The organism is Pseudomonas sp. FG43, from assembly GCF_057809175.1.
In genome coordinates, this window is sequence record NZ_JBMDJL010000010.1 from 173015 (window position 1) to 225301 (window position 52287).

Genomic DNA, 52287 nt, shown 5'->3' on the forward strand with positions numbered 1-52287 from the left:
AGGCCTTGAAGCAGGCGCGGCAGCATTGAGGTGCAGGAGACGCCCGGTAGGAGCGCACTTGCCCGCGACAGGGCCGCTGATCCATTTGTATTTGCCAGAGCCGGGAAAAGGCTGTTATCTGTACGCCTATCCAGTATCGGCAATCAACAGTTCCCCTGTGCAGTGACTCTGACGACTTCTTCCAGCCCTCACCTTGAACCGCAATCTACTGGCGCAGAGCCCTCGCGTTATGTCGTGGCGGTGCGTGCGTTATGTGAATTCACGGCCAAGGCCGGCAGTCTGGATCTGCGCTTCACACCTTCGCCCACGGCCCAGGAAGGTATTGCCGGGCACCGCACCGTGGCGGCTCGGCGTGGCGCGAGTTATCAGGCTGAGCTGTCGCTGAGCGGCGATTATCGGGAGTTGACGGTTCGGGGCAGGGCCGATGGCTACGATGCGGCGCTCAATCAACTGGAAGAGGTGAAGACCTACCGTGGTGAGCTTGATGCCATGCCCGGCAATCATCGTCAATTGCACTGGGCGCAGGCGAAAATCTACGGCTGGCTGATCTGTCAGCAATTGAATCTGAACGAGGTCACTCTGGCGCTGGTGTATTTCAACATCGTCAGCGAACAGGAAACCCTGATCCGCGAGTCGTTCAGCCGCGAAGCGTTGCGGGAGTTTTTCGAGCGGCAATGCGAGATATTCCTGTACTGGGCGCAGCAGGAACTGGCGCACACCTCGTCACGCAACCAGAGTCTGAAGACGCTCGCATTTCCTTATCCGCAGTTTCGGACCGGGCAGCGAGTGCTGGCCGAGTCGGTTTACAAGGCCGTCAGCACGGGGTCCTGCCTGATGGCGCAAGCGCCGACCGGGATTGGCAAGACGGTCGGTACGTTGTTCCCGATGCTCAAGGCTGCACCGACTCAAAAGCTCGACAAGGTATTCTTCCTGACGGCCAAGACGCCGGGCCGCAAACTGGCGCTGGATGCCCTGCAAGTGATCGGGCGCAGCTCGCCCGACCTGACCCTGCGTGTGCTGGAACTGGTCGCACGGGACAAGGCCTGCGAGCACCTGGACAAGGCTTGCAATGGTGATTCCTGCCCGTTGGCCAACGGTTTCTATGACCGCTTGCCTGCCGCGCGCAGTGCCGCCTTGAATGCGCCATGGCTGGATCAGGCTGGTGTGCGCGAAGTCGCCTTGCTGCATCAGGTCTGTCCGTATTACCTCAGCCAGGAACTGGCGCGCTGGTCGGACGTGGTGGTCGCGGACTACAACTACTATTTCGACCTGAGCGCCTTGTTGTTCGGCCTTGCCCAGTTCAATCAGTGGCGCGTGGCGGTGCTGGTGGACGAAGCCCATAACATGGTCGAGCGTGCCCGCAGCATGTACAGCGCCAGCCTCGATCAGCAGAACCTCAATGCACTTCGACAAAGTGCTCCGCAGCCCTTGCACAAGGCCTTGCAACGGCTCAGTCGCCAATGGAATGCCCTGCACAAGGAACAGGCGGGCGCCTATCAGGCCTACGCCGATGTGCCGGGTAAATTTCTGAGCAGCCTGAACCTGTGTGTGTCGGCGATAGGCGATTACTTCAACGAGCACCCGCATGCGGTGGATGGCGCGCTGCAAAGCTTCTATTTCGATGCCATTGCGTTTGTAAGGATTGGCGAACTGTTCGATGAGCATTTCATCTTCGATATCGCCGTGCGCGAGTGGGGCGCGAAACGCCGTTTTTCCCGGTTGACCCTGCGCAATGTGGTGCCGGCTCGTTTCATTGCGCCGCGTCTGAGCAGCGCGCTGGGGACTGTGCTGTTTTCCGCTACGCTGAAGCCGCAACGCTATTATGCGGACTTGCTGGGGCTGCCAGAGAAGACGGTCTGCATCGATGTGGAGTCGCCGTTTCACCACGAGCAACTGGATGTCCGGATCGTCAGCCACATTTCGACCCGCTTCACTCATCGACAGGCCTCGTTGGCCCCTATCGTTTCCTTGATGGGAGAACAGTTTCAGGCGCAACCGGGTAATTATCTGGCGTTCTTCAGCAGCTTCGATTATCTGCAACAAGTGGTTGAGCTGATGCGTCAGAGCTGGCCGCAGATCGAGCTGTGGCAACAGGAACGCGGCATGAGCGAAGGCGAACGTCAGGCCTTTCTCGACCGCTTTACCCTGAGCAGCAGAGGCATTGGTTTTGCGGTACTGGGCGGTGCATTTGGCGAGGGTATCGACCTGCCCGGAGCACGGCTGATCGGCGCGTTCATCGCGACCCTTGGCTTGCCTCAGTTGAACCCGGTCAACGAGCAATTCAAACAACGCATGGCTGCCTTGTTCGGTGCTGGCTACGATTACACCTATCTTTATCCGGGGGTGCAGAAAGTCGTGCAGGCTGCCGGTCGAGTAATCCGCAGCCAGAATGATCGTGGTGTGGTCATGCTGATCGATGACCGTTTTGCCGAGCGTCAGGTGCAACAGCTACTCCCGACCTGGTGGCAGCTCGCAAACTCAACTACTTAGGGATCGATAGCCAAGCATTCCGGTCAAACTGCCAGTAAACTGCCGCACCATAGGCGTTTTCGCCAAAACCGAATTTCCTGTCCCCATTTACGTGGAGGTTGTATGAGTCTCAGTCCTTTCGCCGGCAAGCTGGCACCTGCGCAGTTACTGGTCGATATCCCGAGACTGGTAACGGCCTATTACGCCGGGCAGCCGGACGCTTCGATCACAACCCAGCGCGTGGCCTTCGGGACTTCCGGCCACCGCGGCAGTTCGTTTGAACTGAGTTTCAACGAGTGGCACGTTCTGGCTATCAGCCAGGCGATCTGTCTGTATCGTCAGGCCAATGGCATCGATGGTCCGCTGTTCCTGGGTGCCGACACCCACGCACTCTCGACGCCTGCCAGCTCAACGGCCCTTGAAGTACTGGCTGCCAACGGCGTGCAGGTGATGATTTCCGAAGGTGACGAATACACGCCGACTCCAGCGGTATCCCACGCGATCATCTGCTACAACCGTGGCCGTACATCCGGTCTGGCCGACGGTATCGTGATCACGCCGTCCCACAACCCGCCGCAAAGTGGTGGCTTCAAGTACAACCCTCCAAATGGCGGCCCGGCTGACAGCCACATCACCAAATGGATCGAGAACAAGGCCAACGAACTGCTGGCCGATAAACTCCAGGGCGTGCTGCGCATCAGCCATGAAAAAGCCCTGCGTGCCGATACCACCCATCGTCATGACTACGTCAATACCTACGTGGCCGACCTGAAAAGCGTCATCGATCTGGATGCCATCCGCGATGCCGGTCTGCGCCTGGGCGTCGATCCGCTGGGCGGAGCAGGGGTTCGCTACTGGTCGGCCATTGGCGAGCATTACGGCCTGAACCTGGACGTGGTGAACCAGTTCGTCGATCCGACCTTCCGCTTCATGAGCGTGGACTGGGATGGCCAGATCCGCATGGACCCATCGTCCAGCCATGCGATGCAGAGCCTGATCGGCCTCAAGGACCGCTATCAGGTCGCCTTTGCCTGCGACCCGGATCATGACCGTCATGGCATCGTGACCCCGACTGGCGGGCTGATGACGCCTAACAGCTATCTGGCAGTGTCCATCGATTATCTGTTCCAGAACCGTCCGCACTGGCGTGCCGATGCAGCGGTTGGCAAGACCGTGGTCAGCAGCGGCATCATTGACCGGGTCGCGGCGCGTCTTGGCCGTCGTCTGTACGAAGTCCCGGTGGGCTTCAAGTTCTTTGCCGAAGGCCTGTTCGAGGGTTCGCTGGGCTTTGGTGGTGAAGAGAGCGCGGGTGCTTCGTTCCTGCGTCGCGACGGCACGGTCTGGACCACCGACAAGGATGGTCTGATTCCGGCCTTGCTGGCGGCCGAAATCACTGCACGTAAAGGCCGTGACCCGAGCGAGATCTACAAGACCATGACCGACGAGCTGGGCGAGCCGTTCTCGACCCGTGTCGATGCCAAGGCCAACCCGCAACAGAAGGCGCTGCTGGGCAAACTGTCGCCGGAGCAGGTCAAGTCCACTGAACTGGCGGGCGAAAAGATCCAGGGCATTCTCAGCCATGCACCGGGCAACGATCAGGCCATTGGCGGCCTGAAAGTGATGACCGAGAACGGCTGGTTCGCAGCGCGCCCATCCGGCACCGAGGACATCTACAAGATCTATGCGGAAAGCTTTGTGGGCGAAGATCACCTGCAGCGTCTGGTGGCTGAAGCCCAGGTGCTGGTCGATGGAGCGATTGCACCGAAGTGACTGGACAGGTTTCGGGCTACTCTTGCCTTGGGGTGTGAGTAGCCTGGAGCCGGTCAGTCGCGGTAGAACACCTGAACCAGGTGGTAGCCGAACTTGCTCTTGATGGGGCCGTGTACAGTGCGTAGCGGCTTCTTGAAGATGACCTGATCGATGGCGCCGACCATCTGGCCGGGCCGGACTTCACCCAGGTCGCCGCCACGTTTGCCGGACGGGCAGGTGGAATGCTTCCTGGCGAGTACGTCGAAGGCCTCGCCCTTGGCGATACGCAGCTTGAGCTGCTCGGCTTCTTCGGCAGTCTTCACCAGAATATGGCGGGCTTGGGCTTTCATGTCGCAATATCACCTGTCAGAAAAGGCTGCCATTATGCCTGTCCTGACCCGATTGAATAAATCTGCTCGTGAAAGGTTGCTGAGTGCAGCGGGCAGACAAGCGTTTTCACATTATCTTGTGCGGTGTTGATTATGGATTTCCCGGCGTTGTTGAAGATTCTGGCCAGCCAGGACGGATCGGACCTTTATCTCTCCACCGGAGCGCCTCCTTGCGCCAAGTTCAATGGCGTGCTCAAGCCGCTGGGCACTGAAACCCTCAAGCCCGGCGAGGTGGCGACTGTCGCCCAGAGCCTCATGGATGAGGAGCAGAAGCTCGAATTCCAGCGTGAGCTGGAAATGAACCTGGCGGTGTCACTGGCCGGTATCGGGCGTTTCCGGATCAATATCTTCATGCAGCGCAACGAAGTCTCCATCGTGGCGCGTAACATCAAGCTGGATATCCCGCGTTTCGAGGATCTGCATCTGCCGCCGATCCTGCTCGATGTGATCATGGAAAAACACGGGCTGGTGTTGTTCGTGGGCGCGACGGGCTCGGGTAAATCCACTTCTCTGGCGGCCCTGATCGACTATCGCAACCGCAATGCCAGTGGTCATATCATCACCATCGAAGACCCGGTGGAGTTCATTCACCGCCACAAGAAGTCCATCGTCAACCAGCGTGAAGTGGGGGTCGATACCCGCAGTTTCCGTGCCGCGCTTAAAAACACCTTGCGACAGGCCCCGGATGTGATCCTGATCGGCGAGATTCGTGACCGGGAAACCATGGAGCATGCGCTGGCCTTTGCCGATACCGGCCACCTGGCAATCTCGACCCTGCATGCCAACAACGCCAACCAGGCCCTGGACCGGATCATCAACTTCTTCCCGGAAGAGCGCCGCGAACAACTGCTGCACGACCTGGGCAACAACCTCAAGGCCTTCGTTTCCCAGCGTCTGGTCAAGACCCCGGATGGCAAGCGACGTGCGGCAGTGGAAGTGATGATGGGGACGCCGACCATTCGCGATCTGATCCAGCGTAACCAGTTGACCGAACTCAAGGGCATCATGGAAAAGTCCGGCAGCCTGGGCATGCAGACCTTCGATACCGCGCTGTTCAATCTGGCGGTGGAAGGTGCAATCAGCGAAGAGGAGGCCCTGAAAAACGCCGACTCGCAAAACAACGTGCGCCTGCGCCTCAAGCTGCATGGCGAAGGCGGAGTCAGCAACCTCACAACACCTCCGCCTGCACCTGTCGGGACAGGCTCGACAAAGATGTCCGATTGGGGGTTGGTGGACGAGAATGAAGAACCCCGGTCCTGACTGTTCAAACTGTGTGGGAGCGGATTTATCCGCGAATGAATTCGCTCCTGCACAACGTTATTGAGCCAGCCACCCACCATCCACATTCCAGGCCGCACCGCGCACCTGAACCGCCGCCTCGCTGCACAGAAACAACACCAGCTCACCCAGTTGCTCCGGTGTAACGAAATCCAGCGAGGGCTGTTTTTCGGCCAGCAGGTCGTGTCGGGCCTGATCCGGGTCGCCCTGGCGGTTATCGATCTGTTGCTGCACCAGCGGCGTCAGGACCCAGCCGGGGCAGATGGCGTTACAAGTGACATGACTGCGGGCGGTTTCCAGACCTACCACTTTAGTCAGACCAATCACGCCATGTTTGGCCGCGACATACGCCGCCTTGCCGGTTGAACCCACCAGCCCGTGAACCGAGGCGATATTGATGATTCGTCCCCAGTCCTTGCTGCGCATACCGGGCAGGCACAGGCGGGTGGTGTGGAACACCGATGACAGATTGATAGCGATGATCGAGTCCCAGCGCTCGACGGCAAAGTCCTCCACAGCGTCCACATGCTGAATGCCGGCGTTATTGATCAGAATGTCGATCCCGCCAAACTCGCGTTCGGCATAGGCGATCATGTCGGCAATCTGTGCCGGGTCGCTGACATCCGCAGGGTGGTGCCCAACGCGACCGCCAAACTGTTGCACTTGGGCGATCACCGTCGAAGCATCGCCGAAACCGTTGAGGATCAGGTTGGCGCCGGCTTTGGCCAGAACCAGGGCAATGCCCAGGCCGATGCCGCTGGTGGAGCCGGTGACCAATGCAGTTTTTCCTTGCAGATTCATAATCGATTCCTTAAACGATGCCAGTGGCGTAGAACGCTGCGATCACGACGAAAACCGCCAGTGTCTTGATGATAGTGATACCGAAAATGTCCAGATAAGCTTCACGGTGGGTCAGCCCGGTCACGGCCAGCAGCGTGATGACCGCGCCGTTATGGGGCAGGGTGTCCATGCCGCCGCTGGCCATGGCGGCCACCCGATGCAGGACTTCCAGCGGGATATTCGCGGCGTTGGCAGCCGCGATGAAGCTGTCTGACATGGCGGCCAGTGCGATGCTCATGCCGCCCGAGGCCGAACCGGTGATACCGGCCAGCAGGGTGACGGTAATGGCTTCATTGACCAGCGGGTCCGGGATGCTTTTCAGGGCATTGGCCAGCACCAGAAACCCTGGCAGTGAAGCGATTACAGCGCCAAAGCCATATTCGGATGCGGTATTCATGGCCGCCAGCAACGCGCCATTGACCGCGCTTTTACTGCCTTCGGCCAGCCGGGAGCGAATGGCGCCGAAGCCGAATATCAGCACCATCACAATGCCGGTCAACAGTGCGGCTTCAACGGCCCAGATCGCCGTCAGCCTGGCAATCTCAGTCTGGATCGGAGCCGCCATGCCCGGCAGCGCCAGGGTGTGGGTCTTGCCGTACCACTGGGGAATCCACCAGGTAAAGAGCAGGTTCATGACCCCCACCAGCACCAGTGGCGAGAGCGCTATCCACGGGTTGGGCAGTTTGATGTCGGCTGCCGTTTCCGGTTCATTGCGCAGGTCGTGTCCATAACCTTCGCCGTTACGTGCAGCCTTGTTGCGCTGACGCTGCAGATACAGCATGCCTGCGCTGAATACGAACACGGTACCGATCAGGCCCAGCCATGGTGCGGCCCAGGCGGTGGTATTGAAGAAGGTCGTGGGAATGATGTTCTGGATTTGCGGCGTGCCGGGCAAGGCATCCATGGTGAAGGAGAACGCTCCCAGCGCGATGGTTGCCGGAATCAGGCGCTTGGGGATATCGCTCTGGCGAAACATCTCGGCGGCAAACGGATAGACCGCGAACACCACGACGAACAGCGACACGCCACCATACGTGAGCAGGGCGCAGACCAGCACAATCACCAGCATGGCCTGGCGTGTGCCGAGCACACCGATGGCGGCTGCCACGATGGAGCGGGAAAACCCGGACAGCTCGATCAGCTTGCCGAATACCGCGCCGAGCAGGAACACCGGAAAGTACAGCTTGATAAAGCCGACCATCTTGTCCATGAACAGCCCGGTAAATGCAGGCGCCACTGCCGAAGGGTCGGTCAGCAATACTGCACCCAGCGCGGCAATGGGGGCAAAGAGGATAACGCTGTAACCACGGTAGGCCGCGAGCATCAGCAGCGCGAGCGCCGCCAAAGCAATGAGTACGCTCATGGGTATCTCCTGTTGTTATTGTTTTTTGGGTGCGGTCAGGCCGCCGCAGGGCTATAGCGGGATTCGTGCCATATATTCAAGTCATTGAAAGTAAAGGGAATTACTAAAATGCATGCAGCCGGTAATCTCACAACAGAGACTACCGCCGCCCCGTAGGAGCGAATTCATTCGCGAAAGATTGGTTTTCGCGAATGAATTCGCTCCTACGGGGGTGGTGTCTCTTAAGGGAGACTCGGTTCTCTTTATTGAGACTCCACGATCCCCAGCATTGCCATTTTCTTGTAGAGGGTCGAGCGGCCCAGGCCGAGCTGGTTGGCCGCTTGCACCACATTCCCTGCACACTGCAACAAAGTGGTTTCGATCAATTGTCGATCATTGCGCTGACGGGCCTGGCTGAAGGTTTCGTGGACATGAGGGCGATTATCGCGGGCGTTGCTTGCGACTGGCGGGAGCAGGGTGCCGATGGCCGTATGGATATCCTTGGCCGTGAGTTGCAGATCGTCGCTGAGCAACGCCGCACGCTCCAGCACATTGCGCAGTTCACGGATATTGCCGGGCCATGCATGTTGCGCCAACAGTTTCAGTGCATTGCCTTCCAGCTCATGCTGGCTATGCAGTTCTTCGAGGATGGTTTCACTCAGCACAGGCAGATCCTCCAGACGCTCGCGCAATGGGGGAACCTGAATGGGCAGGACGTTCAAGCGGTAATAGAGATCAGCGCGAAATTCGCCTCGCTTGATCGCCGCCTCCAGATCGGTGGAGGTGGCCGCTATCAGACGCACGTCGCTCTGGAACACTTCATTGGAACCTACGGGCTCATATTCCTTTTCCTGCAGCACCCGCAGCAACTTGCTTTGCAGGGCCAGTGGCATGTCGCCGACTTCATCGAGAAACAGCGTACCGCCCTGGGCAATGTTCAGTTTGCCCGAACGTCCCTTGCGTACGGCACCGGTAAAGGCGCCGGGTGCCGTACCAAAGAACTCGGCTTCCAGCAGGGCTTCCGGGATTGCTGCACTGTTGATGCTGACAAAGGGTTTGTCGGCGCGGGGTGAAGCGTTATGAATGGCATGGGCCAGCAGTTCCTTGCCGGTGCCGGTCTCGCCCAGCAGCAGGATCGGGGATTCGGTGCTGGCGCTGCGCCGGGCACGGCGTTTGACTTCCAGTGTCGCCTCACTGATGCCGATGAAGTGCGCAAAGCTGTATTTTGCCTGCCGGGCCTTGAGCAGTGAGCGCGTACTGGCCAGTTCCTGCTGCATGCTCTGGTAGCGTTTGAGCAAGGGCGACAACGTCTGCAACTGATCGAACAGGGCAAAGCCGATGGCGCCAATCACTGAGCCGGCGTTGTCATGAATGGGCAGGCGCATGACCACCAGCGGGTCTTTTGCCGTGTCCATCATGTCCAGCAGGATGGGCTGTCCATTGCTGGCCACCTGACGCAACAGGCTGCCGGGAATCACGCTTTCGCAAGGCTGCCCAATGGCCAGGCTGGCATCCTGCAGGCCAAACCGGCGTGCATAACGTTCGTTGATCCAGACGATGCGCGCATCTTTGTCGACGATCACGGTGCCTTCGCTGGACTGCTCGATGATCTCGAACAGCGAGCGGGTCGCAAGACGCTGGATGTTTTGGTAGTCGCTGAGATTATTGTTTTTCATGGGGATGTTCCGTCATTTAACCCCGGCGTCTGGCCGAACAGAATGCCTGTTTTTATCCTGGGTGCGCTGCCGCCAGCAATTCCCTGGTGTAAGGGTGCTGAGGCGAATCGAAGATATCGTGGCTGGCGCCACGCTCGACGACTTTGCCATCCTTGACCACGATCAAATCATGGGCCAGCGCCTTGACTACAGCCAGGTCATGACTGATGAAAAGGTAGGTCAGGCCGTGTTTTTCCTGCAGGTCACGTAGCAGTGCAACGACTTGTTTCTGTACCGTCCGATCCAGCGCCGAGGTCGGTTCATCGAGCAGTATCAAAGCAGGTTTGAGTACCAGTGCCCGAGCGATAGCAATACGCTGGCGCTGGCCGCCGGAAAACTCATGGGGATAACGATGGCGGCTTTGCGGGTCGATGCCGACTTCTTTCAGTGCCCGTATCACTTCGGCTTCGCACTGCCGGGCATCCAGTTGCCTGTGGACCTCCAGACCTTCGCTGATTATCTGCGCCACCGACATGCGCGGGCTGAGACTACCGTAGGGATCTTGAAAGACCACCTGCATCTCTTTGCGCCATGGACGCATCTGTTTCTGATTCAAGCCATCCAGAGCCTGTCCCTGAAAACGGATACTGCCACGAGACTCCAGGAGGCGCAGGATTGCCTGACCAAGTGTCGACTTGCCTGAACCCGATTCGCCCACTATTCCGAGGGTCTTGCCGCGTTCGATACTCAGGCTGATGTCATCGACGGCCTTCAGATACTCCTTGTGACGACGCAGAATGCCGCCTGCCAGGGAAAACCAGACGCGCAGGTTCTCGACTTCCAGGACTTTTTCCCGGGTATCCCGTGGCAAGGGTTCACCCGCCGGTTCGGCATCGAGCAACAGGCGGCTGTAAGGGTGCTGTGGCGATTTGAACAGCGACTGGCAGTCGGTCTGTTCGATGATTTCCCCGGCGCGCATCACGCAGACCCGCTGGGCAACGCTATGGACCAGATTCAAATCATGGCTGATCAACAGCAACGACATGTTCAGGCGCTGTTGCAGCTCCTTGAGCAGCAACAGAATCTTGCGCTGCACAGTGACATCCAGCGCTGTGGTCGGCTCATCGGCAATCAGCAGTTCCGGTTCGCAGGCCAGGGCCATGGCGATCATCACCCGCTGGCGCTGACCACCGGACAGTTCATGAGGGTAGGCTTTGAGCCGCTTTTGCGGATGCTGGATGCCGACCAGTTCCAGCAGCTCGACGATGCGTTTCTGGGCCTCGCGACCACTGATGCCGCGATGCAGGAGCAGTGTTTCGCCGATCTGCCGGGCAACGGTGTGCAACGGGTTGAGGGAGGTCATGGGCTCCTGAAAGATCATGGCAATCCGATTGCCCCGCAGCTCACGCAAGGTCCGGTCGCTGGCGCCGATCAGTTCCTGACCGCGATAGGTTATGCTGCCGGTACTGGTCGTGCCGCTTTTGGGCAACAGTTGCAGAATCGAGTGAGCAGTGACCGATTTGCCCGAGCCGGATTCACCCACCAGTGCCAGACATTCGCCCGCGCAGATATCAAGGCTCAGGTCGCTGACGACCTTCTGCCCACCGAAGGCGATGTTCAGGTTGCGGATTTCGATCAGTTTTTCTGACATTTCAGGGTCTCGAATCAGCATCAGGGATCAAGATCGAGGATCAAGATCGCGGATCAAACGCATCACGCAGCGCCTCACCAATGAACACCAGCAGCGTCAGGATCAACGCAAGGGCAAAAAAGGCGGTCAGGCCCAGCCAGGGTGCTTGCAGGTTCTGCTTGCCCTGAGCGATCAACTCACCCAGCGAAGCGCTGCCGGCCGGCATGCCAAAGCCCAGGAAATCCAGGGCGGTCAGCGTCGAGATGGCGCCGGTCAGGATAAACGGCAGATAGCTCAGGGTCGCAGTCATGGCGTTGGGCAGGATATGCCGCACAATCACTTTGCGATCACCCAACCCAAGGGCGCGGGCTGCCTTGACGTACTCCAGGTTGCGTCCACGCAGGAACTCGGCGCGCACTACATCCACCAGCGTCAGCCAGGAAAACAGCGCCATGATGCCCAGCAGCCACCAGAAACTGGGCTCGACAAAGCCTGACAGAATGATCAGCAGGTACAGCACCGGCAATCCTGACCAGACTTCCAGCAGGCGCTGGCCGATCAGGTCCACCCAGCCGCCGTAATACCCCTGCAAGGCACCGGCCGCGATACCGATCAGGGCGCTGATGGCGGTCAGAATCAATGCAAACAGAATCGATACCCGCGCCCCGAAAATGACCCGTGCCAATACATCGCGAGCCTGATCATCGGTGCCCAGCCAGTTGTTGCCCGAGGGCGGGCTGGGAGCCGGGGCTGTGAGGTCGTAATTGGGGGTGTCATCACTGAACGGAATCGGTGGAAACACCATCCATCCATTGCCTTTGGCGATAAGTTTTTGGACGTATTCGCTGCGGTAATCGGGCTGGAAGGGCAGCTCTCCGCCGAACTCCTGCTCGCTATAACGCTTGAATACCGGGAAGTAGAGGTCGCCCTGATAGCTCACCACCAGCGGTTTGTCATTGGCGATCAGTTCGCCTCCCAGCGTCAACGCAAACAGCGCGCAAAACAGCCACAGCGACCACCAGCCCCGACGGTTGGCGCGAAAGCGTTCCAGGCGGCGTTGAGCCAGCGGAGAAAGTCTGCGCATCAGGCATTCCTCGCGCTGAAGTCGATTCGCGGGTCGACCAGGGTGTAGCAGATGTCGCCTGCCAGTTTTATCAGCAAACCGAACAGGGTAAAGATGAACAGCGAGCCGAACACCACCGGATAATCCCGCGAAACAGCGGCTTCGTAACTCATGCGCCCCAGGCCATCGAGAGAGAAGATAACCTCGATCAGCAGCGATCCGGCAAAGAACACCGTGATAAATGCCTGTGGGATGCCGGACACCACCAGCAGCATGGCGTTACGAAACACATGGCCATACAGCACGCGCCGTTCGCTCATGCCCTTGGCTCGGGCGGTGGTGACGTACTGGCGGGTGATTTCATTGAGGAAGGCGTTCTTGGTCAGCAGGGTCAGGGTGGCGAACCCGCCGATCACCAGTGCCGATACCGGCAGCACCAGATGCCAGAAGTAGTCGGCAATCTTGCCGAGTGTCGATAGCTGGTCGAATTCATCCGACACCAGGCCTCGTACCGGAAACCAGTGCAGCGAAGTGCCGCCACAGAACACCACGATCAGCAGCATGGCAAACAGAAAGGCCGGTGTGGCGTAGCCGATGATGATGGCGGTGCTGCTCCAGATATCGAACTGGCTGCCGTGCCTGACCGCCTTGCGAATGCCCAGCGGAATCGAGATCAGGTACGTCAGCAGCGTCGCCCAGAGCCCGAGGGAAATGGAAACCGGCATCTTTTGCAGGATCAGGTCGGTCACCGAGGCACCGCGAAAGAAACTGTTGCCGAAATCCAGTCGTGCGTAGTTTTTCAGCATCAGCCATAACCGCTCATGCAGCGGCTTGTCGAAACCGTACTGGCGTTCGATGTCCTTTATCAGCTTGGGATCAAGGCCACGGGACGCTCTTGATTGACCGGTGTTGACCGACTCTGTCGCGCCCGCGCCGACACTGCTGTTACCGATCCCTTGCAGACGGGCTATGGCTTGCTCCACTGGCCCACCGGGCGCGGCCTGCACGATAAAGAAGTTGACCAGCAGAATGCACAACAGCGTGGGAATGATCAGAAGCAGGCGGCGCAGGATATAACCGAGCATTCACTTCATCTCCGAAACAAGGGCTGAAGCGCCGCGTTTTGCTGCAAATTGCTCGTTATTGAGCGGAGTGGGGCTGACTTCCCACCAGGTTTCGATGGCTTCGCTGTTGCTGGCCTGGATTTTCGGGATACCGAAGCGATTCCACCATACGGTCGAGGAGCCTGGCGGGTAATAGTTGGGAATCCAGTAGTAATTCCATTGCAGTACCCGATCAAGGCTGTGGGCATAGTCGGTCATCGTCGCCTTGTCGCCAGCCTTGAGCAGGCCCTCGATCAGGGTGTCCACGGCGGGGTCTTGCAGTGCCATGTAATTGCTGGAGCCTGGATCATTGGCCACCTTGGAGCCAAAGTTGTTGTAGAGGTCCATTCCCGGCGATGTCGAGACCGTGAAGCCGGTGACGATCATGTCGTAATCCCGGGCCATGACGCGGTTCAGATACTGGGCCGCATCGATCCGCCGCACCTCGAAGTGGATACCGATCTGCGCCAGATTGCGCTTGTAAGGCAGCAGCAGACGCTCGAAACCCGGTTGCCCATTGAGGAAGGTGAAGCTGAGCGGCTCGCCCTGGGCGTTGACCAGTTGATCACCCTTGGGTTTCCAGCCAGCTTCCTGCAATAGCGCCAGCGCTTGCAGTTGTTTGTCGCGGATAAAACCTGTGCCATCGGTTTTCGGGTTCTTGAAGACCGTAGTAAAGACTTCGTCGGGAATCGAACCGCGCAAGGGTTCAAGAATCTTCAGTTCAGCGGGTGTCGGTAGTTGCGTGGCTGCCAGTTCCGAGTTCGAGAAATAGCTGTCCTGGCGAATGTACATATTGCGCATCATCTGCCGGTTCGCCCATTCAAAGTCCCAGAGCAGAGACAACGCCTGACGCACGCGACGGTCCTTGAACATCGGGCGGTTGAGGTTGAAGGCAAAGCCTTGCGAACTCTGGACCGCGCCCTTGGCCAGATGCGCCTTTTGTAGAAGACCTTCGCTCAGCGCCGGGCTGTCATAGCGGATTGAGTAACCGGTGGCCGAATATTCACGGTTGTAATCGTAGGCGCCCCCCTTGAGTACTTGCCGCGCTACATCGGTATCGCCGAAATACTCAATGCTGAACCGGTCGAAGTTGTACATGCCTCTGTTGACTGGCAGATCCTTGCCCCACCAGTTCGGGTCGCGCTCGAAGGTGATACTGCGCCCCGGATCGACATGGCTGATCGTATAAGGGCCGCTGCCCGGCGGGATCTCGAAGCCTGCGCCACCGGCAAAGTCACGGGTTTTCCACCAATGCTCGGGAAACACTGGCAACGAGGCCAGATCCAGGGGCAGGGTACGGTTGTCGTTATTCTTGAAGTCAAAGCGAATCCGGTTCCCGGACTCCACTTCCAGGCCTTTTACCGCTTCAAACCGGGTACGGTATTGCAGGCTGCCTTGAGTCATCAGCAGCTCATAGGTGTATTTCACGTCATTGGCTGTGATGGGTGTGCCATCGGCAAAGCGGGCACGTGGGTCAAGATAGAAACGCAAGGACATTCCGTCCTCCAAGCGCTCCATTTTCTGTGCGACCAGCCCGTATACCGTGTAGGGCTCGTCCAGCGATTTGACCGCCAGTGGTGAATACAGCATGCCGTTGATCTGCGAGACGGCCGTGCCTTTGTCAGTGAACGGCATCAAATGGTCGAACTGGCCAATGTCTGTCGCCGAGCGACGCATGCTCCCGCCTTTGGGGGCATCAGGGTTCACGTAGTCGAAATGCTGGAAACCGGCAGGATAGCGCGGCGGTTCGCCATATACGGTCAAGGCATGCTGCGGCTCTGCCCGCACTTGTTGAAGGCCCGTGGCAAGCACCAGCATTGCAGTTGTCAGCGATAGGAAAGCAGAACGCATTACTTGAATCCTGACTGACGTTCACACGCGAACATCAGGGTTGAAGGCATGCGCCAAGGTACCGGATCACAACAGGCTTTGTAACCGTCACTGTCAATAAATACGGGAGTACAAATGAAAACGGCCCATCCGAAGATGAGCCGTTTCATGTGCCTCAGCGAATCAGGATCAGTCCTGACGGCTGGTCACTTCCAGCAGGTGATAACCGAACTGGGTTTTCACTGGACCTTGCACGGTATTGACTGGCGCACTGAATACGACGGTATCGAATTCCTTGACCATCTGGCCTGGACCGAACGACCCCAGGTCGCCGCCTTGACGGCTCGACGGGCAGCTGGAGTTAGCCTTGGCGATTTCAGCGAAATCAGCGCCGCCTTCGATCTGAGCCTTGAGTTCGTTGCATTTCTCTTCGCTCGAAACAAGGATGTGGCGGGCAGTGGCTTTAGCCATGGGAAAGTTTCTCCTGTCAAAAAAAAGAAAGAGCCTACCGGAATCAAGGCTGCATTTCCTGATAAAAGTTCATCGAGAACCGATTACCTGTAGCGCAGCCGGTCCACTGCCTGACGCAACAGGTGCTCGCTACCTTCCCAGCCGAGGCAGCCATCGGTGACTGAAACCCCGTACTGAAGCGTTTCACTCAAAGGCTGGCAGCCATCGAACAAGTGACTTTCCAGCATCATGCCGATCAGCGATTTGTCGCCCTGCAAGCGTTGCTCAAGCACGTCATTGAACACCTGTGGCTGACGCAGCGGGTCTTTACCGCTGTTGGCATGGCTGCAGTCGACCATGATTCTTGAGGCAATGCGGTTCTTCTCAAGGCTGGCGCGTACCTGGGCAACGCTCTGGCTATCGTAATTGGGGCCGCGATGGCCACCGCGCAGGACGATATGGGTGTCCGGGTTGCCCTGAGTCTCGATGATTGCTGGATGGCCGTGGCGATCCATTCCGAAATGGCGATGCGGGTGGGCTGCCGAACGCATTGCGTCACTGGCCACTGCTACGCCGCCATCCGTGCCGTTCTTGAATCCGACTGCCATTGGCAGGCCGCTGGCCATTTCCCGGTGGATCTGCGACTCGGTGGTGCGTGCGCCAACGGCTACCCAACTGAGCAGATCATCGAAGTAGCCAGCGGCCATGGGTTGCAGAATCTCGGTGGCAACCGGCAGGCCCATGAGCAGCATTTCGCGCATCAACTGGCGTGACAGGGTGAGGCCGGCGGCCATGTCATCGCTGCCATCGAGCTGTGGATCGTAGGCAAGGCCTTTCCAGCCTACGGTGGTACGAGGCTTTTCGACGTAGGCGCGCATCACCAGCAGCATCTGATCGCTGACTTCGGCTGACAGGCTGGCCAGGCGTTCGGCGTATTCAAGGGCTGATTGCGGGTCGTGGAGAGAGCAGGGGCCTACGATCACCAGCAGACGGGAATCTTCCCCGGTCAGGATCGAGCGTACGGCACGGCGATGGGCTGCAACCTGTTCGCTCAGGGCGGCGGTCAGTGGCAGACGGCTTTTCAGCTCAATGGTACTGGGCAGGCGCGTTGGGGCGGGCGTGTTGTCGAGCAGGGTGACATTGCTGGACAGGTCGGACGGTTTTACGGCAACGGACGAGTTCATGATCTGGTTTCCTGGGCTGGCGGGCATGTTCCCGCGCAAGACCCTATTGGGGTGTTCGACAATTGGCCTGACTGGCTGTGCGTGTGAGGTTGCCACCTGGCAGTGACCGATCGGAGGCGGCTGGCTGTCCCGAACGGAGATTGCTAAATCGCCAGGCGAAGTCGATGTCGTTGCGGTAATAGAAAGTGGTGTTCATGTCGTATTCCTCAAGTGGATTCAATCGGGCTTTCAATGGCCCAAAAAACAAAACCCCCGGTCGGGTAGCCGACCGGGGGTAGAGAATTCTCTGGTTGGCGTCCCCTGAATCCGGGCGCCTTTTTGGGTATCAGGCGCGCCAGTGGCTAAACCAATACCCGTAATAAACGTTGACCGGCAGGCAGACACCAGCCGAGGCAGTCCGCGCAGCAACGCCTGCTACCGAGCGTTCAACGCTGGCAGAGTGCAGAAGCTGTGATGAGGCGGATTGCAGCATGGTGTGTCTCCGTTAGGTTGGTCGGGAGCTTACCGTAGGCAAATGCTCTGATTCAATTGGAAAATTCAATCAGTTGGATTGATTGCCTGAATTGCTCAGGAGCTTGAGACCATGGAAGGAGGGCACAGCTTTGAATGGCTGTTTTTTCTATCAGCAGGTTTTGTAAGAAAAGTCGACATATACAGTCGGATTGTTGCGTCATCTATTGAAGTTGTTTAGGCGGGAGATATTCTCAATTATCGTTTTCTTGCTCTGTGCCAGTACTCTGCGAGGGGATCACACCTATCTTCATGCCCAGCAAAACCGCCACTTTATGGGCTTCTCCGCGACGACCTTTCTTGCGGCCAGCCAATACCTGGTAAGTCGTTGCCGGATCAATACTGTTTTCCCGAGCAAATTCTTGAACCGATTTTCCCTGTTGTTCTAGCCAAGCCTTGGCTTGTGCAGCGGTACGTATTCCGGGCATAGTTCAAAACCGTTCAAATAAGTTTAATTCTATCTAGATTCTACCATTCGTAAGGATGGGGTCAACAAGGTTACGCATTCAAATGAGTGGAATTGGCTACCGGTTAAGAAAAGAAAGAGAGCGTCTGGGGCTTTCTCAACGCGCCTTCGGTGAAATCGGTGGCGTGGAGGCAAATGCTCAGGGTAAATATGAAAGCGGTGATCGTGCGCCCAAGGCCGACTATCTCGCAGCAGTAGCGGCGAAGGGGGTCGATGTGCTCTACGTATTGACCGGGACGCCCACACCCATTCCGATCGATAACCTCAGCACTGCAGAGGAGAAGGTGTTAGGGAGCTACAGAGCCTTGCACAAGGAGGATCAGGATGCAATAAGCCGGTTGACCATCACTCTGGCCGAGCTATCGGCTTCTTATGGCATTCACAATAAGTCGTTGCCTGACGACCATTGATGGCATATCTGCCAATCAAGCGTTTTTGAGAAAAAACGCTGGTGTCTTAATGGGTTAGTGATAGTTTGTTGACAACGCTATCCACATATCGATACGAGCCGGATCCTGCCTGATATCAGGGGCCGTTGTGATTTCAGCCCGCCTGTACCGCTTCCTGGGTGCGGCTTTACGCTGAAACGGCAACAGGGCCTAGGTCTGACTCATGGTTTTTGTTATGGTGGGTAGCATTCGTTATGACTGTTGTGTGAGGTGTCTGCTTGATTAGGGTGCTAGTTGTCGATGACCATGATCTTGTCCGGACAGGCATTACTCGCATGCTTGCCGACATAGACGGCTTGCAGGTTGTCGGTCAGGCTGACTCTGGTGAAGAGTCCCTGAAGAAAGCCCGGGAGCTCAAACCTGACGTCGTGCTGATGGATGTCAAGATGCCCGGCATCGGAGGCCTTGAAGCGACTCGCAAGTTGCTGCGTAGCCATCCCGAGATCAAGGTCGTGGCCGTGACGGTCTGCGAAGAAGATCCTTTCCCGACGCGCCTTCTCCAGGCCGGTGCCGCAGGCTACATGACCAAAGGCGCCGGGCTTGCGGAAATGGTGCAAGCCATTCGTCTGGTATTTGCCGGGCAGCGCTATATAAGCCCGCAGATCGCCCAGCAACTGGCATTGAAGTCCTTCCAGCCGCAAGAGAACAATTCACCGTTCGATCTGCTTTCCGAGCGTGAGATCCAGATTGCCCTGATGATCGTTGGCTGTCAGAAGGTCCAGACCATCTCCGACAAGCTATGCTTGTCACCCAAGACCGTTAATACCTACCGTTACCGGATTTTCGAGAAGCTTTCGATCAGCAGTGATGTCGAACTCGCTTTACTGGCTGTACGTCACGGCATGGTTGATGCCAGCGCCTGAACATGACCCAATCGTTTGATCCAAGCGCGTTTCTTGCGACATGCAGTGGCCGCCCTGGCGTGTATCGCATGTTCGATATTCATGCCCAGCTTCTTTATGTCGGAAAGGCCAAGAACCTCAAGAAGCGCCTGGCCAGCTATTTTCGCAAGACAGGCCTTGCGCCCAAGACAAACGCTCTGGTCGCTCGCATCGCCCAGATCGAAACCACCATCACGGCCAATGAAACCGAAGCGCTGCTGCTGGAGCAGACCCTCATCAAGGAATGGCGGCCTCCATACAACATCCTGCTGCGCGACGATAAATCCTACCCTTACGTCTTTCTGTCCGATGGTGCATTCCCTCGTTTCAGTATTCATCGGGGCGCAAAAAAGGCCAAAGGGCGGTATTTCGGCCCTTATCCAAGCCCGGGGGCGATTCGTGAAAGCCTGAGCCTGCTGCAAAAGACGTTTCTGGTTCGTCAGTGTGAAGACAGCTACTTCAAGAATCGCAATCGTCCCTGCCTGCAATATCAGATCAAACGCTGCAAAGGGCCTTGTGTAGGGCTTGTGGAACCAGAGGTTTACGCCGAGGACGTACGCCATTCGGTCATGTTTCTTGAAGGCCGCAGCAATGCCCTGACCGATGAGCTGAACGAGTCGATGGAAAAGGCCGCCATGGCCCTTGAGTTCGAGCGGGCAGCCGAGTTGCGTGATCAGGTGGCCTTGCTGCGTCGGGTTCAGGATCAGCAAAGCATGGAAGGCGGAACCGGTGACGTGGACGTGGTGGCTGCGTTCGTCAACCCTGGTGGTGCCTGTGTGCATTTGATCAGTGTGCGCGGCGGACGTGTGCTTGGCAGCAAGAACTTCTTCCCGCAGGTGGGTATAGAAGAGGAGGTCGGAGAGGTCATGTCGGCCTTCCTGGCGCAGTACTTTCTCGGCGGTGTCGATCGTGAGTTGCCCGTCGAGGTGATCGTCAATGTGGTCCACGAGGACTTCCCGACACTGATCGATGCCATCGAAGAGTCCCGTGGCCGCGAGATGACCATCAGCCACAGGGTTCGTGGCACCCGTGCGCGCTGGCAGCAACTGGCAGTGACCAATGCCGAACAGGCCTTGAGCGCACGTCTGGCCAATCGTCAGCATGTGGCCTCGCGGTTCGAGGCGCTGGCGCAGGTCCTCAAGCTCGATGAGCCGCCTCAGCGGCTGGAATGCTATGACATCAGTCATTCCAGCGGCGAAGCGACCGTGGCGTCCTGTGTGGTCTTTGGTCCTGAAGGGCCTATCAAGTCCGATTACCGGCGTTACAACATTGAAGGCGTCACGGCAGGCGATGACTATGCCGCCATGCATCAAGCCTTGACCCGGCGCTTCAGCAAGATCAAGGATGGAGAGGGCAAGTTGCCCGATATCCTGCTGGTCGACGGCGGCAAGGGGCAATTGTCCATGGCTCGCGATGTACTGAATGAGCTGGCGGTTCCTGATCTGATACTGCTCGGCGTTGCCAAGGGCACGACCCGCAAGGCCGGGTTCGAGACCTTGTACCTCAATGATGCTGCTCATGAGTTCACATTGCCGGGCGATTCGCCAGCCTTGCACCTGATCCAGCAGATCCGCGACGAGGCTCACCGTTTCGCCATTACCGGACACCGGGCGCGACGCGGCAAGACACGCCGTACTTCGACCCTCGAAGGCGTGGCAGGCGTTGGGCCTACAAGGCGTCGCGATCTGCTCAAACACTTCGGTGGATTGCAGGAATTGGCCCGCGCCAGCATCGATGAAATAGCAAAAGCACCCGGAATTAGCAAAAAGCTGGCAGAGTCGATTTATGCAAACCTGCACAGCGAGTAGAATGCCCGCTCACCTCGTAGCCAGTTGTGCCGATGAATATCCCTAATCTGATTACCGTTCTGCGTGTTTTACTGATCCCGATCTTCATTCTGTTGTTCTATTTGCCCTACCACTGGAGCTATATGGCGGCCAGTAGCGTGTTCGCATTTGCCGCAGCGACTGACTGGCTCGACGGCTATCTGGCGCGTCGTCTCGAACAAAGCACGCCATTTGGCGCCTTTCTCGATCCGGTGGCAGACAAGTTGATGGTGGCGGTTGCACTGGTGCTGCTGGTTCAGACTCACGCCAACCTGTGGCTGACCCTGCCGGCTGCCGTCATCATCGGTCGCGAGATCGTGATCTCGGCACTGCGCGAATGGATGGCCGAAATAGGGGCCCGCGCCCAGGTGGCCGTTTCCAACATGGGCAAGTGGAAAACGGCTGCCCAGATGCTGGCGCTGGTCATTCTCCTGGCCAACCCGCCGGCCTTCGCTTTCTGGGTCATCGTCGGTTATGCATTGCTGCTGATCGCGGCAGGGCTGACGTTGTGGTCGATGGTGCAGTACCTGAGAGCCGCCTGGCCTCATTTGAAGACCACCGCAGAAAAGAAATAACTTTTTTGAATCAAGGGCTTGACGAATAAACGCCAGCGTATAGAATGGCGGCCATCACCAAGCGGGAATAGCTCAGTTGGTAGAGCACGACCTTGCCAAGGTCGGGGTCGCGAGTTCGAGTCTCGTTTCCCGCTCCAATTATTGTTCTACGGGTTTCTATTGAGATCTGTAGAGACTTAAAAAAGAGGCTTAGGCCTCTTTTTTAGTTCCAGTAAGCTCCACTCGAAAACACTGCCATCCACGTTTTCTTAGTACATTTTTTAGTACATTAATCCGGCGCTTGGTAGATCACTTTTTCGTGGGACTCGCCTCTCTGGAAACCGTACAAATCTCCTCCATCCAAACGAGACGGAGATTGTACGATGGCTCTCACCGATACCTCGGTCCGACACGCCAAACCCCGTGCTAAGGACTACACCCTCCCTGACTACAACGGCCTCGCCCTTTTCGTGAATACGAAAGGCGCCAAGTGCTGGCACTTCCGCTTTTCCTGGGCGGATAAGCAACCCCGTATTTCTCTCGGTACCTATCCTGAAATTAGCTTACGAGATGCTCGTGCTCTGCGTGATGTTGCGAGGGCGCTGATCACTAGGGGCATCGATCCGCGTGTCCATCGACAGCTGGAGCGTAATGTCAGGCGCTTGGTCACGGAAAACGCCTAAGAAGCGGTTGTTCAGCATTGAAAGTGGTACGCAAGTTGAACATCGTGTTTCTGGTCGCGGGCCTCGATAGCTCTATCGGGCCAGAACCTCCCGCTTCAATTAGCCGCCGAGTCGGCTGACAGCGAGGGTGCTCAGGTTGCGATGTTGAGGCGGGCGCCTCACCTTCGCTATTCATGGCCAGTTAAGCCGTTGGGCCAGGTCGGTGATCAGTCATTAGGCAAGTGCAACTGCACTTCCATGGCGTCATGAAGGAGCCTTACGACCTCGATCACGTCGTCGTTTGCCACACGATAAAACACGATATGACGTGGGCTTTTGACCGTCCCATGGGGGTGTTTGGCCTGCTGGCGTGAATAGATGAGGTGATAGCTGCGAAGGCCCGGTGCAAGCTCATCGCGGTCGTGGCTGCCAATGCGATAAGGTGTGCCGGCAATCGCTTGCAGCGCCGCGAGGATCAGCGCCTGGTAGCGCTGGCGTGCTTGATCGCCGAACTGCGTCTGGGAGAGCCTGAGGATGTCGACAATGTCGGCGCGCGCCGCGTTGGAAATCCGATACTGCGACATGCTCAGTGTTTCTCTCTCGCGGGGATCGTTGCCTCCAGGCTCAAGCCCTCGAGGTAGTGCTCCAGATCCCCTTCGTTCATCTGAGTAAAGCGCCCGTGCTCAAGGTCCATGATGCCGATCGAGGTCGCCTGACGCAGGGCCTCAATTTTGGCGGTGTCTTCGGCTACGCGCTGTTCCAATAGGCGCAAACCTTCTCGCATCACTTCGCTGGCATTCTGATAACGGCCGGACTGCACCAAGTCCTGGATAACCTGTTCCTGGTGAGGGGTGAGCACAACGTTTCGCGTCGCCATAATTAGCTCCAGCTCTGGGCAAACAGGGTCTCTCGACCATTGGCATATTATGCCATTTTACCTGCGAACACATCGTTTGGGATTTGTATCTGACGGACTGTGTCGTACGGGGTCATCCTTCGCGCCGAACAGCGCGTGCTAACCCGGACTGCATGCGCACAAAGTCCAAAAAGGCTGTTGCAGGCGGACGTCGGGGGGGGCAGCTTGATTGGTGTGGGCCTTGGGCCGTCTGCTTGGCCAAGCCCTGTTTGATGTGTCCGGCGTTCTCACCGATCGAGTGAAGCGAACCTATATGCATCTTAGTAATTAGCCATTATGCACTGACAGCATCCGTGACAGCTCACATGAGATAGGCGCTGTTCGGATCAATTTTGTGCGTTTTTTAGTACGTGCTGGTATCGTGCTATCACGACAGTCTCGTCATGGAAAAGGATAAAGGGACAAGATGAGCGATTTCGAGCAGCAGCCGTTTGCAGACGCGGAGTTTGCTGAAAATCCCGAGCAACGGTGCCCTTGCATACTTCTGTTGGACACATCTGGATCTATGAATGGGGCGCCAATCCAGATGCTGAACGATGCTTTGCAGTCATTCAAAGATGACTTGTACGCTGATGCGATGGCGGCGAAACGTGTGGAGTTGGCAGTGGTGACCTTTGGTCCCGTCAACGTTCGTACCGAGTTCACGACAGTCGACGGATTTTTCCCCGAAGTGTTGGAAGCAAGTGGTGTAACGCCAATGGGGGAGGCTGTTGTGCGGGCACTGGATCTGTTGCGCGAACGCAAGGATCGTTACCGCGCCAATGGCGTCAAGTACTACCGCCCTTGGGTATTTCTTATTACCGATGGTGCTCCGACTGATGATTGGCAGGAGGCACGCCGACGCGTCCATGAAGGGGAAGAGCGTAAAGAATTCATGTTCTACTCCGTTGGTGTTGACGGTGCGGATATGTCGTCTCTCTCGCAGTTGGGTACACGTCAGCCATTGAAGCTGAAGGGATTGGCGTTTCGCGAGCTCTTTGCTTGGCTTTCCAGCTCGCTAAGCGCCGTATCGCAGTCCAATCCAGGGGATGCCGTTCCACTTGCCAATCCGACTGGTCCAGAGGGTTGGGCCATTGCTGGATAATCCTCGCTGGCGTTGGGCGGCTGCGTCGTGTATCGGCACGTCCCATCAGCGCATTGGGACGCGAAAGCAGGATGCCTACAGCGTTACTCGGATCAACTCGCATACGTTCTGTGCGGTAGTCTCCGACGGAGCGGGCAGCGCGAGTTACGGTGGGCAAGGCGCGTCCTTGGTTTGCCGCAGCCTGATAGTTAACTTCCGATCATGGTTCGAACGTAATGACAGCTTGCCAGATAATGAGCTGATCCTGTGTTGGATTGATCTGGTGCGAGACCGTCTATCCGAGGCAGCCGCGCGGCGTGGTCTGACTCGGCGACAGTTCGCTGCGACGCTGGTGATGCTGGTGGTTTTCAAAGGGCGTGTCTTGGCTTTGCAGATTGGCGACAGTGCGCTTGTCGCTCGTAAGGCTGGTGTATGGGAGGCCTTGTGCTGGCCAGAAAACGGAGAGTTCGCGTCGACGACCTATTTCGTTACGGATGACCCTGAGGTTCGGCTGCGTACCTTCAATTTGAATCTTGAGTATGACGCCTTCGCTTTATTTTCGGATGGATTGGAGTCAGTCGCTTTGGAGCAAGCAACACAGCAGCCCTTTGCTCGGTTCTTTGATCCGATGATTAATCCGGTCGACCAAGTAGCAGGGGAGGGACGCTTGGTTGAATTGTCAGGCGCACTTGCGCGATACCTGAACAGTCCTGCGCTCTGCGAGCGAACGGATGACGACAAGACTCTCATCCTCGTTTCATGTCGATGAACTCTCCACCGGTACGTATCGCCGGTAAGAATGAGCAACTCGATAAGCGCCTTGGCAAAGGAGGCGAGGGGGATGTGTACGCGCTGGTGGGACGTACTGATCGTGCAGTGAAAATCTACAAGGCTGAGCTTCGGCGCTCCCGCGAAAGTAAGGTTAGGGCGATGGTAGAAGGGCGGTTGGCGGACGCGACCACTCTTGTGGCTTTCCCATCTGAGGTGGTTACTGATTCCTCGGGCAACTTCGCTGGTTTTTCTATGCGACTGGTTGCGGGGTATAGGCCGCTCCATGAGCTGTACAGCCCGAAGTCACGCAAAATCCAATTTCCCAAAGCTGACTATCGGTTTCTAGTACGCGTGGCGCAAAACGTCGCGCGCGCCGTCGCAACGGTGCATCAAGCTGGCTGTATTATTGGGGATCTCAACCATTCCGGGGTTCTGGTGGCGCAGGACGCCACCGTCGCACTGATTGATGCCGATAGTTTTCAGTTTAGTTTGAATGGGCAGTCCTATCCCTGTGTTGTTGGCATGGAGGACTTCACGCCCCCAGAGCTCCATGGTGTCAGCTTTAGTAGCGTCAAGCGTACTCAGGCGCATGACAACTTTGGACTCGCAGTTGCCATCTTCCAATTGCTGGTCATGGGCAAGCATCCCTATTCCGGCCGTTTTAGTGGTGCGGATCTTAGCCTGGGTCAGTCGATTGCACAGCACCGCTTTGCCTTTTCAATTGCCCGACGCGACGAAACACGTACCACACCACCGCCCGGCTCGGTGCTGTTGGCGGATTTCCCGTCGTCGGTTGCCGCTGCATTTGAGTCGGCGTTCGGTCTTGCTGCTACTTCCCGTCCGGATCCGGCTGCGTGGGTGAGTTTGCTTCAAGGTCTCGAAGCTGGCTTGCGTCAATGTGTAAATGTCCCGACTCACTACTTTCCTAGTGCGGCAGGAAGTTGTCTTTGGTGTCGGCTAGCAAGTCAGTCTGGTTTCGAAATGTTCCCATTGGGGCTTGTCATGGGGAATGTTCTTACGGCGGGGCCCTTCGATCTTGAAGCTGTATGGGCGGCTATCCGCGCGGTGCGGATTCCTCGGCCGGAAGAAGCCCTGCCTACCTGGAGCGGAAATGTAGGCCCGCCCAGTGCGGCAGTTACTCAGGCAAAGAGCAACGGTCCAGAGAAAGCTATCTACGGTGTCCTGGCACTATTGGCGGCAATCATCGGCTTTTTCAACGTGCCGCATTTAGGACTCCTTTGGGGAGGCCTGGGCGTTTACGGTTTGGTAGCATTGCTCACTAAGGCCAAGGTAGATCCAGCGCCGTTTCGCAGGGCTTACGTGGATGCTGATAGTCGGGTGCGTTTGCTATCGATGGCACATTTGCAGCGCATTGGCCTGAAGGAGATTTTTGTTCTACGTGCCGACTTGGAAGACTGTGTGGCCCGATATCGGCAGGTTGAGGGGGATCTCGCGCAGGTACTGATAAAACTGAAGTCGACACGAGAGGCGCGTCAGCGAATAGACTTCTTGGATCGGTTCCTGATAGGACGGGCAACAATACCGGGCATCGGGCCTGCGAAGACTGCTACGTTGACCTCCTTTGGTATTGAAACTGCTGCTGACATAACGGCATCTGCGGTTCGTGCGGTGCCGGGGTTTGGTGAGGCATTGACTGGAAAAATGCTCGCATGGCGCCAAAGTCACGAGGCTAAGTTCCGTTACAACCCCTCGCCAGATCCATCTGATATCCAAGCCGAGAACGCAGCGCGCTCCGCATCAGCGGCTAGACAGATTGATTTGCAGAAAAAGCTTCGTTCGGGCCTGGCTGCTTTACAAACTGCGGCGCCACGATGCCTATCAGCTAATTCTGCGCCCGATCAATCTCTCTTGCAGGCACTTGCCGAGCGTGCAAAGGCCCAAGAGGATTGCGCGGTCTTGGGGATCCATGTGCCCACACCTGCAGTCGTCACCATCGAGGTTCCCAAAAGAGCTCCAGTTCAACCTGCTCGAAGCCCGGCGCCGCTGACCCCAACACACTCATCTGCAACTGGCCCTGCGCGTTCGCCAGCATCGAATGCCTGCCCCATATGTGGTGCATCTATGGTTCGTCGGACGGCTCGCAAGGGAAAGCGTGCTGGAAGCCAATTCTGGGGGTGTTCCAAATATCCCTCATGTAAAGGAACAAGAGGCTGAAGTGTAGTGGTCTTGTTCTGGGCGATGGGCAGCTCAGTTAGGAGGTGGGAGTTGGGGGGCTCAGGATTTATTCGCTTTCGCTTTTTGCCGTTCGGCAAACTTCGCGGCTTCACCAGATTCCATGAACTCGAACAAGAAATTCTTGGCGGCGAGTACGGTTGTGAAGGTCTTTCGGCCCTGAACATCATTAATGATCAGCTTGCATCCCTGTTGTTCTAAGACAACCGCCATGATGAGTCCACAATGTCTTATCTTGAGAAGGTCGTTCCCGGCTGTCCATTTGGCGGAGGATATGAATCGTCTATACCGCCCTAACCGTCGTCGGCCTTCTGCCGCCTCTCTCGTCCCTGTGAGATTGTCACAGCAATGAGTACCGACCCCCATTTGCTCCCAGTGTTCGTGCTGCACGTAGTGAACATAACGAATCGAGTTGTCACACAGTTCACAGTTGCCGCTCAGGTCGCCTAGATCTTCTTCGCCTACATACTCCCACCCAGCATCCGGTCGTATCTCACCATGCTCTCGAGCATGGCACCCTTGACATAAGGTCTCGCATTCGGAGGTTTCGTATTCCCAAGGCTTACGTCCACTGATGTAGCGTTTGTGGTGAACCTGCAGGACGACGCCATCGTCCCTTGATCGCCCGCATTCGACGCACTGGCTACCGTCCAATTCGATAACTTGTCTCCTGAACGCCGCCCATAATTTGTGCGCATAAAGATTTGCCATTACTAGCCTCCAGTCCTTGGCATGGCTCTGTTAGCGATCGAGGAAACGTCAGCTGTTAGGGAGACCTGAGCTCTGCCTCGGCTTGCAGTGTGTTCATGTTTGCGGATGACCTCTTGAAGCATCAGTTGCTCCTCCTGGGCCCGGCGCTGTAACGAAGTGATCTCTTTCTCGACCTTCAAGGCCAATGACTTTCTGACTTCGACATTATTCAAATCAATCACCGCTAGGCGCTGGCGAATGTCGGCATTGAAAGATCCTGCTTAGTGTCCGGACTCACTTTGCGCGAATTGCAGTAGCGTGAGCCCACCCAGCTCGGTTTTTGGGTGGTTCAGACAAGCGTCCGCTTTTTGTTTGCTGTCAAAGATTTTCTCCGTTCGACGCTGAAGAAGCCTGACATCAATCATGAATATAGAAAATCGGGTCACTGCAGGCATAAGCCGCCCGGGCGGCTTATGTTTTGAACTGTCGAACTCTCTTCAACTACTCCAGTGTCTCCTCGCGGCGTCTTCTGCTGATTTCACTGCGAATTTTGATTTCTTCCTGGAACTGACGTTCCTGTTTGCGTTTCTCTTCGTCTTTGTCTTCAAGGGCGTTATGTAATGGCGGGCAATAGATCCATTGTTTTTCGTAGGTGTCATCGTGCAACGAATGGAATGCCATGACGGCGAAAACAGATAGGCTTAGCCAAATGTGTGTAGTCGTTGAAAAGTATGTAATGCTCATCTGGGCCAAGGTCTGCGCTTGGGGTGAGCTAGGTAGGCAGCAATTCAGTACGAGAAAGCACAGTGTACAAAATGCAAAAAATTCGACTCTTCGTTGGTTAGTTTGCTCTTGCTTTCGAGTCGTGTCATAGGCGTTATAGAGCTGAATGAGGAAGTCGCTTTGTGTTTTGTGTGCTTCCTCTCGCAGTTCCCATGGACGAACACGATCACGTTCGCGTCTTTTTGGCCCTGTATAGTGTATAGGCTCATTGTCCGGTTCGATCTTCTGCTTCAACCACAGACAGAAACTATAGACCGTAGCAATATAGAGTTGGATCGATGCTATGTATAAAAAAGGCAGAATCATTGAAGCCAAACCTGAGAAAGCCAGGAAGGTCAGAATCAAGGTGATGCCAACGGTTGAAGTGCTCAGGTTCGAAGTGCCTAGTTCAAAGAGTCCGATGTGGTGAAAACGTACTAGCGAAGCGTCGAAGAGCAAAACGAAACTGAATATGAGCAAAAAGAACTGAGGCTTGACTGCTTTTTCAACTAGGGAAAATAATTCTTCTTTCGAAAGCTCTACTGATCCAGACATGGGATAACCTATTCGTTTGTTTAAGATTCGATGCTTTTGAATTGTTTTAACGAGATTATTAATTGATTTTTACTTTCCTGGTTCTCGAATTATTTGGCGAGCAAATTCGATACCAGCAGATCATTTCTCCTAGGTTGAATGCTGTTTCCGCAAGCAGAGGGGCAATCTGCCATGCCCCTTTGGGTAGTGCCTTATAGGTACTGCATCGTGGGTGTTAAGGACGCCGCGCTGGCTGATCACTCAACATGGAAAGTGATCTCATACTCGCCCACGATGATCATGATGGCGGGTAGCCCCTCACTGGACATCAAGCCCGCCAGCGACGTGATTAGCGTTCGATCATCGACACTGGGGGTCGCAGGGTAACCATCAGGATGTGAATGCCATTCGCCCACGTAGTCGACGACTCGAGCCGTGCGTTCGTGTACGTCTGCTAATGCGGCTTCCTGACCGACCTTGCCTCGGATGAAGTGGTGGGGAGTTGCTTGGCTGTCAGAGGGGGGGAGCAATGTGTCGACCAACAGGATGGTTTTAGACTTCAGGTCTGTCACCCCAAGTAATACGCCACCCGTTTCGTTGGGAAGGGCTGCGCCACGAATCTGCTTGAGCTTGGTGATCAACGCATCGTCATAGGTAACCGTCCAACCATTCTGAGCGTGTGAGCTCACCGGATGGGGAGTGATTTCCATCGGGGTTACAGCTTCCGTCTCTTCGTCCACTGTCCACACGCATATTCGCGCGCCATCGCCCAGAACACTTTTGCGCAGTTGCTTCGAAAGGATCGCTGCATGCAAGTGAATGCGCTCAAGCGGAATCCGAAACGAAATGTCACGGCAGCCACCACCTACCCATAAATCCCCTAAGTGACCTTGAAGGTGCGATTTTCCCCAGGGGCTGTTGAGGATCGCTCGGTAATATTGTGCCTCCAAAGCGGGGGACCGCAGGGTGCGACTCGCGTCCTCCAACAGGATCACGCTGGCAAGGCCCGAAGGGGTGAGGAACACGCTGGCGGTGCGGGGGGCATTTTCACGCTCAGCCAAATCGCGAGGCGCGTCGAAAGTCGTCGTCGCATCGATCACTAAACTCGCTGAACCCAACGCGCTGATCACCTCTTCACTTTGGCTTGTCAGGCTACCCGCAATCGCTTTAGGTGCAGGTTCGTCGGGAAACACCATTTGGGCATGGTGCCGGACTACATCGACTTTCGCGTAGCCCACTTCACTGTCCAATCCGACATGTCGTGCCAGGTTGTGGGGAAGCAACTGATCCGGATCGATGTACGTCCAGCGACCCCAGCCTTCACGCAGCCAGATGTCTGCAAGTGTTCCGCCCAAAGAGCCTACGCCGGCGAGCACCCCATCGAAGTCAGCATCGTCAGGGTTGATCGCGGACATTTGGCGTCCGCCTTCGGCTCCGATCCCCCAGCGGATTTGCACTGAAAGGATTTCCAGATCTCGCCATGCGCTATCTTCATCGCTCTGTGCGGCATCGCCAATCAAGGTCGTGCGATGCCAGCGGCGCTTTTCACTGTCGAAGTGCAACATACCGAATGCGTTACCGAGTGCTTGCAGCGAACTCTGGAGCGCATAGCCCAGCACGTCGTACCGTTCAATGCCATCCTTACCCGTGCGCGGCACCCAGACCAGGATAAGTATCGCCTTGATATCGCCAGCCTGTTCAGGGACTAATCCCTGATCGGTCACCGCATCAAACACGCTGCTGAACAATGGCTCCTTTAGCCCACTTCCACGGGAGACCAAGCGGTCATGGAGTTGACCAAGTGCCTGGGGGGCGGCTTCCACCTGTGATGAACCGACACCGTCGACAGACAGCTTCAGTGACTGCAGGCCCACACCTCGAGGATTGTTTGAGTCATCGAACCTTCCCCGCAAGGTAACCTGACGTCCCGGTGCTCCCGTGATTTCCTCGATAATCAGGTTTTTGCCGCTGTCCTCAGACTGCTTCAAATAATTTGAAGGCAGGATCAACTGGTAGCGAATGCTGTAAAACAGTTGCTCCAGTGGTTGATCGTCCCGATGCAGCCTTAGCTGAGACGTCTCGCGTAACCACCAGAACATCCGTTCCAAAAAGCGTTCTGGCGTCCAGCTGCGTTCAACAGCGCTCCACACGATATTGTAGAGGCAGAGGGCGCGTGGTGTGTTCAGGTGTGTGCCGTGTTGATGGGAGTGTCCCGGGAAATCCTTGCGCAAGGTACGCACGACCACCGGGACGTCGGTCTGCGGATTCACTGTAATCGCCAGGGTTTCTCGCCTGCGGATGCGACCCGGGTTGCCCGACTCAATGGTGCCATCACCCGCCTCAATGACGATGGCCTGCTCCGGCCCCAAGCCTTCATCGACGGTTCGGATGTCCAGCACCTCGATGCACGGATGATCCTGACAGGCCTGAATCAGGCCAAGCGTCATTGGATGTAGCGAATCCTTTTTTCCTTCACCAATCGGTGTTCCCCATTCGTAGATCTCATTCATGTGCGGCCCGCCCTTGGCGCAGCGGAAGCCACGGCACTAGCTCCTACCCCTGCAGCGACACCGGCGACAATTTTGGAGACTCCAGTGGAGGTGATCTCGAACTCGATCGTTTCCGGGCGCTTACCGTCCCCCGTGCAATGGAAGATGCCATCCACTGGCCTCAAGATAGACAGGTATTCGCGCTTGGCCCGGATGCACGGCGGGTTGTCATCGTTGTCCAGTATCTTCTTGCTGCTCGCAACAATAGTTGCACCTTCTCGAGCCTGCCCGAGTGCGTTACGGGCTTCCTGGCAGAGCTCGGCGTCATTGCCGTAGGTTGACCAGCTGTCGACAGAAAGGGAGTGCCATGAGCAGTGGTGGGGCGCTTGAAGCAAATCGTATTCAAGCACTTCTGGAGTGTCTTCGTACTTTTCCCACAGTCGTTTCCAGATGGCCACTTCTGCGTCCCCTCCGGTCAAGAACCTGACGCGCTTGGACGAATAGATTGAAGCCTGCAGTTCAATGTTCAAAATGACGCTGGAGTGGTTTTTAGACAGCATTTCTTCAGTGTCATCGTCCTGCAGAGGAGCGGGCGCAAGCAGGTGAGCCGAGAACAGGAACGAGGACTCGCCATTGATCTGGGTAAATTTCTCACCAGTCTTGATCACGATTGGCAGCAAATCGTCGGTTTTGCCTTTCTCATCCTCACCCATGATTTTGATGCGGTCGCCTTCCACTGCAGACCGCAATGTGCGCCAAAGCCCAATCCTGCGATGGACTTCCTGATTGAAGGCGACGGCATCCAGGCAGAGCGTGTGGTGTTTCGAGCGGCGTCTAAACACCATCGGAGATGACCACATTTCGCGAATGACAATGCGCTTTTCATGCCACTGCAGATTGTCATCGGGGTAGTCATCGAGTGATCCCAACCAAAAGTGCTTCGCCAAGCCACTGATATGATCCTTGTCCGGGTGGCTCAGCAACAACGCGTCAACGTAAGGCCGTTTTTTTTGATCAAACCGAAGGCGCTTTCGCAGCTCCGTCGCAACGTCTGGAGTCGAGTCCGCTGGGTCATCGGCCGCGACACGAATGTTCATGTCGATCAGCAGCGTGGTGGCTGCCGTGTCGGCTAGCTGCACCAGCGTCATGTCGCCGTTGTCCACCGGGAAAAACGTAATTTTCGCTGACATTCAGTTCCCCAAAGCGTTGCTAGAAATTTGATCGCACGACAGAAGATACGCATAGAAATTATGCTCGTCTAGTTTTTATACGAATATTTTTTATACTCGATTTAGGGTCGGCGACCTAAGGGCTTGGGCTACGACCCATTGAGTGGATGAAAGGAGACCCGGCCTCAAGGGAATAGCGAGATAGTCACCATGAGGGAGTGCGGGGCGAGACCAAGGGGAAGTAAGGGAAATCTTGCGCCAAACGGCTTGTGAGCTCAGGAATGTCGGCTGGACGAACAGCCATTAAACGCGTATATATTCAATACGAATAGTTTTTATATCCGTTTATTTTTTGGATCAGTCAATGCGACCGTCGTCTGTAAATACATCACCTTCCACGGAAACCAAAAGTCGAAGCTGGGGCGCGGATCGTCGTCTTCAGTTCATCGATTTTCGACTGCGCTGGGAAGGGCGTATCAATAGAGCTGACTTGACGGAATACTTTGGTGTGTCGGTGCCTCAGGCTTCGCTCGACATTGCCAAATACACTGAGTTGGCGCCGAACAATCTTGAATATGACCGCAGCTCCAAAACCTACGTGGCTACACAAGACTTCCAGGCAGTGTTCCCACAATCATCCGCTCACCAGTATCTGACGGAATTGCTCGCTACCAGAACCGGGATCATTGACGCTTCGAGCAGTTTTTTAGGGGCGGTACCTGAAGCTGATTTTGTGCCCAGACCTGGTCGAACGCTGGATGAAACGATCGTTGCCGCCGTCATCAAGGCCATCCGCGAAAAGTTGTCGATTCATGTCAGTTACCAGTCGATGACTTCTTTGGAGGTATCCAAGCGTTTGTTGTCGCCCCATTCGCTGGGACATGACGGTTCCCGTTGGCATGTGCGAGCGTATTGTCACAACCGCAAACGGTTTAGCGATTTTGTCCTGATCAGGATCTTGAGCCTTGATGGGATTGAAGAATGTTCTGTCGACCCGGCCCAGGATACCCAGTGGCATACCTATGTAACCTTGATCCTTGCCGCAAACCCCGAGTTGGAGACGCCCAAGAAGAGGGTGGTTGAGCGAGATTACGGCATGCGCGACGGAGAGGCCGAGTTGCCGTGCCGCCAGGCGTTTCTTCTCTACACGCTCAAAAGTCTTGGATTGCTGGACGAATGCCTCGACCCGAAGGTGCAGCACATCTATCTAAAAAATCGCACAGAAATTCAACCCTTCATCGATGAACTAAACCCATAGGCTTTTATGATCGCGATATTTGAATTGGTCAAAGACCCGTATGAGCGAAAAGCTCGGGTCATTCCGGGATTGCTGGTTTCGTTACCGTTACTCGTCCCCTTGTTGTGTGTTTACGGCGCAAAACACCCGGTACTGACCAGTGTCATTGGCTTACTTGGCGGATGTGGTTCCATTTACGCGCTCGCCAGCGTGGCCCGCGGGCGTGGGAAAAAGCTTGAAGAAAAGCTGGTCGCGCTATGGGGTGGGATGCCGACCACCTTGGCGCTACGCCACAGTGACAAATTTTTAGATCGCATCAGCAAACAGAGGTATCACGCCGCGATCACTTCAAAGCTAGGCATTGCTATGCCAACCGCGCAGGAGGAGGCGAGCGATCCGGCCAGTGCAGACGACATCTATATCGGTGCAACAAAACGACTCAGGGAACTCACTCGCACCAACAAGCAATTGCTGCTCAAGGAGAACATCGCTTACGGCTTTCACCGCAACATGGTGTCCATGAAGGCTATCGGCATTTTTTCCTGCCTTTGCGGACTGGTTTATGGCTGTTTGATTGCCGGCGTTCTTCGTGTCAAACCTCCACAAATCGAGTTGATCCACTTTGCTGACCCGGGTCTTGCCGCTGGGCTTACCATTCTCATTTCGGGTGCCTTATTGCTGGCATGGCTCTTTTATTTCGACAAGGATGCGGTCAAGCGAATGGGTTTTGTGTACGCGGAGCGTTTGTTTGAGTGCCTGGTGACTATGCCGGTGCCAAGAGGGCGCAAGCGAGCGGATAAGGCCAAAGTCGCAGCAGGAGAGTAGGGCAGGCCAGTGTTGTGAGCGGCCTTTGAGTGGCTCTAACTACGTTCAAGCTGGGTCGGCATTATGAGCCCACACAATTGGGTGGTGGACAGCTTATTGCAAACCAGCGCGACCGAAGATGAAGAGCTCACTTAATGCCGAGGCCTGATGCGAGCAGCTACTCTAGAGGCGAGCGCCAGAGAGCTGAACCATCACAAAATCACTAATGTAACGTTTCTGTTCGTCGAACGTTTGTAGCTTGGTTGCCCAGCCCAGATGGGCTGCGATGAAATCTGATTGTGATGCGTCCGTGAAGTATGCGGTCTTGGCTTTTGCCAACGTATACAAATTGATAAGTCGAGTCCTGACACTAGCTGGGAGCTGACCGAAGCCTTTGGGGCTGTTCGAATACACTAGGGCTTTGTGCGGACTGATGGCAATGATGAAAAGCAGTTCACGCAAGTAGTTACCCCAACGTGAGGTGGGATAGTCAGAGCAGATCAGACCACCTGATTCGCATCCATATTCGTACATATCAGCCGCGACTAACCCATCCGAAAAAGGTTGCTCGATCAATGGTAGGGTTTCGTTCTGAACAAGTAGACCGAACGCATACTCACCCAGCGATCTCGACTGTTTTAAATAATCAATAACCTCATCAATGGACTCGTGACTCGCGTGTCTAGTGGACTTCATCTGTCGGCGCAATGTTTCCAGGTGGTCATTGATATTCATCGCCTTCAGCACCTCTGGATGCCTAGCCTCGAGACACGTCAGGTAGTAGGCCAGCTGTCGTTTATCGTGCGCCGCCCACGCCGTTGCACGACTGATGCGTGCTTTCTCGATGATCTTGTGGCCTGGCTCGTCAATCAAGGGTGTTACGAGAGTCGACTCGATCTCAAAGCTGCCGTCCGGGAACTCTATGCGATAGAGGTCGTTGACAGAGGCGGTTTTTTTGATCGCCACCTCTTTGACTTCGAAGGCGCCGGTTGAAGGGATATGTCTGTATCGAATGATTTTTCCCTCGGACGACTGCCAGGCTTTCAAAAAGTGCTGGGGGACAAAGTGATGGTTTTTCGGTGGTTGGTTATTCATCGGTTGATTACGTTTTAGGCTTTAGAAATCTGCTAAATCGGCTTGGGACCGAGCGAGCTTAATACCAGGCGGAAAAGTCCGGTACAGGGAGCAATACGCTATGGGGGGCAGGTCCTTATTTTTGTAGGCTTGGTCGAATGACTCCTTTTACCAAAAGCAAACCACCAAATGGCTGTTATCCGAAGAGCTGGACGCCTCAAAAAAAGGCCCGCGTTGACTTAGGGGGGGGCTTTGCGTCGACTAGAGTAGGAAAGGATCAGTGAATTGATCGCTTTTGCTCTTTCAACCAGTAGGTGCAAAACAACTATGACAACCATTCCCATTACAGACACTATCGCTCATGCATTGGCTCAGCTTGTTGACGACTCTGGTAATAACGGAGTCTACAGAGAACCTTCTCATGCGGACATTGAGTTTCAAGTGAAGACCGCCGGCCTCTCTGATCACGATCCAAAGCAGCAGGGGCAAACCATTGGCAAGGCCAAACGTGTCCGTGCGGTGCTTTACGGCGCAATTGAGATGCATCCCGAGGCAGGTTCCCGTTTTGCTGCGGGGCTACTCTCCAAAGTTCGAGCCTGTGGGGGTTTTAGGAAAACGTCTGCGAACTACGTAGGTATTGAGGCTATAGATAACGCCAAGGCAGCATTAGATACAGAGGGCTTTAATCTGGCCGAGGATGGCTCGATCTCCCCCAAGGTACTAACGTCACTTGCAGGGGCGGAGTTGACTGACGCCTTATGGGGGTATGCCATTCGTGCGCAGAAGGGGGCTGAAGATGCCGCTCTTATAGTGGGCACCGGAAAGGATCTGATAGAAGCCACTTCAGCACATGTGCTTGAGAGCTTGAGGGGAAGCTATCCGGCAGGGGCGAACTTTCAATCTCTGCTAGGTATGGCCTTTATTGCCCTTGATCTCGCTGTCCCAGAAATTCCGGAGCAAGCTGGCGAGAAAGCGATACGGGCAATGGAGCGCGGTCTGTTCGCCGCCGCTCTTGGTGTTAACCGTGTGAGGAACAAGCAAGGGACCGGGCACGGCAGACCGTGGGTGCCGACCCTTTCCAGGGAGGAGGCTAAGGCTGCGATTGAGGTTGTCGGCACTGTCTCGGCTTACATGCTGGCGAAGCTTTCGAAGAGCCAGCGCTAGAGGCGGCGCGAAGTTATCTATCTTCTTGATGAACTTTCCGCCCCAACGGTTTGGATTTCCTCGCAAAAACAGACTGTTTAGATCAGATCGTAACGGGGTAAACCGGGTAGGGATATAAGCCACGGGTACAGCCCTTTGCTCGATTTTCAGATGAGGGCCTCGTCAGCGGCTTCCATCAGTGCCAGCAGGTTTTTCTGCCTGCCCAACAGGCCGAATTATTCTACCTATTGAGCTGTGAGGCATCACTTGCGGGAAATTCAGTTGGCTAAAGTTTATATTTTCCCATTTGCTGGAGCAGATTTTCATTCTCTTGTGCTCGTTTTACATCTGGATCACCCTTCGAGGGGATTGCTTCGATGGCCGCAATGTATTGGGGTGGAAAATTGTGATATCTCGCGCCGGCCAACACGAGATTTTTGTACCAGTGGTATGGGGCGAGTGACAGATCAATGTGTGTGGATTGAGCGATGTATATATAAGGTGTATACGTTTCACCGTTCAGCTGGAACTGAACAAGCTGTTCGTGGTATCCCTTATTTTTCCCCTCAATAGCATCAAGCTGCGCTTTCTCTTGCGCATCGAATTCATAGAGGACGCCATATGTCTTACAGCTAACTCCCTGTTCGGTGTGGACAAGGCACTTACCTGAGCCATCAATACTGCGCTTGTGAAACGCCAGCATATAGCCAGGCATTTCAACGACGCCAACGACGCGAGCGGAGGGAACACGCGCGGCAAGCCGCAAGGGGTGTAGATTGGAGCCGTATGCGAGGTAATGGACTATTGGCATAGTAGGCCTAGCGATTGGGTTTCAAGTTGAGTGAGGGCGCTGCTATTTTGAATGGCTCGGTGCGGCGCGTTGTTTGGTTTGACTTGATTAAATTCAGCTCGCCGACTGCCTCTGTGCAAAAAAACACTGCGGTCGAGATATCCAGCGATATTGAAGCGAAAGACTTCACAAGCAACCGCTCTGGCAACGCCCAATCCCATTTTTCGCGCAGCATGTTCTCCACATCTGCGAGAGTAGAAGCGAGATCGCTTGGGTCCAAACTACCCACGGCCTTGAGTGCGGCTTTTGCCTGATCGATGTTCGCGTGGATCTCTATAGCAAGGCCCGAGTTATCACAAGAAAGGCCCACATAATTGAGCAGCAGGCGTAGCGCATCATTGGCGTAATCACCTAGCCAACTGATCAAATAACATTTTCCGCTCGACTCGATGAGGTAACGCTCGCCAAGACCCAATGAGACAAATGTCTTTCGAGCTTCATCGAGTAACGCTTGAGCGCCGCGATCGATAAACGGGCAAGCGGCCGTGTCTGCCAGAACTGCGCGCATCTCTTCGCGCACAGTGTCATGCACCATAGCGCCCAAACCATCGAACTGAGGAGGGGCACCACCGCGTGCGGCTGAAACAATAATGACCTTGGCCTGGAGATCAACATCACGCACCTGCCATCTCCGGCCTCCAAAGATGATGCGTTGATCCTTGGTCAACGGGCGGCTTACGGGGACTGATCCGAGTGCTTTTCCATCACACACCAAGCGGAATTCTTCATCGCTGGTGAATGCGCTGTAGAACTCATAGTGGTTGATTAGTCGCTCTCCAACCGTCCCTGGAAGCAATAACCCAGAACTGTCTTGAACAATGAGTTCATGCTCACCCAGAGACTTGAGCAGCCTCATGAAGTCTGACTTCTCGACATTCGGAAACGCCCCCTCTGCAATCAAGACTTTCCAGAGGTCTGCTGCAGATGCGCCGCCACACTGGGCAATGATGGAAAGGGATTGCTGAACAAGGGTGGATGCGTGAATGCCCTGAGCCCTGGGAGGTTCAAACCATCCCCTGGCCAGCAGTCTGACCATGGCAATGGTCTGGACCAGCCCTTGGCGCAACTGATCCGATAGGCTAGCCCCATCTGTGAGTGGTGACTCTTTGCAGTAAACGCGGAGTGTCGCTTTTTCTCCCGGGCGTCTGCCCGAACGCCCTAAACGCTGTCGCAGACTCGCCACCGATGGTGGGGCACCAATCTGCACCACTGTTTTGATGCTGCCGATGTCTATTCCGAGTTCAAGCGTCGTGGTGCAAATCGCCGATGCCGCCTGGTTGCCCGCCTTGAGCGCACGCTCAGCTTGCTCCCGCAGATCCTTTGAAAGGCTGCCGTGATGAGGCCAAAATTCGTTGGGCACGCTATCTTTCTCGCAACGGCGACGCAGTTGGTCCGCGTACCATTCAACCTGAGACCGACTGTTCGGGAAAATCAGGTTATTACTGCCGCGTAACACCTTGTATAGATGATCAGCAATCGCGAAGTCAGGGCTTGCCTCGTTTTCCGTCTCGTCTTCATTTCCCTCCTGATCAGAGAGCTCAACGGGCTTCTTTTTGAGCTCGCTCATTGGCGGCTGGATGTAACCGCGAACTTGCACCTGAAGTGTCTGGTTGGAGTTTTTTGACTCAATGACGGTAACCCCATCGGCATTTCCCGGACGCAAAAACTCCGACGCCATCTTCATATCGCCGAGTGTCGCTGACAGCCCTACCCTAGGGAGACGGTGTCCGGTGACAAGTTCTACCCGATGCATCAGTGACTGAAGTTGTTTGCCTCGTTCGCTACCGATGAATGCGTGCAGTTCGTCCACGACGATATAGCGCAGGTGCTGGAATACCCCGCCGAGACTTGAACCGCGGTTGACGAACAGTGCTTCAAGGGATTCAGGGGTGATCAGCAGCACCCCCTCAGATGACTTTAGGAATCGGTGTTTTTTGCTTGATGAAATATCCCCGTGCCAAGCTACTACGGGAATCTCAAGCTGCTCACAGAGGCGGCTTAACCTGTCCCATTGATCGTTGATTAAGGCCTTGAGAGGGCTGATATACAACACAGCGCCAGGCGGGTCATCGTCGTTAAGCAAATTCGTCAGTATGGGAAGGAAGGCGGCCTCGGTTTTCCCCGCCGCTGTTGCTGCGGCGATGATGACATCCTGATCGGCATCCACCAGAACAGGCACAGCCCATTCCTGGGCGTCGCGCAAGGAAGTCCAGCCTTCAGCCCAAATCCATCGCTGGATTCGGGATTCTAGCTGGTCGAAACCCGATGAGTCAGAGCGTGAAGGTGGCAAGTTCATCGTCCGCGTCGACTTTCGTGTCGTCTTCGCCGCCCAAGTCCTTGGCGACCTCGACGCCTCCAAGCAGCGTCCGCCAATCGGCACCTGGGTTTTGCTCCAGAATGGCCAGCAGGTTGATGAATGCTGTGATCGTGGTGCGCGGTGTACGGAAGTAGGCCTCACCCAAGCGTTGGTTGCAGTGCGCCATGAACAGCGGGAGGGCCTCGTCAGGCAGTAAATATTTTTCAGCATTGCCACCAGCGTATACGTGACGAAGCTTCTGAAGCAGTACGTAGAAGTCTTCCGGCGTAAGACTGGTGAGACGGATGACAGGCCCCGAAAGATCCACTAGCCCGGTTTTGGCAAACGAGTTCTCGGCCAGTCGGGATTGCAGGGCAGGGTAGCTGAATAGACCTCGGCGAGTGTCCATCAAAAACTCAGGCGTGCCACCCAATACGAAACCAAGTCCATCAGACGACCCCTGCAACGAGTCATTGAGGATGCGCAGAATCTGCTCGTAGTTGGCGTTACGAGCCTGTGTGTTTGCTAGCTTGTAGAGGTTAACCAGCTCGTCGAGACAGACCATCAGCCCACCAAACCCTGCGAGCCTGACGAACCTCGAAAGCAGCTTGAGCTGATCGTAGACGGAGGCATCATCGATGATGGTCCGTACACCCAAGGCCGCTCGGGCATCCGTCTTGGTGGTGAACTCGCCACGCAACCAACGGATCGCGTCGGCCTTGAGTTGCTCATTGCCTTCCTCGAAACCGCGGCAATACGCAGCAATCACTTCGGCGAAATCATATCCATTGACCATCTCGGTCAGCTCGCTCAGATGGGCACGCATGACAGTCTCGCTGTCAATACCTGCTGCCTTTGCTTCGGTTTTGGCTTGGGAGATGAATTTCTCAACGATGCCTTGCATGGCCCCGCCGTCGGGCTTCGTGCGCGTCGACATGTTCTTGGCCAGCTCGGAGTAAAGCGAGCGTGCCTGCCCCCCGGTGGCATGCAGTCTTCGATCAGGGTTCAAATCAGCGTGCATGGTCACGAGTTTTCGCTCCATAGCGATGGCTCGCACCAAGTTCAGAAAGAACGTCTTTCCTGCACCGTACTCACCAATCACAACCCGAAAGGCTGAGCCACTATCGACTAGACGACTGACGTCCTTGATCAGTGCGTCGAGTTCGCCCACCCGGCCCACCTGAATCAAGTGTTGGCCGACGCGAGGAACAACGCCGGCGCGCAGCGATTGAATGACCGCGTCGCGATCCTTGGCTCTGATCGTGCTCATAGGGCTAACTCTTCCAGAATGTCTGTATTGATCTCGACGGGGTCATCACCCTCAGTGACGGGCATGTCGAAACGTTCAAAAGCCATGTCGTTAATTTGTTCCAAGGCGCCATCAAGCATCAGTTCCATGTCGCTGGCAGCGGCTTCAAGTTCGGAGCGGCTCCACTCAGGACGTGAGATCAACAAACGAAGGAATGCAGAGTGCTCCAAATCGAGTCCCGCAACGTCAGCGCTCGACTCCGGCGCCGATTCTGTATTTTCAACGGGTTGCTCAGCCTCCTCGATCTGATCATCAGTGAATACCTGGGCAAGTAGGGCGGAGACCTCGGCCGTCTCTCGTTGCAGCTGCGCAATTCGATCATGATCGAGCACGAAGCCTTGTTTCGCATTTGCGGAGACCTGTGCGCCAGGTTCGGATTGGGGATAGCTGGTTGCTGGCTTAACGGACGCAATACTTGCTCCGGATGCTGCCCCATGGAGATCGCCGTAAAGCAGCTGACTATCCAGTTGCAACGCCTTATAAACTCGCTCAAGAAGCTTCACCTCCGACGGGCTGACGGTGCCATCGGCTTGCGCCAGGTGAGACAGGAAACTTGCGATTGTGCGCTTTGCTTCGACGGTCAAGGGATCGAGCTTTTTTTTCAGACTTGCGAGCGTTGGTGGTTGCTGGAGCTGGATTCGCAGATGTGCCTTGAGACGCTTGCGATGGGCAACGCTCAGGTGACTCCATGAGTCGATGTGCTGAGCAAGCAGTGTGACCTCCTCATTGGAGGTGTCACCATCGGCAGATGCCACTGCACTGGCCAGGTCAAGGGTTACTGATGCAGCGTTGTAAGCCGCAGAGGCCCGGAGTGATCCGTCTTCGGGCTGGGTCACGAACAATGCAACTCGGTCTTCAGCTTTTGGTGTCCTACTGCCAGCCAGGACGTCGGGTTCCATACCGATATGAAGCGATTCCAGTGCGCGGGCAAGCGCGAGTACCTTGTCGCGAGACAACGCGCCTGCGCTCTTGAATCGACCCGCGAGTTCGCCAAAGCTCATGACAATCAGATCGTCGCCAATCCTAGATTGCAACTCGTCCAACTCTCTACGTGCCGCCGCGGGCCAGAGGGTGACTGGAAGCTGCAGGAGGCCCTCAAGGGCTTCTGCGCTTTCAGGGTTTCGTCCCAAATAACGGCTGTAGGGCTCAAGCTCGCTGGTGCATAGCTCGACAAGCAGTTGCAAATTTTTACGTGTTCCTGTGGTCGCCATGACGTCAGGAAGATCACCCAGATTTAGCGTGGGTGCCTTTAACACCGCAGATGCTGGGCGGTAGCTGGTCTTAAGCTTGGTCTTGTTTTGCGCTAGGATCAGACCCGCAGGATGGAAGCTTGCGTATTTGAGCTTGAACAGTGTTGAGAAGACTTCTTTGCAGCGTGTCACCGGGGTGCGTTTACCGATGTTGGGGTCGGCTAGCGCCCATGCCAACGCCCAATCGGCATCCAGTGGACGCTTGTTGGAGGCGTGTTGCCCCAAACCTATGCGCAGCGGCAGTGGCATTTCGTAGTTTAAAGCAGCAGCTTCGGGAGGCTGACCAAGATAGAGATTTGGGTCAACAGCAGTATTTTCCAGGTAGTCCAGTAAGCCGCCCGCATATCCCCTGAACGACCGGGTTTCCCCATAAATACTCAATAGGCGCTGGACTTCTTCGACTATCAAAGGAGTCTCAGCAAATACCTTGGGATTCTCTACGCTATCAACGAGTACCCGGCGCTCCAGTCCATAGAAAAACAAAAAGACGTAGCCGGTGTCCGCCAGTGGATCATTACGCCCACCTGCAAGCCATTGAAGGTATCCGCGCCGAGCCTCCGGTGTAATGGAATGAAAACTTGGCCAGTAAGACATCAGTTGCTCTTCAATATCGACGTATGTCTTGGCAATCCGGAGTTTTGGGTTGATCAGTGAGGGCTCTTGCGCGTCGTATCGGCCACCCAGCGTACTCCCGACATAGAACATACCGCCGGGAAGCGAAAAGCCAGAAACAGTGACAGACTCGCCTGCCGGCACCCAGCGGGCATCAGACCTCTGTGAGCCTGCATCTGGAATTTTAAAGGAGGTGGAGGGGCGCGAGCCGAGTTGGACGGTATAAAACTCGGGACTTTCTTCAACGTCCATATTGCTCGTCGAAACCTCACGCATAGAGAACGTAAGGCCTATACCTTGTGAGTTCTGCGGGCGAGTTAGCTCTGGAGGCGATGTCGGGATTTGATTGAGCTGTCGCTTTGCGCGTTGAGCCAGCAGCCACATAATCACGCCGATACCGGCTATGACACCGATGGAGATCCAAGCATTCTTCGGGACCGCAGCGACTGCACTAAAGGCCAGCGCAAAAATAATCAGGATGCCGGTGCCACTGGAGTTTTTTGCCTTCTTCCTTGCCATGAGTCATTTCAACCTTGAAAGATGTGTGCTGGCGCAATGGCAGTATCCGACAATTTCAAGGCCTGAGCCATGGGGTAAACAGAGCGAGTGGTCGGAAAAATTAATCATCCCTCAGATGAATGTCACAACTGCTCGCCATGGTAGATATTCATTTATGACCCAAATGGAGACTCGAACTAATTCAAGGTCCTGCCTTGATTCGCGGATTATTTCGCTAGCCTGAGGCCGTCGATCACTCGTTCACGCGATGCAGGCTTGATTAAGTTCAGTTCTATTCTTTACGAATCTGTGCGGGGGAGAAGGTGACTGCCATTTTTACCGTGACAAGTCCACACGACCGGTGACTTGAATACTTTCCGCCCGCATATGTGGAAGATTCGCAAATTCTCAAAGGGGTAAAAAAAGTGTTTGGCCTTCCTGCTCAAACAGCAATGGGCTAATCCGCGAGGCTAGCTCGATCCATCCTGCTCGCTCTGCACTCTTGACCATAGAGCGATGCTGGTCAGACTTGGCTGGTTCGCCGATTTTTTCCCATTGCGATGCGTCCATGGACCACGGTTTGAGGTGACGCTCGACTGCAGATGCAAACTGCGCCACCCGTGCAGCAATCCGGAAGCCGCCCTCGTCGTGGTCGCCCCAGTGGTAAACGCTAGCATCAGTCGGGAGCGACGAAAGTATATGGGAATAGGCCCTGCCCCAACTGGGCGAAGGCATGCCTGCTGTATAGATGACAATTCCTTGCCGTGTATTGCCAAGTGCGCGCGCGGCCTGGTGAAAGGTAGTCAAGTTTTCGATCGATAGCAGCCATGCTGGAGTACCTGAGTAACCATGTACCGCTGTGTTTGCCACTCCTACGAACGGACGGACAATCGGGCAATCAATACCGTCGGAGAGTCTGAGCGCTCCGATGCCTGAGACCAGAAACGGCTGCGGTTCTTTGGAAAGTCCGATAGCGCCAAAGACTTCACTCCAGTGCCTTGCCGGCGCATTCAGCGCTTCGGACGTGAGTAGATCCAGATGCTTGCATAGCGCTTCAATACGCTTGGAGTCGCGGAACAACTGAACGCTGAGCTGGCGTACGATGCGGTCCTCACTCGCGACGGCCATGCTGTCGAGAACGCGCAAGGCGTCAGCAAAGTCTGCAGCGGAGTTTGGCCCTAGTGATCGCACCTGTTTAAGACGCCTCCAACAATCGAGCAACTCTTCCACCCGACCATTCATGCTCCATGGTGCAAGGATGTTCCCCGCTTGAGCAACGGACGCATTTACGGTGGAGCGGCCCAGGTATGCCGCCAGCCTGTCGAGGTCCTGGAGTACGACTGCATCAAGAGGGCGGTCATCTCCACCCTGTCTGGCCCATTCAAGCCTGATAGCGCCCGCCGACGAGGCTGCTTGCATGTGAACGTGCATCCGGTCACGCTCGTCCAGGCTCTGCTGCCAGTAAGGGGAGAGAGAGGACTTGAACGACTCGCGAAGGACTCGGGTATTTCCGCTTAGCCGGGAGCGCTCGCCCCGCAAGAGGAGTCGATCAAGTACGGAGTCAGCCAGTGACATTGTCGGCCTCGGCAAGACGATCAATTTCCTGCTGTAGCAGGTTGGGGTTGACGAAGAAATTGTCGCTCTGTAACAGGTCACGGGCGCCGTCAAGCACTATATTCTTCTTGAACTGCACATTCCGCGACCCGAAGCGGGACATATCGTAATAGATGCTCAGAAACGACGACAACTTGGCCTGGTCGGATTCGGGGCCGGCCATGATTAATTGCAGGCCCAGCGCGTTGAGATATTGGACCGTGGCTCGGACGTTTTGCGGATCCATCTTCTCGAATGCTTCATCCAACAACATGATCCCGCCGCCAGCTGTACTTCCCTTGGACTTGCCGTAGGCGGCCGCGAGCGCCGCCCCGAAAATAAGGTAGACCGGAGTCCGATGCTCACCGCCAGATGCTGGCCCGAAGCGTTTACTGAGCCATCCGACCGAGGTGCCATCTTGGAAGACCTCAATGTCGTAGCTGAAGAATCGGCGGTGGTCATTGAGTGGGCTGGTTTCGTGCAGCAGGGGTGAGCTGCTGTCTCCTTCTACCAGCATGCGGAACTCATCCGGGATATCTCCAGACCCTCCAAAGAGGTCATCTTCTGAGCTACCCTGTGTTCTCACTCTGCGAAGAAAGTCGTAAAGACTGCGGTGTTCGTCAACCACCTTGTGTTTGAACTCATATCGTTCATTGTTCGAGAAAGCGGGTGCCGACTTCAGTACCGATGTGAGACCGTCAATCTGTTCTTGAATGCGGTCGAATCCTGTGAGCAGTGTTTGTGCTACGTCCGTGCGGAACACCTTCACTGCCGCCTGGTAAGCCTCTTCGGCTTTTTCCTCTTGCTCGGCCAACTCCAAGTCCTGCAGTCGCTGCCGTTCGGCCAAGATGAATTCGAATGCGCGCAACCAGTCGCCACTGCTGACGTCGATGTTTTGAAGGTTGTAATCCCGAGTGTAGTTAGCAAACAGATACCATGCATCACGGTCCGCGTTATCGGCTGCCGAGCGCGCCTGCTGGAGTGCACGGTCCAGACTGGATAGCTTCTGGGCCCAATTCTCCCTGTGGCGTTCGTCCAGTCTGGCGCGGTGGCGCTCCACTTCGTTCGCGTTGTAGAGTGTGTTCTGACGACATTCTCGCTCTCGTAGCGATTCGACTTCTAGTTGCTGTTGCAGACCCGCCACTTGGGTGTTTGTATGCGTCAGCTTCTCGCCGAGACGGGTAACCTCCCTAGTCCACTGCAATTCCTTTTCTCGGGCGTTGACCGCGTTGCTGTCAGCCGCTGCTTTCCTCGCCTGCAATCCGGCCAGGGAATCAGTCTGTGTGCTTTCGAGCGCAGACCTCAGATTCGCGGCCGCGCCAGCCGTTTGGGCTACGACCAAAAACTGGCTCTCGAGGGTGCCCTGCAGCACCGCTGCGTCCGCGAACGGCGCCAGCTTTTGCTGACCAGCCAACAGCCGGTCTACTGCAGCAGTCGTTATTCTTAGTCGCTCTTCTACCATCTGGAGATCCTGTTCGGCCCGTTGGCGCATCGCGCCACTATCAGTGCGGCCGAGCCGTAGCTCGCCTGCACCCGGGAGGCGCCGGCGTTCTATGCCGCCGCCCGAACTGGCCATGCCTTCCTTGGAAATTGCCTTGGCGCCAGCACGAAGCTGCTCATTCGATTCGGCCAGCACCGTACGGCCAAGCTCGCCCTGCAGGTATTGCACTGCCTCTGTGCTCTTGCCCTGGATTAGCTCCGCCGCATATTGCTCATTGCCCATAGCACGCCATTCACGGGTACGGGACGGTAGGGCCAACTTTACGCCGTAAATGCCGGTGGCTGCCTTGCTGCGATAGATGGCAATCGCATCAAGCTCTTTCTCAGCAGGAACTAGCAAGGCCTCAATGTGCCGGCCCAGCCAGGACTCGATGGCGGGCTGCCAGCTGGGGTCCGAAACAGTTACCAAGTCACAAACGGGAGTAACGTCGATACCCGCATCGGAGAGCACACCCATCAGTTGCATCGTAGACTGATGTAGAGACGTAAGTCCGCGACTGGCACGTTCACGGGCGATCATCGCCTCGCGGCGTTTTTCAGTCGCAAGCTTATGCTCTGCTTCGGCCTCCGCTACCGCGCGGCGTACCACATCGTAGGCCTGAGCCATGGAGCGAAGGGTAGCCTGAATCGCAACTGCTGGAGGGACCTTGCCGTCATCGTGTATACGCTCCAGGTCTCGCACCTGCGAAGCCGCTCCTTCGAATGCACTACGGTGGGCTTCCATGTCTGGCAAGTCGGCGGCTGTACTCAGCGCGGCTAACATAGCGAGGAACTGCAATCGAAGTTGAGCTTGCCTCTGTCCAAGCGTTGACTCCAGTTGCTTCAGATTCTCAGCATGGCCAGCTTGTTTGCGAAAATCGGGATCGCGGTTGAGCTCGGCAATCACCCGGTCTCGTGCCTCGATAGCCAGCGTTGATTCGGCCTCGGAGCGAACCAACTCCAGCTTCGCCCGCTCAATCTCTTCAGCCAGTTTCTCTATTTCCGCCTCGGCAGAGTCCAACGTTTCGCCTAGCCGTTCGGTGGAGTAAGTGTGCTTGAGTACTGCCAGATTTGCGTCGGAGGTGCGCTCGCGCTTGACTACCCCGTACTTGTCGGCAACCTCGGTTGCACGATCGATTCGCTCCTTAAGTCGCGTGATGAGATCGCGTAGGTCACGGACCTCGTCCAGGCGGGCCCGAAACTCTTTTACCCCCGTAGGCATAGGCTCAATCAGGTGTTGCCGCAGTGTCTCGCTCAGATCGGTGATGTCCTCATTGAGCTTGAGTGAGCGCGCAAAGGCGGCACGAAGAGACTGCGAATTCGGTTTGTCGCCGGGCCCCGCCAAGTGATCGATTAGAAGGCGTCGGACGAAGTCGTCGCGGTTCTGGGTGAACACCGGCACGGTCTTCGCTTCGAGCCGACAAAGATCGGTCGCCATGTGTTGAAAAGCACGCCACGGCATTACCGTCTCACGCTGACCTTCAGTTTGCAGGTGGTGCTTCGCAGTCATTGCGACGCCGGGCAGGATGTAGAGGCCGTTAACCTCTGCCTTCGGATCGTCAATGTGAGCACTGAGGGAAACCCCCGCAGTGAAGGGGACTCCGGTCTTGGCATCGCGAAACACTAGGTCCACGTACGTGTTTGCGGACGTTCGGGCGTAGGAACTACCGCCTGGAATGTAAGACCCGAGACAGTAGTCCCGCAGCGTACGGGAGCGCTTCTTACCTTCGCTGGCCGCATTGAAGTGCGTGCGGTTGCCGTCGGCCGCAAGCATGACCACTTGGATCGCATCCAGTAGGGCGGACTTGCCGGTACCGTTGGGGCCCAGAAAGGCGGTGTTGATGCCGGTCTCCAGGTCCTTTGCCTCGTAAAGGAAAAACTGGACCAGGGCGATGTTCTCAAGCAACTTCAATGTCGTTCTCCCCATCCAGTTCTGGCGCATGCGCGGCCAACTGATGCAATGCGCTTTCCCCCAATACGTCAGCGATTCCAGGACGAATCGCAATCTTGAAGGGCTGTCCGTCCTCGGAGTCCAGTACTCGCACCAGTCCATAGCGTCTTAGGGCAACGGCCAGTTCGCGCAGATCACCCCGCTCGGGAAGCTCCCGACCGAGCCACTCCTTGTAGGCGCGTTCCAGTTCTTCGAGGGAGATATAGGCCTCGCCGTCAGTGATCTCCGCTGACTGCATCCGGTCGTCGTAGAGGCGACGTAGCACCAGCGCCAGACGGGTTTCGCTAAGGCGCATTTTCTCGGCAACCTGGTGGGTTGGAATAGCGGCTACATAGGAATGGTGATGATTGTGTATCAGGCTCATGCCCAACTTGGACAAGACGTCTCGGTATGCCGTGAAATGCTTGACTATCAAGTGATACGACACACGGCTAAAACGGTCGCTGGCATATAGCACTTGCTCCACGATTAGCCGATAGGCCGCTTTCTCGAAGTCGGCAACCACGTACTCACCTTGCGTCTGTTCTGACAATCGCTCCCAGCTGACCATCACTTCCTCCCCACTCGAATCACGAACTGTTGATGCTCCATGTATTCATTCCTCGTATTGGTTTCGGGCACGAATGTGACGTGCATACCCGGAACCATCTGCAGGTGGGGATCCGACTTGCGTTTGCCCTGAGGACAACCGTCGCGTGAGGCAATCAGCAGCAGTCGCTGATAGCAGCAGAGATCAAGGATCGAATCGATATTCAACTCATCCGAGCGGATTGCGCTCTGGTCGCCTAAATGCCGCGCCACGTATTGGGCCAGCTTCAAGGGCGTGACGTTGCGATCAGCGTTCATCCGCTGCCGGAGCGCTTCCTTGGCGAGCTCCTCGATGGTCGGGACGATCTCTGCGACCGTGGTCGATACATGCTCTCGCAGCGGTGTGCGGGGCTTAGCTAAACCAAACTCGGACGCGTGATAGATCCCTGCGATGCCAGGTAATGCAATATGGCCTTCCTCCAATACCTTCGCGGCACTGATGGCCTGGTCGATCAGCTTGTCGAAGTTGCCCGGTGATCGCAGCTTGTACTCGAAGAATGCCATGGCGCGCTGATGCGCCACGCGAATCTCTTCATCCAGCCGACGCAGATGCTCCTCGACATCGCGTAAGCGCAGAAGCAAACGGGTGTCCCGTTCGTACAAGGCTTCTGCTCGCAGGAGGTCACCATCTGCCTGCTTCTCGGCATACCACGTGATCAAGGATTGGCGCAGATTGGTATCGTGCTGGAACTGGAGTGTCAGGCTGACGATGTCCGATCGGTACTGCAGTGGATGGTTATTGGTGCGGAAGTCGCTGTAATCCGCAATGAAAACTTTCTCGATGTATTCCTCAAAGAAGCCTCGAACGAACTCGCTAGCTGTGGTCTTGGTCACGAGTACGTCCATCAAGTCCTGAACGCGGCAGCTGGTGTTGATGATGTGCGCCATGCACTGCTTGGCCTGCCGGGCGGCCTCGGGATAGAGTTCGGGGGCCTTCCCGGCAGAGACCTCGCGTAAGTTGAGGAAGATTGATCGAACCTTGCCGCCAAGGAACTCGGGCTTGTGGTGAGCAAATTCGGTCAGAACTGTGAAAAATTGGGCGACGACTGGCCGCACCGTGACGTGATCGATGACACCACGGCGACGTTGGCTGAGCCATCCGCTCTCGCAAAAAAAGTTGAAGATGCCGTGGGCGCGGATAGTGATAGGACTTTCCACGTCCTCCCATGGATCGTCCGCCACCAGGAAGGACTCAATGGCGCGAATTACTGTTGTTTTGGGAGCTTCTTCACCGGGAGAGCGTCCGCCATCCCCCCACATTTCTATCATTAGTCGGCATAGAAGATCCCAATAACGTAGATTGTTGGTCGCTGCTAAGGGCCGGAATAGGTCCTTGGGTAGGCGCTCAAAAAGCGGTGGCGTGCAGGCGTCCATTTCCAATGCCCCGGTTTGATTTACTCGGATAACCGCAGCATAGGTCTATTGCTACATCTATGCTATGGCTCTAAATGTTCTCATTGGTTTCCGGATATGACCCGTCGCAACTCTGCTCCAAAGGAGCGCTTTGAAGCTATCGAGATTCTGCTCCTCTGGGAAGGGCGCGTTTCGCGCTCCCGACTGCTTGACCTGTTCAACATCCACGAGACGTTGGCCAGCCGGGACATTGCGGGGTTTCGGGCAGAGTATCCGGATGCTTGCGAGCCCGATAGTGGTAGCAAGAGCTATGTGGGTTCTTGGAGCCTACGTCCTACACTCACCCGTGGCACTTTCGATGAGTACCAGAGACTCATCGGAGCGATTGGAAGCCTAGATGCAGTATCCGCAGGTGTGGCGGTTGAGAGCATTCAGGTCGATGCCACATCGATCCGGCACCCGCTGTTCGCTCAGATTCACCGTGCAATGCGGCTAGGACGCTGCATCAGAGTGCTCTATCGCTCCATGAGTAATCCTGAAGCACATGAACGAGTAATTCGCCCGCACTCGCTTATTCAAACGGGACCGCGGTGGCACATCCGGGCGTACTGTTCGAAAGCCGAGGCATTCTGCGATCTAAATCTTGGCCGAATTTCGGCGGTAAGTGCATCTGAAGACGCCGTCCTCCCAGGGCTGGATCGAGACGTAGATTGGCACAGGATAGTTGCAGTGCGTCTGGTGCCACACAGGGATCTGTCGGCCGAGCAGGCCCGTATGGTCCGTGAGGAATACATGGGGGGGACTGCAGCAACGGTTTTTAACGTCCGCGCCCCTATCGCCAAGTATTTAATCCAATCCTTCCGAGCGGCCATCGATCCTGAGCGGGAGAGGGCTCCAGAACATCTGCTCATGGTCTACCAGCCCGAAGAGTTGCCTGCGGTGGCCGATATTCGTCGGTTGTGAGTTGACTGGTGAGCGGGGGAGGTAGGGACGTCTTTTCGGGGGGACTCATACCCTGTTGATCCTGTGAAAATGACACTGCCAGCTTGATGATCGTTCGTCCATTGTCTATGGGTAGAATCCAATAGCCTTGCTTAGAATTAGCCCTTTTTCGCTCTTGAAACACCCCGAAAACAAGTCCAGAATTGAGTCTTTTCCTGCTTCGGCAAGAAAAGAAACCCCTTAGATTTCAATGGGTCGGACGCCAGATGCGAGTCTCGTTTCCCGCTCCAAGATTCAGAAAAAAGCCACTCAGATGAGTGGCTTTTTTTTTGCCTGTTGTCCCGTCCTGAATAAGGTTTACACCTTCTGACCTTTCCTCAGGAGGATTCAA

General features: G+C 55.9%; 43 protein-coding genes and 1 tRNA gene (1 of these 44 running past the window's edge). 17 read left to right on the forward strand and 27 right to left on the reverse strand.

Features of this window, described 5'->3' with window-relative positions; translation table 11 throughout:
- The 3 genes from ACODS3_RS14295 to pgm form a co-directional block, all read left to right on the forward strand.
- Positions 1 to 29, forward strand: the 3' portion of a protein-coding gene (locus tag ACODS3_RS14295; protein WP_201019642.1) for an aminotransferase-like domain-containing protein. Its footprint begins 1378 nt before the window's first position; 29 of the gene's 1407 nt are visible here — the last part of the coding sequence; its start codon lies beyond the left edge, outside the window; the stop codon is at positions 27 to 29.
- 139 nt (positions 30 to 168) lie between these two features.
- On the forward strand, positions 169 to 2490 hold the full coding sequence (locus tag ACODS3_RS14300; RefSeq protein ID WP_374063447.1) for an ATP-dependent DNA helicase: 2322 nt from the start codon (positions 169 to 171) through the stop codon (positions 2488 to 2490).
- A 102-nt stretch (positions 2491 to 2592) separates the two neighbouring features.
- Positions 2593 to 4239 (forward strand): phosphoglucomutase (alpha-D-glucose-1,6-bisphosphate-dependent), encoded by a 1647-nt coding sequence (pgm, locus tag ACODS3_RS14305; protein WP_201019643.1) that lies wholly within the window; start codon positions 2593 to 2595, stop codon positions 4237 to 4239.
- Between the two features lie 53 nt (positions 4240 to 4292).
- On the opposite strand, the gene ACODS3_RS14310 is transcribed toward pgm, so the two are convergent.
- Positions 4293 to 4568 carry a peptidylprolyl isomerase gene (locus ACODS3_RS14310; protein ID WP_122315356.1) on the reverse strand — a complete coding sequence of 92 codons (276 nt, stop codon included), beginning with the start codon at positions 4566 to 4568 and terminating at the stop codon, positions 4293 to 4295.
- Between the two features lie 132 nt (positions 4569 to 4700).
- Here ACODS3_RS14310 and ACODS3_RS14315 point away from each other — a divergent pair, with 132 nt between their 5' ends.
- Positions 4701 to 5867 carry a PilT/PilU family type 4a pilus ATPase gene (locus tag ACODS3_RS14315; protein WP_201019644.1) on the forward strand — a complete coding sequence of 389 codons (1167 nt, stop codon included), beginning with the start codon at positions 4701 to 4703 and terminating at the stop codon, positions 5865 to 5867.
- Between the two features lie 57 nt (positions 5868 to 5924).
- Here ACODS3_RS14315 and ACODS3_RS14320 read toward each other — a convergent pair whose 3' ends face one another.
- The 11 genes from ACODS3_RS14320 to ACODS3_RS14370 all read right to left on the reverse strand — a co-directional run bounded on the left by ACODS3_RS14320 (position 5925) and on the right by ACODS3_RS14370 (position 17920).
- Entirely contained in the window at positions 5925 to 6686 is a 762-nt protein-coding gene (locus ACODS3_RS14320) for a 3-hydroxybutyrate dehydrogenase (RefSeq protein WP_489034863.1), read from the reverse strand.
- Between the two features lie 10 nt (positions 6687 to 6696).
- On the reverse strand, positions 6697 to 8088 hold the full coding sequence (locus tag ACODS3_RS14325; protein ID WP_304574079.1) for a GntP family permease: 1392 nt from the start codon (positions 8086 to 8088) through the stop codon (positions 6697 to 6699).
- Positions 8089 to 8330: 242 nt separating this feature from the next.
- Positions 8331 to 9743 carry a sigma-54 interaction domain-containing protein gene (locus ACODS3_RS14330; RefSeq protein ID WP_489034865.1) on the reverse strand — a complete coding sequence of 471 codons (1413 nt, stop codon included), beginning with the start codon at positions 9741 to 9743 and terminating at the stop codon, positions 8331 to 8333.
- A gap of 52 nt (positions 9744 to 9795) precedes the next feature.
- Positions 9796 to 11373, reverse strand: a complete 1578-nt coding sequence (locus ACODS3_RS14335) for an ABC transporter ATP-binding protein (protein ID WP_489034867.1) — start codon at positions 11371 to 11373, stop codon at positions 9796 to 9798.
- A 40-nt stretch (positions 11374 to 11413) separates the two neighbouring features.
- Complete coding sequence (locus tag ACODS3_RS14340; RefSeq protein ID WP_201002366.1) at positions 11414 to 12436, reverse strand: ABC transporter permease; 1023 nt, start codon at positions 12434 to 12436, stop codon at positions 11414 to 11416.
- A complete protein-coding gene (locus tag ACODS3_RS14345) occupies positions 12436 to 13500 on the reverse strand; it encodes a microcin C ABC transporter permease YejB (RefSeq protein WP_201019649.1) in 1065 nt (354 codons plus the stop codon). Before ACODS3_RS14345 ends, ACODS3_RS14340 begins: the two co-directional genes overlap by 1 nt.
- A complete protein-coding gene (locus tag ACODS3_RS14350) occupies positions 13501 to 15369 on the reverse strand; it encodes an extracellular solute-binding protein (RefSeq protein WP_489034870.1) in 1869 nt (622 codons plus the stop codon).
- Between the two features lie 168 nt (positions 15370 to 15537).
- Positions 15538 to 15882 (reverse strand): peptidylprolyl isomerase, encoded by a 345-nt coding sequence (locus ACODS3_RS14355; protein WP_268939539.1) that lies wholly within the window; start codon positions 15880 to 15882, stop codon positions 15538 to 15540.
- A gap of 20 nt (positions 15883 to 15902) precedes the next feature.
- Positions 15903 to 16982 carry a 3-deoxy-7-phosphoheptulonate synthase gene (locus tag ACODS3_RS14360; protein WP_201019651.1) on the reverse strand — a complete coding sequence of 360 codons (1080 nt, stop codon included), beginning with the start codon at positions 16980 to 16982 and terminating at the stop codon, positions 15903 to 15905.
- Positions 16983 to 17307: 325 nt separating this feature from the next.
- Positions 17308 to 17454: a hypothetical protein gene (locus ACODS3_RS14365; protein WP_201019652.1), complete on the reverse strand. Its 147-nt coding sequence runs from the start codon at positions 17452 to 17454 to the stop codon at positions 17308 to 17310.
- Between the two features lie 232 nt (positions 17455 to 17686).
- Positions 17687 to 17920: a DNA-binding protein gene (locus ACODS3_RS14370; protein WP_201019653.1), complete on the reverse strand. Its 234-nt coding sequence runs from the start codon at positions 17918 to 17920 to the stop codon at positions 17687 to 17689.
- Positions 17921 to 18002: 82 nt separating this feature from the next.
- On the opposite strand from ACODS3_RS14370, the gene ACODS3_RS14375 reads away from it, so the two are divergent.
- The 6 genes from ACODS3_RS14375 (at position 18003) to ACODS3_RS14400 (ending at position 22351) form a co-directional block, all read left to right on the forward strand.
- A complete protein-coding gene (locus ACODS3_RS14375; protein ID WP_201019654.1) occupies positions 18003 to 18368 on the forward strand; it encodes a helix-turn-helix domain-containing protein in 366 nt (121 codons plus the stop codon).
- Positions 18369 to 18625: 257 nt separating this feature from the next.
- Entirely contained in the window at positions 18626 to 19270 is a 645-nt protein-coding gene (gene gacA / locus ACODS3_RS14380; RefSeq protein ID WP_201002380.1) for a response regulator transcription factor GacA, read from the forward strand.
- A gap of 2 nt (positions 19271 to 19272) precedes the next feature.
- Positions 19273 to 21096 (forward strand): excinuclease ABC subunit UvrC, encoded by a 1824-nt coding sequence (gene uvrC / locus ACODS3_RS14385; RefSeq protein WP_489034873.1) that lies wholly within the window; start codon positions 19273 to 19275, stop codon positions 21094 to 21096.
- Positions 21097 to 21128: 32 nt separating this feature from the next.
- Positions 21129 to 21689: a CDP-diacylglycerol--glycerol-3-phosphate 3-phosphatidyltransferase gene (gene pgsA / locus ACODS3_RS14390; protein WP_201002384.1), complete on the forward strand. Its 561-nt coding sequence runs from the start codon at positions 21129 to 21131 to the stop codon at positions 21687 to 21689.
- 61 nt (positions 21690 to 21750) lie between these two features.
- Positions 21751 to 21826: transfer RNA gene (locus tag ACODS3_RS14395), tRNA-Gly, on the forward strand.
- A gap of 225 nt (positions 21827 to 22051) precedes the next feature.
- Positions 22052 to 22351 (forward strand): Arm DNA-binding domain-containing protein, encoded by a 300-nt coding sequence (locus ACODS3_RS14400; RefSeq protein WP_301279494.1) that lies wholly within the window; start codon positions 22052 to 22054, stop codon positions 22349 to 22351.
- 206 nt (positions 22352 to 22557) lie between these two features.
- On the opposite strand, the gene ACODS3_RS14405 is transcribed toward ACODS3_RS14400, so the two are convergent.
- Positions 22558 to 22914: a type II toxin-antitoxin system RelE/ParE family toxin gene (locus ACODS3_RS14405; protein ID WP_301279495.1), complete on the reverse strand. Its 357-nt coding sequence runs from the start codon at positions 22912 to 22914 to the stop codon at positions 22558 to 22560.
- A 2-nt stretch (positions 22915 to 22916) separates the two neighbouring features.
- Entirely contained in the window at positions 22917 to 23207 is a 291-nt protein-coding gene (locus ACODS3_RS14410; protein WP_301279496.1) for a type II toxin-antitoxin system ParD family antitoxin, read from the reverse strand.
- A 445-nt stretch (positions 23208 to 23652) separates the two neighbouring features.
- Between ACODS3_RS14410 and ACODS3_RS14415 the strand changes: the two genes are divergently transcribed.
- Genes ACODS3_RS14415 through ACODS3_RS14425 form a run of 3 tightly spaced genes read left to right on the forward strand, consistent with a single transcriptional unit; the run spans position 23653 to position 27255 of the window.
- The gene (locus ACODS3_RS14415) at positions 23653 to 24330 is read left to right on the forward strand and encodes a vWA domain-containing protein (RefSeq protein WP_301279497.1); all 678 of its coding nucleotides are present in this window, start codon (positions 23653 to 23655) and stop codon (positions 24328 to 24330) included.
- Positions 24275 to 25078 (forward strand): PP2C family serine/threonine-protein phosphatase, encoded by an 804-nt coding sequence (locus ACODS3_RS14420; protein WP_301279498.1) that lies wholly within the window; start codon positions 24275 to 24277, stop codon positions 25076 to 25078. The genes ACODS3_RS14415 and ACODS3_RS14420 overlap by 56 nt, the downstream gene beginning before the upstream one ends.
- A complete protein-coding gene (locus ACODS3_RS14425; protein WP_301279499.1) occupies positions 25075 to 27255 on the forward strand; it encodes a protein kinase domain-containing protein in 2181 nt (726 codons plus the stop codon). Before ACODS3_RS14420 ends, ACODS3_RS14425 begins: the two co-directional genes overlap by 4 nt.
- Before the next feature lie 60 nt (positions 27256 to 27315).
- Here the strand turns inward: ACODS3_RS14425 and ACODS3_RS14430 are convergent, their stop codons facing one another.
- The 4 genes from ACODS3_RS14430 to mblB all read right to left on the reverse strand — a co-directional run bounded on the left by ACODS3_RS14430 (position 27316) and on the right by mblB (position 32938).
- Positions 27316 to 27984: an HNH endonuclease gene (locus ACODS3_RS14430; protein WP_301279500.1), complete on the reverse strand. Its 669-nt coding sequence runs from the start codon at positions 27982 to 27984 to the stop codon at positions 27316 to 27318.
- A 480-nt stretch (positions 27985 to 28464) separates the two neighbouring features.
- The gene (locus tag ACODS3_RS14435) at positions 28465 to 29280 is read right to left on the reverse strand and encodes a hypothetical protein (protein WP_301279501.1); all 816 of its coding nucleotides are present in this window, start codon (positions 29278 to 29280) and stop codon (positions 28465 to 28467) included.
- A gap of 236 nt (positions 29281 to 29516) precedes the next feature.
- Positions 29517 to 31769, reverse strand: coding sequence for an anti-phage 6A-MBL system cap2_3 protein (cap2-3, locus tag ACODS3_RS14440; RefSeq protein ID WP_489034878.1), 2253 nt, complete (start codon positions 31767 to 31769; stop codon positions 29517 to 29519).
- Positions 31766 to 32938: an anti-phage 6A-MBL system MBL-fold protein gene (mblB, locus tag ACODS3_RS14445; protein WP_489034880.1), complete on the reverse strand. Its 1173-nt coding sequence runs from the start codon at positions 32936 to 32938 to the stop codon at positions 31766 to 31768. The genes cap2-3 and mblB overlap by 4 nt, the downstream gene beginning before the upstream one ends.
- A gap of 343 nt (positions 32939 to 33281) precedes the next feature.
- On the opposite strand from mblB, the gene ACODS3_RS14450 reads away from it, so the two are divergent.
- Together ACODS3_RS14450 and ACODS3_RS14455 are read left to right on the forward strand one after the other, a co-directional pair.
- On the forward strand, positions 33282 to 34175 hold the full coding sequence (locus ACODS3_RS14450; RefSeq protein WP_489034882.1) for a helix-turn-helix transcriptional regulator: 894 nt from the start codon (positions 33282 to 33284) through the stop codon (positions 34173 to 34175).
- A gap of 6 nt (positions 34176 to 34181) precedes the next feature.
- Positions 34182 to 34979 (forward strand): hypothetical protein, encoded by a 798-nt coding sequence (locus ACODS3_RS14455; RefSeq protein ID WP_489034883.1) that lies wholly within the window; start codon positions 34182 to 34184, stop codon positions 34977 to 34979.
- Positions 34980 to 35141: 162 nt separating this feature from the next.
- On the opposite strand, the gene ACODS3_RS14460 is transcribed toward ACODS3_RS14455, so the two are convergent.
- Positions 35142 to 36053 (reverse strand): DUF4238 domain-containing protein, encoded by a 912-nt coding sequence (locus ACODS3_RS14460; RefSeq protein WP_489034885.1) that lies wholly within the window; start codon positions 36051 to 36053, stop codon positions 35142 to 35144.
- Between the two features lie 264 nt (positions 36054 to 36317).
- On the opposite strand from ACODS3_RS14460, the gene ACODS3_RS14465 reads away from it, so the two are divergent.
- Positions 36318 to 37196 (forward strand): abortive infection family protein, encoded by an 879-nt coding sequence (locus tag ACODS3_RS14465; RefSeq protein WP_253547682.1) that lies wholly within the window; start codon positions 36318 to 36320, stop codon positions 37194 to 37196.
- Between the two features lie 265 nt (positions 37197 to 37461).
- Here the strand turns inward: ACODS3_RS14465 and ACODS3_RS14470 are convergent, their stop codons facing one another.
- From ACODS3_RS14470 to ACODS3_RS14505, 8 genes are all read right to left on the reverse strand, one after another.
- Positions 37462 to 37986 carry a gamma-glutamylcyclotransferase family protein gene (locus ACODS3_RS14470; protein ID WP_489034887.1) on the reverse strand — a complete coding sequence of 175 codons (525 nt, stop codon included), beginning with the start codon at positions 37984 to 37986 and terminating at the stop codon, positions 37462 to 37464.
- Positions 37987 to 37993: 7 nt separating this feature from the next.
- Entirely contained in the window at positions 37994 to 40252 is a 2259-nt protein-coding gene (locus tag ACODS3_RS14475; protein ID WP_489034906.1) for a DEAD/DEAH box helicase, read from the reverse strand.
- A 43-nt stretch (positions 40253 to 40295) separates the two neighbouring features.
- A complete protein-coding gene (locus ACODS3_RS14480; RefSeq protein ID WP_489034889.1) occupies positions 40296 to 41591 on the reverse strand; it encodes an ATP-binding protein in 1296 nt (431 codons plus the stop codon).
- A complete protein-coding gene (locus tag ACODS3_RS14485; protein WP_489034891.1) occupies positions 41588 to 44011 on the reverse strand; it encodes a tellurite resistance TerB family protein in 2424 nt (807 codons plus the stop codon). Before ACODS3_RS14485 ends, ACODS3_RS14480 begins: the two co-directional genes overlap by 4 nt.
- A gap of 387 nt (positions 44012 to 44398) precedes the next feature.
- Positions 44399 to 45565, reverse strand: a complete 1167-nt coding sequence (locus tag ACODS3_RS14490; RefSeq protein ID WP_489034893.1) for a Wadjet anti-phage system protein JetD domain-containing protein — start codon at positions 45563 to 45565, stop codon at positions 44399 to 44401.
- Positions 45552 to 49004, reverse strand: coding sequence for an SbcC/MukB-like Walker B domain-containing protein (locus tag ACODS3_RS14495; RefSeq protein WP_489034895.1), 3453 nt, complete (start codon positions 49002 to 49004; stop codon positions 45552 to 45554). The genes ACODS3_RS14490 and ACODS3_RS14495 overlap by 14 nt, the downstream gene beginning before the upstream one ends.
- A complete protein-coding gene (locus ACODS3_RS14500; RefSeq protein ID WP_046482107.1) occupies positions 48961 to 49563 on the reverse strand; it encodes a DUF4194 domain-containing protein in 603 nt (200 codons plus the stop codon). The genes ACODS3_RS14495 and ACODS3_RS14500 overlap by 44 nt, the downstream gene beginning before the upstream one ends.
- The gene (locus ACODS3_RS14505; protein WP_489034897.1) at positions 49563 to 50975 is read right to left on the reverse strand and encodes a Wadjet anti-phage system protein JetA family protein; all 1413 of its coding nucleotides are present in this window, start codon (positions 50973 to 50975) and stop codon (positions 49563 to 49565) included. Before ACODS3_RS14505 ends, ACODS3_RS14500 begins: the two co-directional genes overlap by 1 nt.
- Before the next feature lie 96 nt (positions 50976 to 51071).
- Here ACODS3_RS14505 and ACODS3_RS14510 point away from each other — a divergent pair, with 96 nt between their 5' ends.
- Positions 51072 to 51917 carry a WYL domain-containing protein gene (locus tag ACODS3_RS14510; protein WP_301279513.1) on the forward strand — a complete coding sequence of 282 codons (846 nt, stop codon included), beginning with the start codon at positions 51072 to 51074 and terminating at the stop codon, positions 51915 to 51917.
- Positions 51918 to 52287: the final 370 nt, after the last annotated feature.

Coding starts and splice junctions, on each gene's coding strand:
- pgm (WP_201019643.1), top strand. CDS start 2,593: ATGAGTCTCAGTCCTTTCGCCGGCAAGCTGGCACCTGCGCAGTTACTG.
- ACODS3_RS14310 (WP_122315356.1), bottom strand. CDS start 4,568: ATGAAAGCCCAAGCCCGCCATATTCTGGTGAAGACTGCCGAAGAAGCC.
- ACODS3_RS14315 (WP_201019644.1), top strand. CDS start 4,701: ATGGATTTCCCGGCGTTGTTGAAGATTCTGGCCAGCCAGGACGGATCG.
- ACODS3_RS14320 (WP_489034863.1), bottom strand. CDS start 6,686: ATGAATCTGCAAGGAAAAACTGCATTGGTCACCGGCTCCACCAGCGGC.
- ACODS3_RS14325 (WP_304574079.1), bottom strand. CDS start 8,088: ATGAGCGTACTCATTGCTTTGGCGGCGCTCGCGCTGCTGATGCTCGCG.
- ACODS3_RS14330 (WP_489034865.1), bottom strand. CDS start 9,743: ATGAAAAACAATAATCTCAGCGACTACCAAAACATCCAGCGTCTTGCG.
- ACODS3_RS14335 (WP_489034867.1), bottom strand. CDS start 11,373: ATGTCAGAAAAACTGATCGAAATCCGCAACCTGAACATCGCCTTCGGT.
- ACODS3_RS14340 (WP_201002366.1), bottom strand. CDS start 12,436: ATGCGCAGACTTTCTCCGCTGGCTCAACGCCGCCTGGAACGCTTTCGC.
- ACODS3_RS14345 (WP_201019649.1), bottom strand. CDS start 13,500: ATGCTCGGTTATATCCTGCGCCGCCTGCTTCTGATCATTCCCACGCTG.
- ACODS3_RS14350 (WP_489034870.1), bottom strand. CDS start 15,369: ATGCGTTCTGCTTTCCTATCGCTGACAACTGCAATGCTGGTGCTTGCC.
- ACODS3_RS14360 (WP_201019651.1), bottom strand. CDS start 16,982: ATGAACTCGTCCGTTGCCGTAAAACCGTCCGACCTGTCCAGCAATGTC.
- ACODS3_RS14365 (WP_201019652.1), bottom strand. CDS start 17,454: ATGCTGCAATCCGCCTCATCACAGCTTCTGCACTCTGCCAGCGTTGAA.
- ACODS3_RS14370 (WP_201019653.1), bottom strand. CDS start 17,920: ATGCCCGGAATACGTACCGCTGCACAAGCCAAGGCTTGGCTAGAACAA.
- ACODS3_RS14375 (WP_201019654.1), top strand. CDS start 18,003: ATGAGTGGAATTGGCTACCGGTTAAGAAAAGAAAGAGAGCGTCTGGGG.
- uvrC (WP_489034873.1), top strand. CDS start 19,273: ATGACCCAATCGTTTGATCCAAGCGCGTTTCTTGCGACATGCAGTGGC.
- pgsA (WP_201002384.1), top strand. CDS start 21,129: ATGAATATCCCTAATCTGATTACCGTTCTGCGTGTTTTACTGATCCCG.
- ACODS3_RS14400 (WP_301279494.1), top strand. CDS start 22,052: ATGGCTCTCACCGATACCTCGGTCCGACACGCCAAACCCCGTGCTAAG.
- ACODS3_RS14405 (WP_301279495.1), bottom strand. CDS start 22,914: ATGTCGCAGTATCGGATTTCCAACGCGGCGCGCGCCGACATTGTCGAC.
- ACODS3_RS14410 (WP_301279496.1), bottom strand. CDS start 23,207: ATGGCGACGCGAAACGTTGTGCTCACCCCTCACCAGGAACAGGTTATC.
- ACODS3_RS14415 (WP_301279497.1), top strand. CDS start 23,653: ATGAGCGATTTCGAGCAGCAGCCGTTTGCAGACGCGGAGTTTGCTGAA.
- ACODS3_RS14420 (WP_301279498.1), top strand. CDS start 24,275: ATGCCGTTCCACTTGCCAATCCGACTGGTCCAGAGGGTTGGGCCATTG.
- ACODS3_RS14425 (WP_301279499.1), top strand. CDS start 25,075: ATGAACTCTCCACCGGTACGTATCGCCGGTAAGAATGAGCAACTCGAT.
- ACODS3_RS14430 (WP_301279500.1), bottom strand. CDS start 27,984: ATGGCAAATCTTTATGCGCACAAATTATGGGCGGCGTTCAGGAGACAA.
- ACODS3_RS14435 (WP_301279501.1), bottom strand. CDS start 29,280: ATGTCTGGATCAGTAGAGCTTTCGAAAGAAGAATTATTTTCCCTAGTT.
- cap2-3 (WP_489034878.1), bottom strand. CDS start 31,769: ATGAATGAGATCTACGAATGGGGAACACCGATTGGTGAAGGAAAAAAG.
- mblB (WP_489034880.1), bottom strand. CDS start 32,938: ATGTCAGCGAAAATTACGTTTTTCCCGGTGGACAACGGCGACATGACG.
- ACODS3_RS14450 (WP_489034882.1), top strand. CDS start 33,282: ATGCGACCGTCGTCTGTAAATACATCACCTTCCACGGAAACCAAAAGT.
- ACODS3_RS14455 (WP_489034883.1), top strand. CDS start 34,182: ATGATCGCGATATTTGAATTGGTCAAAGACCCGTATGAGCGAAAAGCT.
- ACODS3_RS14460 (WP_489034885.1), bottom strand. CDS start 36,053: ATGAATAACCAACCACCGAAAAACCATCACTTTGTCCCCCAGCACTTT.
- ACODS3_RS14470 (WP_489034887.1), bottom strand. CDS start 37,986: ATGCCAATAGTCCATTACCTCGCATACGGCTCCAATCTACACCCCTTG.
- ACODS3_RS14480 (WP_489034889.1), bottom strand. CDS start 41,591: ATGAGCACGATCAGAGCCAAGGATCGCGACGCGGTCATTCAATCGCTG.
- ACODS3_RS14485 (WP_489034891.1), bottom strand. CDS start 44,011: ATGGCAAGGAAGAAGGCAAAAAACTCCAGTGGCACCGGCATCCTGATT.
- ACODS3_RS14490 (WP_489034893.1), bottom strand. CDS start 45,565: ATGTCACTGGCTGACTCCGTACTTGATCGACTCCTCTTGCGGGGCGAG.
- ACODS3_RS14495 (WP_489034895.1), bottom strand. CDS start 49,004: ATGCGCCAGAACTGGATGGGGAGAACGACATTGAAGTTGCTTGAGAAC.
- ACODS3_RS14500 (WP_046482107.1), bottom strand. CDS start 49,563: ATGGTCAGCTGGGAGCGATTGTCAGAACAGACGCAAGGTGAGTACGTG.
- ACODS3_RS14505 (WP_489034897.1), bottom strand. CDS start 50,975: ATGGACGCCTGCACGCCACCGCTTTTTGAGCGCCTACCCAAGGACCTA.
- ACODS3_RS14510 (WP_301279513.1), top strand. CDS start 51,072: ATGACCCGTCGCAACTCTGCTCCAAAGGAGCGCTTTGAAGCTATCGAG.